At 36.8% G+C, this 42,883-nt stretch carries 34 protein-coding genes; 2 read left to right on the forward strand and 32 right to left on the reverse strand.

What is annotated here, in order from left to right; all coding sequences use genetic code 11:
• The 15 genes from BM305_RS10775 to argC form a co-directional block, all read right to left on the reverse strand.
• On the reverse strand, positions 1-240 hold a 240-nt coding region (locus BM305_RS10775; RefSeq protein WP_143099160.1), incomplete at its 3' end, for a transposase.
• 65 nt (positions 241-305) lie between these two features.
• Positions 306-482, reverse strand: a complete 177-nt coding sequence (locus tag BM305_RS19110) for a hypothetical protein (protein ID WP_207649481.1) — start codon at positions 480-482, stop codon at positions 306-308.
• Positions 483-693: 211 nt separating this feature from the next.
• Positions 694-1,242 (reverse strand): hypothetical protein, encoded by a 549-nt coding sequence (locus BM305_RS10780; RefSeq protein ID WP_143099161.1) that lies wholly within the window; start codon positions 1,240-1,242, stop codon positions 694-696.
• A 9-nt stretch (positions 1,243-1,251) separates the two neighbouring features.
• On the reverse strand, positions 1,252-2,235 hold the full coding sequence (locus BM305_RS10785; protein ID WP_092560704.1) for a phage tail tip lysozyme: 984 nt from the start codon (positions 2,233-2,235) through the stop codon (positions 1,252-1,254).
• A 146-nt stretch (positions 2,236-2,381) separates the two neighbouring features.
• Complete coding sequence (locus BM305_RS19340) at positions 2,382-2,549, reverse strand: hypothetical protein (RefSeq protein WP_207649482.1); 168 nt, start codon at positions 2,547-2,549, stop codon at positions 2,382-2,384.
• A gap of 376 nt (positions 2,550-2,925) precedes the next feature.
• Entirely contained in the window at positions 2,926-5,376 is a 2,451-nt protein-coding gene (locus BM305_RS10795) for a DNA internalization-related competence protein ComEC/Rec2 (protein WP_092560706.1), read from the reverse strand.
• 74 nt (positions 5,377-5,450) lie between these two features.
• Positions 5,451-6,398 carry a GerMN domain-containing protein gene (locus BM305_RS10800; RefSeq protein WP_177214687.1) on the reverse strand — a complete coding sequence of 316 codons (948 nt, stop codon included), beginning with the start codon at positions 6,396-6,398 and terminating at the stop codon, positions 5,451-5,453.
• Positions 6,399-6,414: 16 nt separating this feature from the next.
• Entirely contained in the window at positions 6,415-7,875 is a 1,461-nt protein-coding gene (locus tag BM305_RS10805; protein WP_092560708.1) for a sensor histidine kinase, read from the reverse strand.
• A 45-nt stretch (positions 7,876-7,920) separates the two neighbouring features.
• Complete coding sequence (locus BM305_RS10810; RefSeq protein ID WP_092560709.1) at positions 7,921-8,613, reverse strand: response regulator transcription factor; 693 nt, start codon at positions 8,611-8,613, stop codon at positions 7,921-7,923.
• Positions 8,614-8,629: 16 nt separating this feature from the next.
• Complete coding sequence (locus BM305_RS10815; RefSeq protein WP_092560710.1) at positions 8,630-9,295, reverse strand: helix-hairpin-helix domain-containing protein; 666 nt, start codon at positions 9,293-9,295, stop codon at positions 8,630-8,632.
• Between the two features lie 139 nt (positions 9,296-9,434).
• Positions 9,435-9,872: a DMT family transporter gene (locus tag BM305_RS10820; RefSeq protein WP_092560711.1), complete on the reverse strand. Its 438-nt coding sequence runs from the start codon at positions 9,870-9,872 to the stop codon at positions 9,435-9,437.
• Between the two features lie 75 nt (positions 9,873-9,947).
• Positions 9,948-11,126: an aspartate aminotransferase family protein gene (locus BM305_RS10825; RefSeq protein WP_177214704.1), complete on the reverse strand. Its 1,179-nt coding sequence runs from the start codon at positions 11,124-11,126 to the stop codon at positions 9,948-9,950.
• A gap of 23 nt (positions 11,127-11,149) precedes the next feature.
• A complete protein-coding gene (gene argB, locus BM305_RS10830; protein WP_092560713.1) occupies positions 11,150-12,052 on the reverse strand; it encodes an acetylglutamate kinase in 903 nt (300 codons plus the stop codon).
• A 44-nt stretch (positions 12,053-12,096) separates the two neighbouring features.
• Positions 12,097-13,320 (reverse strand): bifunctional glutamate N-acetyltransferase/amino-acid acetyltransferase ArgJ, encoded by a 1,224-nt coding sequence (argJ, locus tag BM305_RS10835; RefSeq protein WP_092560714.1) that lies wholly within the window; start codon positions 13,318-13,320, stop codon positions 12,097-12,099.
• Between the two features lie 57 nt (positions 13,321-13,377).
• The gene (argC, locus tag BM305_RS10840) at positions 13,378-14,418 is read right to left on the reverse strand and encodes an N-acetyl-gamma-glutamyl-phosphate reductase (protein ID WP_092560715.1); all 1,041 of its coding nucleotides are present in this window, start codon (positions 14,416-14,418) and stop codon (positions 13,378-13,380) included.
• 206 nt (positions 14,419-14,624) lie between these two features.
• Between argC and BM305_RS10845 the strand changes: the two genes are divergently transcribed.
• Together BM305_RS10845 and BM305_RS10850 are read left to right on the forward strand one after the other, a co-directional pair.
• Entirely contained in the window at positions 14,625-15,845 is a 1,221-nt protein-coding gene (locus tag BM305_RS10845; RefSeq protein ID WP_092560716.1) for an argininosuccinate synthase, read from the forward strand.
• Positions 15,846-16,029: 184 nt separating this feature from the next.
• On the forward strand, positions 16,030-17,370 hold the full coding sequence (locus BM305_RS10850; protein ID WP_092560717.1) for a cellulose binding domain-containing protein: 1,341 nt from the start codon (positions 16,030-16,032) through the stop codon (positions 17,368-17,370).
• 210 nt (positions 17,371-17,580) lie between these two features.
• On the opposite strand, the gene BM305_RS10855 is transcribed toward BM305_RS10850, so the two are convergent.
• From BM305_RS10855 to BM305_RS10930, 17 genes are all read right to left on the reverse strand, one after another.
• Positions 17,581-19,230: a type 2 periplasmic-binding domain-containing protein gene (locus BM305_RS10855; protein WP_092560718.1), complete on the reverse strand. Its 1,650-nt coding sequence runs from the start codon at positions 19,228-19,230 to the stop codon at positions 17,581-17,583.
• Positions 19,231-19,246: 16 nt separating this feature from the next.
• Complete coding sequence (locus BM305_RS10860; protein WP_092560719.1) at positions 19,247-20,464, reverse strand: response regulator transcription factor; 1,218 nt, start codon at positions 20,462-20,464, stop codon at positions 19,247-19,249.
• Positions 20,465-20,467: 3 nt separating this feature from the next.
• Complete coding sequence (locus BM305_RS10865; RefSeq protein WP_092560720.1) at positions 20,468-22,258, reverse strand: sensor histidine kinase; 1,791 nt, start codon at positions 22,256-22,258, stop codon at positions 20,468-20,470.
• A gap of 172 nt (positions 22,259-22,430) precedes the next feature.
• Positions 22,431-23,264 (reverse strand): MBL fold metallo-hydrolase, encoded by an 834-nt coding sequence (locus tag BM305_RS10870; RefSeq protein ID WP_177214688.1) that lies wholly within the window; start codon positions 23,262-23,264, stop codon positions 22,431-22,433.
• Positions 23,224-23,703, reverse strand: coding sequence for a DUF134 domain-containing protein (locus BM305_RS10875; RefSeq protein WP_092560722.1), 480 nt, complete (start codon positions 23,701-23,703; stop codon positions 23,224-23,226). The genes BM305_RS10870 and BM305_RS10875 overlap by 41 nt, the downstream gene beginning before the upstream one ends.
• Positions 23,704-23,746: 43 nt before the next feature.
• Complete coding sequence (locus BM305_RS10880; RefSeq protein ID WP_092560723.1) at positions 23,747-24,103, reverse strand: NifB/NifX family molybdenum-iron cluster-binding protein; 357 nt, start codon at positions 24,101-24,103, stop codon at positions 23,747-23,749.
• 31 nt (positions 24,104-24,134) lie between these two features.
• A complete protein-coding gene (locus tag BM305_RS10885) occupies positions 24,135-25,028 on the reverse strand; it encodes an ATP-binding protein (RefSeq protein WP_092560724.1) in 894 nt (297 codons plus the stop codon).
• Complete coding sequence (locus BM305_RS10890) at positions 25,019-25,849, reverse strand: P-loop NTPase (RefSeq protein WP_092560725.1); 831 nt, start codon at positions 25,847-25,849, stop codon at positions 25,019-25,021. Before BM305_RS10890 ends, BM305_RS10885 begins: the two co-directional genes overlap by 10 nt.
• 30 nt (positions 25,850-25,879) lie before the next feature.
• Complete coding sequence (locus tag BM305_RS10895) at positions 25,880-26,242, reverse strand: NifB/NifX family molybdenum-iron cluster-binding protein (protein WP_092560726.1); 363 nt, start codon at positions 26,240-26,242, stop codon at positions 25,880-25,882.
• A gap of 314 nt (positions 26,243-26,556) precedes the next feature.
• On the reverse strand, positions 26,557-26,886 hold the full coding sequence (locus tag BM305_RS10900; protein ID WP_177214689.1) for a hypothetical protein: 330 nt from the start codon (positions 26,884-26,886) through the stop codon (positions 26,557-26,559).
• A gap of 92 nt (positions 26,887-26,978) precedes the next feature.
• Positions 26,979-27,128, reverse strand: coding sequence for a hypothetical protein (locus BM305_RS19115; protein ID WP_177214690.1), 150 nt, complete (start codon positions 27,126-27,128; stop codon positions 26,979-26,981).
• 110 nt (positions 27,129-27,238) lie between these two features.
• On the reverse strand, positions 27,239-27,706 hold the full coding sequence (locus BM305_RS10905) for a C-GCAxxG-C-C family protein (RefSeq protein ID WP_242940514.1): 468 nt from the start codon (positions 27,704-27,706) through the stop codon (positions 27,239-27,241).
• A gap of 96 nt (positions 27,707-27,802) precedes the next feature.
• On the reverse strand, positions 27,803-33,982 hold the full coding sequence (locus tag BM305_RS10910) for a pectinesterase family protein (protein ID WP_092560729.1): 6,180 nt from the start codon (positions 33,980-33,982) through the stop codon (positions 27,803-27,805).
• Positions 33,983-34,271: 289 nt separating this feature from the next.
• Positions 34,272-38,606 carry a lipocalin-like domain-containing protein gene (locus tag BM305_RS10915; RefSeq protein WP_092560730.1) on the reverse strand — a complete coding sequence of 1,445 codons (4,335 nt, stop codon included), beginning with the start codon at positions 38,604-38,606 and terminating at the stop codon, positions 34,272-34,274.
• Positions 38,607-38,896: 290 nt separating this feature from the next.
• Positions 38,897-40,084 (reverse strand): hypothetical protein, encoded by a 1,188-nt coding sequence (locus BM305_RS10920; RefSeq protein ID WP_092560731.1) that lies wholly within the window; start codon positions 40,082-40,084, stop codon positions 38,897-38,899.
• Positions 40,085-40,101: 17 nt separating this feature from the next.
• Complete coding sequence (locus BM305_RS10925; protein ID WP_143099164.1) at positions 40,102-41,637, reverse strand: hypothetical protein; 1,536 nt, start codon at positions 41,635-41,637, stop codon at positions 40,102-40,104.
• A gap of 805 nt (positions 41,638-42,442) precedes the next feature.
• A partial coding sequence (locus tag BM305_RS10930) for a cellulose binding domain-containing protein (RefSeq protein WP_272481960.1) occupies positions 42,443-42,883 on the reverse strand: 441 nt, incomplete at its 5' end.

Consider the following 42,883-nt stretch of genomic DNA (forward strand, 5'->3'; position numbering starts at 1 on the left):
TCTAACGCGTTTTCTGAGCTCAATTAACTCTTCATTAAGAGATAATGCATTATTTGGCGTATGAACAGCCTCTTTTGCCTCTAAGCGTCCCTCCTTAAATGCTTTTATCCATGTATAAATAGTACCTGTTGGAAGCCCAAGTTCTGCAGCGGCTTTATGCCCGCCTATTTCCTGTGCAAGTTTTACTGCTTGTGCTTTAAATTCTTGATCATATGATTTTGTAATTCGTTTTTCTGCCATCTCAATTCTCCTCTTCTTGTATTTATTATATATCAAAATCCTTGAGAATAGGGTGGCAATTTTTATTATACAACATCACCCCAAAGCCTGTCAGTATTCCGTACAAATACACTAAAAGAATACACGCCCCGCTGGCATAAAAATGATGCAGCCCTGCTTTTTTCAGAAGCTGGAAGAAAAACAGACACAAAACAGAAATATGTAGACCCGTCTAAACATACTTTCTTATTACTAATTAGCAAAAACAATGGGGGTAAATTGAAATACCCCCTACGGCTATCCCCCTTTACCCCCTTTGAGTTAGGGGGGATACCAAATAACCCCCCCTGGTCTAAAAGATATTGCTTCTTCTCTTAAATCATTTTTATAAGAACCATCTTCATTTTTTTGCTCCATAGCTCATTCATTCATAACTTGCTCAGAGATATTAGCTAAGAAAAGTTGTCCTTATCATTATGAAATGTCGTAAGGTACATCAGATATCTTCTCAAATTTGATAACATTGTATCCTGCGAAATCTAGCCATTCATCACCAAAAAACACCACTTTTGCAATGTCTCCGTCTAATGTTATTTTACCTTTTAACTCATCATCAAATATTTCATTTGTACTAAATTCCAATTTATTGTCTTTCACGACTCCTTTGCATTGGTCCAATGTCGTTACTCTATGAAGACCAATTTTTATCAAATATACACCATCCTTATCCTTCTCTATTTTAAGGCAAGGCTCATCAATACTTGGATCGTTATATACTCCCACATAAGGATCAGCACTTTCTTTAACCTCCTCATCTGGTGCTGTGCTCACTTCTATATCATCTTTGTTGTTTGAATCATCCAACTCTTTTTCTGGCTCTACAGTAACTAAATTGTTATCTTCAGTTGGATATGGAGTGTTTAATATCTTTTCTTCGCTTGCAACATTTTCTTTGATTCCACATGATGACAGTAGTAATGCGACTACAATCAGGATCATGTAAATTAATTTCACTCTCTTCACTTGTTTCACCTACTTCTTCATTATATCATATATTTTTGTAGCATTATCTCCTCTTTCTTTTGATTGATTTTCCATATCTTCTGGTCTTTCATATTGCTTGCAAAATATTTCACCTGCACTGCTTGCAGTTTTACTTCCTTTTTTCCATGCTTGATAAACCACTTTGTTGTAACTTCCATCTATTTCTCCTATCATAAAGTCCACTTCAATTCTAATACAATCCTCCTTCGATGGATGATTGTTTTGCGTTTTTTTGTAGTAATCTGCATAACAGTCAAGTAATTGTGTAGTTCTTGAACCAGTAAATTGGCATGTACCTAATCCAAATTTTCCTTTGTATAAAAGTATTCCATCTTCATCATAGTATTGGGTTGCTTCTACCTTCTTCTGTAATTTAATTGTCTCTTTTATCCCGACTTCACTTATGTTTTGACCTGAAAAGTTCTCTCGATAATTAAAATGGTTATCCATGTATACTAAATAATCTGGTTTACTCTGTGGCTCGGACGAGTAATTTGAACTTTCAAATTTTCCCGCCTCTCCCTCATTCATGATATTTCCAAGTACACCTGCCACAAATTCAGGCTCATATCCCTTGTTTAAAAGTTTCTCGCCTGCAACTACCATTGATGCCTTTTTATCATCTGACAATTTCAAAGAGGTATCTTTATCTAGATTATCCAGCATCTTATTAATAGCAGGAGTCTTTCCATTGAACTTTGACTCTAAGGAATTCTTATATTTTTCATAATCACTAGACGGCATCCCTGGAATATAATCTTTCGTTGTATTCTTTGCTAATGCAGTTGCACTGCTGACGACCGTTGACTTTAATGCTTGTTTCGTATAGATTATGGGGGCATCCGTTATGTATTTGACTCCACTGATTACCCTATTTATATTACTATGTACAGTTGAATTCGTACTATTAGAATTACTGGCTATCTTACCTTCCATTTTGGATGCACTGCTCACAGCAGATAAGCCTAGCATTTTGTTGCTACTTGTTTTTGTTGCACTGATAGGCTTGCTACTGCTTTCTTTTATCGTGCTCTTTGATGAAGTTGTAGTATTGCTGTTGCTTTTAGTTGAAGTTGGACTTTTGCTACTACTTGTTTTACTGCTACTCTTAGTTGAAGTCAAACTTTTACTACTGCTCGTTTTACTACTGCTCTTAGTGGCAGTCGAACTTTTACTACTACTTGTTTTACTACTGCACTTACTTGAACTCGAACTTTTGCTACTGCTTGTTTTACTGCTGCTCTTATTTGAACTGCTTGAAGTACTATTGCTTGTCTTGCTTCCACTTTTTGCAGAAGAAGTTGTTGTACTAGATGTACGGGTTACTTTCATACTCATTACGTTTCCTATATGATATTACATTCCGATAGATACCATATTCCCTTTCATGTTTTCTTGAATTCTGTTTTCTTTCACACTGATATTGCTGGCTCTCAACGAACCCCCAATATACCATTTTGCATCTTCTGTTCCGACAGGCAATTTAATATCTGTTTTTATCTTATGTAGGTTAAAACTTTAAATGAGAAGAAAAAGTACAAAATTGCACACCCCTTCCCATTTTATTAACATTTACATCTTTGACATAGAATTATATCATAAGCGCAAAAAAATGACAATAAATAATTTTACTATAAAAATACAGAATAGTACAATTTATCCTTACTGGGTACTGATGTAAACCTTCTGTTTCTTTATCCCAATTGCTACTGCCCCTGACTGCATAGTAAGATATGTTTTTATCCTTTCCTGCTCCAAGCGGTTCAATAATTCCTTGTGGGGATGACCATAAGAGTTTTTCTCACCGCAGGAAATTACGGCGCAGGATGGATGAATCTGTTTCAAAAAAGCTTCCGACGTAGAAAATTTAGAACCATGATGTGCTATCTTCAGTACATCATAGGAAGAAAGAATTCCAGAATCCAGCAGCACCTGTTCCCCCTGCTCTTCCAAATCACCTGTCAGAAGCAGGGAAAAACCATTATATCGAAGACTAAGCACCATAGAATAGGCATTGCTGCTTTGCGCGGGAAAAGAAAAGTAAGGATGCAGACATTCCAGTTTCAAATTACCGATAGAAAGCGTACTTCCCCTTCCCATATAAATCACCTTTGTACCTGCTTGCTCCGCCAGGTTCACCAGTTCATAAAACACCTCATCCCGCAAATTCGTATCTGGCATAACTAAATTTTCAATGCGGACTGTCCCATTGGGATTTTCAATGGATTCTTCCAATATTTCACGTACACCGCCTATGTGATCCGTATCCATGTGACTCACCATACAATAAGCAATACGAGAAATTCCATTCCACTTTAGAAATGGCAGCATACGATATGCCCCAACCTTTTGCACACTGGTACTTCCTCCGTCTACCAAAATAGCCTCTCCCTCCCTGTTTTCAATACAAATACAATCCCCCTGCCCAACATCTAAGAAAGTTACTGACAGGTCTTCCTTTGGGATTTTTACAAAAATAATACCTAATAGCAGAAGAAAACAGATTCCGTACTGGCGCCTGTACCATTTTTCCAAAGCTGTGCTTTTCAAAAATTTCATAAGTTTTCTGCTGGTACCAAGCAGAAAAAGCAAAATTGTTCCATAGTATAGGACAATCAAAATGCCGTCTGGTCTTCCTATAATGATTGTGCTGTATGGTATTTTTCGGGACAGCTGGCATAGCAGTTCATAAAAAGAAAGGATAGCATGAATACTACCTGCAAAAAATGTTCCTGCTGGCAACCAGAACAGCCCCAAAATTCCTGCCAGAAAGGCTAACAGAATTAATACTGTTGTGAATGGAAGAACCAGTAAATTCAGAAAAGGACTAAAGGGTGGAAATTCATAAAAGAACCACAGAATCACTGGCAGAGTTGCCATTTGAATGGAGAACCCCATTAAAACTCCCAAAGCAATCCAATGGCAAAAGTTCCAAAGACATTTTTGCAGGCCTCCTCCTTCTGCAATCCCTGTTTCCTTCCTTTTCCGAAGCTGTTCCTTAACCAGTTCCTCAAACAGTTCCGATAAGACAGGATAAATATATAGAATACCCAGAAGTGCTGTATAAGATAACAAAAAACCACATTGAAAAAGCTGGAGTGGTTTATCCAGTAAGATAAGCAGTCCACTTAAAGCTGCTGCTGATTTGGAATCATAGGTCCTCCCTATTATGCCCCCTACCATCATCGCTATCATCATAATTACCGACCGAATTACAGACACCCCAAAGCCTGTCAGTATTCCGTACAAATACACTAAAAGAATACACGCCCCGCTGGCATAAAAATGATGCAGCCCTGCTTTTTTCAGAAGCTGGAAGAAAAACAGACACAAAACAGAAATATGTAGACCCGAGATTGCCAAAATATGTGCAATACCTGCCTTTTGATATAATTCCTTAATTTCAGCATTCATTTCCCCTTTTTCCCCCAGTACCATTGCTGTAATCATTGCAGCATCCCCTTCTGGCAAAACGTTATAGTAACTATTTTTCAGCTTAGTTTTCAATGGAAATAAAAATTTATTTTCTATTGTCTGACTGTTACTCGTAACCATTATTTTTTTTGCTGACAGCTGGTACAGAATATTTATACCCAAATAATACTCTTTCTCATTGAACTGACCGGCATTATTCGGGGGTTGAAAACACGATACCGTTCCCGAGACAACAATTTCATTTCCAGGTGCAATTTCACAAAAGGACTTGTCCCGCACAATCATATCACTAAAATAAATGCCGCTTCCACACACATCCTGTAGCAGTATTTCCTGATAGGCTGTTTTTGCAGTCACCTTGGCAGCAATACCTTTTACTGATACATACTTGGTTTCTCTGCCCTCCAGCTTTAAAATATTTCCTGGAAACCTTGCCTCTGTACGATACATACCGAAAAAATAAAAAGCTATAATTGAAAGTAATAGAACAAAAGAAAAATTGAAACATCTAGATTGATTATATTTGAATTTTTCAAGCACTAGAATACTAAATATAAATAGAAGAAAAAGAATGGTAACAATTAATTTTGAATAATCATTTTTGAAGTGATAGAACACAAAAATACCCAAGACATAGGTACCAAATATATAAATCAGAGGCCGTCTGACCAAAAGCATCCCTCTTTTCTGTAGTCCTGCCACTGGCAATATTTATGAATAAAAGCAATGCCAGTGACACTTTTACTAAATTATTATGATTTATTTTTCACAAGATCCAGATTACGCTCAAATGGCGCGTCGAACCCAATCCCCTTATAGCTTTTCACCGTTTCCCCACCAATGGTAAACTGTACCTTATCCACTGTTGACATTTCCACCAGTGAATTTACAATAGAATAAATGATTACTTCTGGATCAATATCTGGAAGCTCATTTAGAAAATTTTCATTTAAATCCACATAACAGATGCCATCTTTAATTACGGTTTTTAAATAGGATGTTCCACTTGGAATCGTAGGATAGATACTATCTTCCTCTACTCCACCGATTTCATCTGGTCCATCAATCAGATTTTGCAAAATCAGCTGCTCCAGTGTAATTGTTCCATCAAACTGAGCCTTCACATGAATTTCCTTTAGTGCATTTCCCTTCTGATTTGCAAAAAACAACGTCATTGTCACGGTCTGATAGAAATCTGTTTCTCCTCCCGTATTGTCTACAAAGTCATCTGCTTTTTGGAAACCCACTGGCTTCTCATGAGTTTCCATAAGTGGTTCGCCGCCTACATAAAATTCCACATATTCTACTTTTTCAATCTGACAAAGAGTTTTGATAATAGCAGCTCTGCATAGTATTTCCTTCACTCCAGTCAAACTGAAATAATTAGCATCAAAATAAAGTGTTAACTGCCCATTATCTTTTAATTCTATATCCAGAACCTTTATCGTTTCTGGTTTTGCCACTTTCAGCTTAATGGATTCTGGTTCACGTTCCATCGCCTCCAAGTATTCCCATATTTGTTCCTCAACTTCAACAGCTTTCACTTCATAACCTTCTCCTACCACCTTTGTATCATCACTATTTACATAAAACACCTGTGTAGCCAAACTGTTAGGAGTGGTCTGTTCTTTCTTTTGACAGGAAGTAAGGCACAGGATAAACAGGATGCTCCAGCACCCAAATAAAACTTTCTTTTTCATCTGCCAGCCAACCTCCTTAAGCAATATAAGTAAGTGGAATCCGCACTGTAAAGGTAGTGCCTTCTTGTTCCTTACTATATACCTTAATTGCTCCTCTATGCATAAGAACTGCATTTCGGGTAATAGACAATCCAAGACCTGTACCGCCGGTCTCTCTGGAACGGGCCTTGTCCACACGATAAAAACGTTCAAAAATACTGTCTTGTGCATCCTCTGGAATGCCAACTCCAGAATCTGCAACCTTTAAGTAAAAAAACTTATGATCTGCATTTAAAGTAACATGAACCCAGCCATCCTCATAATTATATTTGATTGCATTTTCAATTAAATTATTAATTGCCAGTGAAATTTTTACTTCATCCACCTCTGCAATTACAGGACGGAAAGTCTCAAATACCAGCTCAATATTTCTCTTATCAGCAATAGGCTGGAGTCTTTTCAAAATTTGTTCCACCAGGCCATTAATATTTACACTGGAAATGTTCATCTCACCAGACTTTTTATCCATTTTAACAAGTGACAGCAAATCATTAATAATTTTATTTTCCCGTTCAATTTCTTCTGTAATGTCCACAAGAAATTCTTTGTAAAGTTCACCAGGAACATCCTCCTGAGACAAAAGAGAATCTGCCAGAACCTTAATGGATGTAATCGGTGTCTTTAATTCATGGGATACATTCGAAACAAACTCCTGCCTGGAATCCTCCAGCTTCTGAAGGCGGTTCAGCATATGGTTAAAGGACGCCGAAATATTTTCCATTTCCAGAAAGCCTTTAATAGAAACCTTTTCCTCCATATATCCATTGGTCCACCTATCTATAGACGCTGTCACCTGTTTCAATGGTTTCACTAGAAAAGCCGAGTAAAACGCTGCAAACATAATCACTACAATTCCCAGTACCACTAAAAAGGTAGTTGCTTTTTGATTCATATTTACATAAATTTCATGAATGTTTTTAATTGAAAAGCTCATAATAATGGCACCAAGCTTCTCTTTTGTTGTAGAATTCATAACGGGAATGGTAAGCTCAATATAGTGATTTTTATTGTCGATGTACTGACTCTCCGTTCCCCTTAAACCTTTTATAGCTTCTTCTGAAATCAGCGTCTTTGTCTCTTCCACACCAAAAGTATCCTTCATTACATGTAGATTGCTGTCTACAATCAGAATCCTGCCGTTATAAATTTCCGCCACCTGCTCAATTTCACTAATAACACTTGTAAAATCCGACTGCTCTGCATTTATAATATAATTAGAAGAAACCAGTAAGTTAGCTATCATATTGCCATGCTGGGACAATTCGGTTACTCTCTGCTTCATTGCCTGGGTTTCATAAGATGAAATAATCAGTCTGGAGAAAACAAGCATTGGCAAAGTCCCTAAAAATATACAAACCACCAGTAATTGCAGGCGCATACTCTGTAAAATTACAAAACGCTGCTTAAGTTTCTTAAAAATTGTACTCACCGCCTTCATTTCCACTGGAAAAAAGAAGTTCCGGAGAACTTCTTCAATATAAAACTAATTCTGAAAAAAGTAGCCAACTCCCCACTTTGTATGTATATAAAGAGGATCACTTGGATTTTCTTCTATTTTCTCTCGCAGACGTCTTATATGAACATCAACTGTCCTTACATCACCAGGATAATCATATCCCCACACTGTATTTAACAGGCTTTCTCTGCTGTAAACCTTATTTGGATTGAAAATCAGCAATTCCAGTAAATCAAACTCTTTTGCTGTTAGGTTTACCTCTTTGCTGGAGATATAAACTCTGCGGCTTTCACAATCTACCTTCAACTCTTTAAAGCTGACTATTTTGGAAGAATCCTCTCTCTCTGTTTTCACAGTTCCGCTTCTTCTGATAATTGCCTTAATTCTTGCCTTTACCTCCAGAATATTAAAAGGCTTTGTAATATAATCATCTGCACCATATTCTAATCCTAATATTTTATCCATATCATCACCCTTTGCAGTCAGCATGATAATTGGAATATTAGAAAATTCACGGATTTGCTGGCAAACCTCAAATCCATTCATTTTAGGAAGCATGACATCCAGCAGAACCACGTCATATTCCTTCTTTTTTACTGCCTCCAGTGCTTCCTCTCCATCATAAGCACAATCAACCTCCATGTCATCTTGTTCTAAGCTAAAGCGGATTCCCTTTACTATAAGCTTCTCATCGTCAACTACCAGCACTTTCTTCTCCAAATCCTTCACCTCGTTACTAAATCGTAATCAAATCTTTTATCTTGTTAAACACGCCTTCCTTGATACCTTCAATTTCCATTAGTTCTTCTATTTTTTGAAATCCATTATGTTCTGCCCGGTAACTTAATATGCTTTCAGCTTTGGCTTCTCCAATTCCTGGTAAGGTCATAAGTAACTCCGCATCTGCCGTATTCAGATTCACTAAACCATCCTGTTCTACATCCAGTACAGTCCCTTGGGACAGATTACCTGCCTCCATCTGTTCCGTTTCTTGACGGGAAGGAACATAAATTTTCTCTCCATCCTTCACGACTTGAGCCAGATTTAAATAATCACATGCTGCATCCTTGGTAAAACCACCAGCATCTTCAATCACTTTCTCCAGCCTGGTTCCTTCTGCAAAAGAGTAAACCCCAGGCCGTAATACTTCACCACATATGTGACAATAATATGTGCTTAACTCGTTCAATGTACTGCTTTCTTTGGGTTGATTTGTTTCTACCGCCAGAACTGCATCAGAAGTATTCACATTCTCCGAATTTGATTCCTCAAGATCCAACGTCCACTGTTCTTCATTTTGGATTTTGTCTGCATTTTTTAGAAATTGATATCCGATATTTAATATGCATATGCACAATGCACCTACAATCAATAGTATTCCTTTGTTTCTGAATTTATCCAAGATATCTCCCTTCCAAACCCTCTATGTCAGGAAATAAATGAGATATATCTTTATTCTACATAAATAAATGTTGTAATACAATAGCAAAATAATTTTTTTGATAAATTTATAAGTATTTCACAAAAAATATTTTTTTCTTTTAAGTTTCCCACTTAAAAAGTATAATCCCAGCAATTGTAATGGCTAACCCTATTATTTTTTTCCATTCAAAATCTGCCTTTTCTGCTCCAAACCAGCCCAATAGCTCAATGATATATGCAATTGCCAGCTGTGCCGTTACAATTAACATAACAGCCCTTGCAGGTCCCAGGCTTTCCATACTCTGAATAACGGTGTACGTAATAAAGGCTCCAATCACACCTCCTAGCAGCATATATTTCCCGTCTATTTTGAAAAGATCTGTAAAATTACTCTCTCTGCCTGTAATAAACCATGCTGCTACACATACCATAAGCGCTGAAAGCTGTACAAATCCAGCTGCTATCCATACACTAGTCTGTTTCGTTACTCCTGTGTTAAATACGCCCTGAATACTCATCAAAGCTCCTGAAAGCAATGCAATAAAAATACCCCACATCTGAAATACCTCCTGTTTTTGATAGTATTTCGCAGATGTGGGGGAAATATGCAGATTATGAATACTTGTCTTTTCCTAAATGGATGCCTTCAGCTTATCAATCATTTCATCCACATGTTCCTTTGTAATTACCAGCGGTGGAACAAAACGGATAATGTTGGTACCTGCTGATACCAGAATCAGACCATTCTCTAACGCTTTCTTTACCACTTCACTGACCGGCTTATTAAATTCCAGCCCCTGCATTAGACCTTTTCCACGGCGTTCCACAATACAATCATATTGTTCTGTCAGTTCCTCTAATTTTTGTTCCAGATATGGAGCAATTTCCTTCACATGTTCCAAAACCTTTTCCTGCTCAAACAAATCAAAAACAATATTTACAGCACTGGCTGCCAACGGATTGCCTCCATAGGTAGTGCCATGATCTCCTGGCACCATGGCATCCCCAACCCTCTTGGATGCCACAACAGCGCCAACTGGTATTCCACAGCCTAATGCTTTTGCACAAGTCACCACATCTGGTTTGATTTCACACCCTTCATAAGCAAACATCGTTCCAGTTCTTCCCATTCCGCACTGAATTTCATCACATATCATAACCAAATCCTGCTCATCACATAATTGACGGATACCTTGTAAAAATTCCTTATCCGCTGGATAAATGCCACCTTCACCTTGTACTGTTTCCACAATAATGGCACAGGTATTGTCATTTACTTTTTCCTTCACACTATCCAGATTATTGAAATCAGCGTATACAACGCCGCCAATAAGCGGCTTAAATGGCTCCTGGTATTTCTGATTTCCCGTTACCGTCAAAGCCCCCAGACTCCTTCCATGAAAGGAATGATTCATTGAAATAATCTCTGTCTGCTTCTCTGGATTTTTAAGATAAGCATATTTACGTGCTATCTTAATTGCACCTTCGATAGCTTCCGTTCCACTGTTTGTAAAGAACACCTGATCAAGTCCTGTAGCTTCTGCAAGTTTCTTGGATGCCTCTGCCAATGGCACATGATAAAACAAATTTGAGGTATGAATCAATTTATCAATCTGTTCCTTAATTGCCTGGTTAAACTCTTGCTTTTGATACCCAAATGCAAAGACTGCAATTCCCGCCCCAAAATCCAGATATTTTTTACCGGAAACATCATATAGATAGACACCTTCTCCCTTATCCAATACAATTTGATGGCGGTTATAGGTATGCAGTAAATGGTCTTCTGCTGTCTGAATTAATTCCTTTTCCATATCTTCCATTGAAAATTTCCCTCCTACTCACTTTCGTGTGGGTACAATGTTTTCTTATCATCAATAATAGCTGTGCCAATACCTTTTTTTGTAAAAAACTCAAGCAATAAGCAATGATCCCGTCTTCCATCCAATATATGCACTCTGCTGACGCCATTTTCTACTGCATCTATACAATTTTTGATTTTAGGAAGCATACCGCCTCCAATATAGCCATCATCAATTAATGACCTTGCCTCATCTAATGTTAATACCGAAATTAATGTACTTTTATCAGCTGGATCCTTGCACACTCCCTCTATATCCGTCAAAAAAGCTAATTTTTCTGCGCCTATTGCTGTAGCAACTGCACATGCTGCATCATCTGCATTAATATTATAGGATTGATAATCATAGCCAAGTCCAATTGGTGCAATAACAGGAATGAAATCATTATCTAGAAGTGTATCGATTAAACTGGCATCTACCTCTTTAATATCACCTACAAAGCCGATATCCTCACCTGCTACAAGCTTTTTATTTACTTTAAGAGTTCCTCCGTCTTTACCACTAATTCCTACTGCCTTTACCCCAAGCTGCTCAATCATCTGAACTAAATTTTTGTTGACACGGTTTAATACCATTTCTGCAATTTCCATTGTTTCGTCATCCGTAACACGAAGTCCCTGCACAAACTTTGCTTCCTTACCAACTACATTCAGCCACTTGCTGATTTCTTTTCCGCCGCCATGAACAATAATTGGCTTCATACCAACTAATTTTAACAGAGCAACATCCTTAATAACGCTTTCTTCCAGTTTCTTATCTAACATGGCACTTCCGCCATATTTAACTACAACCTTTTTATTATTAAAATCACGAATATAAGGTAACGCTTCAATTAAAGTCTCTGCCTTTAGAAGAATTTCCTTCATATAATTTTCCATTCCTTTATCCTCCAGTTTCCTGTTACATTAACAATAATCTGCTCCTAAGAACGATAATCTCCATTTATTTTCACATAATCATAAGTCAAATCACAGCCCCATGCGGTAGCTTGGCAGGCTCCAGCTTTCATGTCAGCAATGGCAGTAACGGTCTTTCCTGATAAAATTTCTGTTGCCAAATCCTCACTATAGTCTGTTGCCATACCATTTTCCACAAGCTTCAGCTTACCTGCCTCACTCTCAATATATAAATCCACCAGATCAGGATTAAATTCAATTCCTGCATATCCCATGGCACAAAAAATTCTGCCCCAATTTGCATCATTTCCAAATACAGCTGATTTTACAAGATTAGAAGTAATCACTGATTTACTAAGTACCTTTGCCTGTTCCACAGATTCTGCATGAATCACCTGCATCTCCAAAAGCTTGGTACATCCTTCTCCATCTGCTGCCATCTGCTTTGCAAGCTCTCGGGAAACGAAGGTAAGCGCTTCTACAAACTTTTTATAATTTTCATCCTCCACCGTAATAAGATTATTTCCTGCTTTTTGATTCGCCAGTATTACATAGGTATCGTTAGTGGAAGTATCTCTATCTACTGAAATCATGTTAAATGTATCTTCCACTACCTCACTCATTGCTTTTTGCAGTAATTCCTTTGTAATGGCAATATCCGTTGCTGCTACACACAGCATAGTTGCCATATTAGGATGAATCATGCCTGAGCCTTTTGTCATGGCACCAATGGAAACTGTTTTTCCTTCTATTTCAAACTCTACTGCACATTCCTTCCGGTAAGTATCCGTCGTCATAATTGCTTCTGCCGCTAATGCACCTGCTTCTACTGTATCTGACAGTGCCTCTGCTAACATTTTCGCACCTTTTGTCACCTTTTCAACTGGTAACAGCTGACCGATTACTCCTGTTGAAGCGGTTAAAACTGCTTCTTTATCTATTTTCAAGCCTTCTGCTGCGGCAGCTGCCATTGCTTCATCTGCCTCTTTGCCAGGCTCTCCCGTACATGCATTAGCATTACCTGCATTCAAAATAACTGCCTGAACCGTTTCATTATTCTTTACAATTTTAATGTCTCTTTGCACAGGTGCTGCCTTTACCACATTTGTTGTAAACACTCCTGCAACTGTTGCTGGTACCTCACTAAAAATCAGTGCCATATCAGTTTTTCCATTCTTCTTCACCCCTGCTGCTACACCTGCTGCCTGAAAACCCTTTGGAATCGTAACGCCTCCATTTATCTGTTTCATAGGAAAACCTCCCTTTCTTTTCTCAAAATACTGTCTCGCTTTTCTGTCATTAAAATTTTATGGAAACATTGGAACTAACTGTAGTCCTGTATTTTCAGGCAATCCAAACAAAATGTTCATATTCTGCACTGCCTGGCCAGCTGCACCCTTTACTACATTATCCAGGGCACCCAGCATAACAATCCTGTTTGTTCTAGTATCAATTTTAAAATTAATATCCACAAAATTGCTTCCTTTTACCCATCTTGTTTCTGGCATAGCATCTTTATCCAGAACCCGCACAAAATACTCCTCTTTATAATATTTATCATAAATGCTTTTTACTTCTTCATAGGAAACTTTCTTTTGAAGTGTTGCATATGCGGTTGCCAGTATCCCTCTGTTCATAGGCACTAAATGAGGCGTAAAATTAATGATTACCTCTTTTCCACTGGCATATGAAAGCTGTTCTTCTATCTCTGGTGTATGCCTATGAGTGGATATTCCATAAGCCTTTATACTTTCATTTACTTCACAATATAAATTACCCACCTTTGTTCCACGCCCTGCACCAGATACTCCAGATTTAGCATCCACAATTAAGGACTCCATCTGAATCAGACCTTCTTTTGCCAACGGATATATGGTTAAAATAGAACAGGTCGTATAGCATCCTGGATTGGCAATCAACCTTGCTCCTTTAATGTCTTCCCTGTTAATTTCACACAATCCGTACACTGCTTCTTCTATATATTGAGGTGACTTGTGTTCAATCCCATACCACTCCTCATAGATTTTCACATCTTTAATGCGGAAGTCAGCACTTAAATCAATTATTTTTACTTTCGATAAAATCTTATCATTTACCAGTGAAGCACATAAGCCCTGAGGTGTTGCAGTAAAGATAACATCCACCTTTTCCGCTAGTTCCTCCATGTTATCATCCAGACAAGTTTGATCCACCAGCTGAAACATATTCCCGTACACCTCTGCATACTTTTTATCTATATAACTTCTGGAACCGTACCATTCAATAGAAACTTCTTTGTGCTGAAGTAATAAACGCACCAGCTCCTGTCCTGCATATCCTGTTGATCCGATAATACCCGCTTTAATCATATCAATTCCTCCTGACGTTCTGTAAATTGTTAATAATTATACATCAACAATGTATTTTATGCAACCTCTTTTTTAAATAGTTTTCCTATATACACGCTAAAAAATTCTTTGAAATAGGACTTGAATAATCATAAGGTTTGTTGTATATTTATAATCATAAATTAGGATAATAATTCTGATACTATTTGAATGGAGGTCTATTAATTATGAAGGAAAAAGTAATACTTGCTTATTCAGGCGGATTAGATACCACTGCTATTATACCTTGGTTAAAGGAAAATTTTGATTATGAAGTTATTTGTTGCTGTATAGACTGCGGACAAGGAGAAGAACTAGATGGTTTAGAGGAAAGGGCAATTTCCTGTGGCGCTGAAAAATTATACATTGAAGATGTTATTGATGAATTTTGTGATGAATATGTGGTACCATGTGTACAAGGAAATTCTGTTTATGAAAATAAATATTTATTAGGAACTTCTATGGCTCGTCCTGTTATTGCCAAACGACTTGTTGAAGTAGCAAGAAAAGAAGGAGCTACTGCAATCTGTCATGGTGCTACTGGAAAGGGTAATGACCAAATTCGTTTTGAATTAGGAATTAAAGCACTTGCTCCAGATTTAAAAATCATTGCCGCATGGAGAAATGATGCCTGGACAATGAATTCTCGTGAAGATGAAATTGAATATTGTAAGCAGCATGGCATTGATCTTCCTTTTTCAGCAGATACCAGTTACAGCCGTGACCGTAACCTTTGGCACATCAGTCATGAAGGTCTTGAACTAGAGGATCCAGCTTGTGAACCAAACTTTGAGCATCTTCTTGTATTAGGTACGACTCCTGAGAAGGCACCTGATGAAGGGGAATATGTTACCATGACTTTTGAAAAAGGAATTCCTGTCAGCGTAAATGGAACAAAAATGAAGGTTTCCGATATTATACGTACTTTAAATGAATTAGGTGGAAAGCATGGCATTGGTATCATTGATATTGTGGAAAACCGTGTAGTTGGCATGAAATCTCGTGGTGTATATGAAACTCCTGGGGGAACTATTTTGATGGAAGCACACCAGCAATTAGAAGAATTAATATTAGACCGTGACACTCTTACCATGAAAAAGAATATTGGCAACAAGCTTGCTGATATTGTATACGAAGGAAAATGGTTTACTCCACTTCGTGAAGCAGTGCAGGCTTTTATTGAAAGCACTCAAACATATGTAACAGGTGAAGTAAAATTCAAGCTTTATAAAGGAAATATCATAAAAGCTGGTACCACATCTCCATATTCTTTATATAACGAAAGCATTGCATCCTTTACAACAGGTGATTTATATGACCACCATGATGCAGAAGGATTTATCAACTTGTTTGGTCTTTCTTGTAAGGTACGTGCAATGAAGATGCAGGAAGTAGAAAAAAATCAATAATGATATCATTTTTTTGAAACAGGGCTGCCCTACTACATAATAAGTGGGCAGCCCTGTTTCTATCATACCACTTTTTCCGACATAATGCGCAAGCCAATTGATAAACTACATCATATATAGTAAAATGTAATTACAAACCTATATTTTACTGGTTTACCAAATTATATGAAAGCGAGGTCTTTGTATGAAAAAACGATTTATTACCATGTTACTATTCTCTTTCCTTTTCCTCTCCAGCTTCCTTATTAATTCACCTGCTAAATTATCTGCCCAAAGTACCAACGAAATTAATAATGTAGTCAAGCTTTCCTGGGACAGTGGTTTTGTAGGAGAACTACAAGTTACCAATACTGGAACGGAACCAATTGAAGAATGGAAACTTCAATTTGACTTTTCAGGAGAAATCACTGGTCTCTGGTGTGGATCTATTACTTCCCACGAAGATAACCATTATGTTGTCTCTTGTATGGACTGGAATAATGTTATTAATCCAGGGGAAACGGTTACTGTTGGTTTTGTTACTAGCACAACAGATAACTCTGACGGAATAACTAACATCTCTTTAACGGACATTATTGACGAACTGAATCAGCAAGATTTGGAATGGCAGAATTATTCAAATTATTTAGATTATCAGGCTTATCAAAAATCCTTTGCAGACTTTTTTATTACCTTTTACAGTAAATTTGAATCGGCTAACCCACACCGGATTGGGTATCAGTTAATTGAAAAAAATCCTGTTTCAAAATTTACAAGTTCAACCTATCAAAATGTTACGATTCCAACAAGTGACGGACTTTCCTTAAAAGGACTTTTCTTTCCAGTAGAAAATCCAAAGGGCACACTGGTTGTAGCTCATGGTCGTGCTACCAATATGCACTGGACAATTCAGAATGTACAGTTTTTAATTGATAACGGATATCAGGTATTACTTTATAACGCAAGGTTCTGGAATTATTATAACACTCCAGAAGCATATGCACCTGCAAGCTATGGCTGCGATATTAAAGATGTGAAAAGTGCCGCAGATTATTTAAAAACAAGAACAGATGTTGATGCATCTAAAATCGGAGTCTATGGCTTTTCAGCTGGGGCCAATAAGGCAATTGTTGCCGGAGGCCTGTATGATGAATTTAAAGTACTTGTGGTAGATGGTGCTTCTTGCTTCCCATTCTTTACTGAAAATGATGGTGTATACAGCAGTATGCTTCCACCAAACTGGTTTGATGTAAGAGATAGTATCATCGATCTTTTTACCCAGAAATATAACATAACGGAAGATGAAATGAAACAATACGATTATGACATCAGAATGGATAGTCTGACAAAGCCAGTTATTCTGCTTCAGGGTATGAATGATCCTTATGTTTCTTTAGCAGAAACACAAAAATTTTATAATATGGCTGATGGGCCAAAGGAAATGTATACTTTTGAAAATGCTGCTCACTGTGATGCCGTATTTACAGCTGACAAGGATGCATATGAAACCGCAGTAATCAGCTTCTTAGATAATTATTTACAGTAATTGGAATTTAAAAATAAACAGTAAAAAGCACCTACGGGACTTTAGGTGCTTTTATTGGGAGAGTTTATATATATCAATAAATTCTTGTAAACATATTAAGTTGTTTCTTGAAAACTTATGAACTTATTATATAAAAGTATGAAATAATTTTCAATAATTATCCAGTAAAAATGTAATTATATAGATTTTAACTATAATTTGTTGGATAACCTATTTTTGACAAATCCTCAGTACTTCGGATGTAAGATACTGTTCATACTTGATTACATCAATTTCTTTGTTAAAAATAGTCTCATATTTAAACCACATTTCCTCAAACCGATCTGGTTCTGTCATAATAAGTTTGGGCAGCCACGCTCTGTGCAGCTTCTCTATTTGATTTTCTGTCTGGCTGCCCCACGAGTTTGTGCTAAAAATTAAAATGTTTCGGGAGAGTGGAAACCATTTTGTATTCTCCTCTGCTGGCTTATTAAGAAAGGACAGCCAGGTTGTATAATCGTATTTGGATAAAAAGGACTTATCGTATTCTGAAAGGTCATGGTTAAATTCCCTAGTTTGTTCCTTGGGTTCTACGTAGTTAATTCCATCTGGCAGCTTACCATCATAGTGGGGAAAGTGTAGATAGGTACAATAATTTCCTGCCAGCCACTCCTCACTGCTCATATTTTCTCTTTGCCTGGAATCCCGGTAAAACCGACCATCCTTTTCAATGTGATAATCTACGTTTTCTTCCCCCCAGAATCGTAAAGTCATAATATCAGGCTCCAGCAAATCATTAATAAACTGCAAAGCCCCTCTAACATCCTGACAATTCACGGAAATCCCAATGGCATTTGACAAATTAATGTTCTCCTTACTGTAATAATGTGGTTCTTCTTCGGCATCAATAGTCAGTGCTAGTGGTACATACGTTCTTTCATCTTTCCAGTTTTTGTACAATTCGTCCTGCGCCTGTTTAAATTGAAAGGAATCTTCAAACATCCCCAGTACGCAGCCACTCTGGATATTATCTAAATACTCCTGCCTGGAAGATACAAATGTTTCAGCAAATATAAGACCTTTGTGATATGTCTCATTTAATTTTCTATAATAGTACTTAGCTTCTGAAATAAAATCGTATAGATGCGCCTGCTTTGTCAATGGATCAACGATAGCACATCCATCATTGGGGTATCCCGCCAGCAGCTGAGGTGGATTATCCAAATTAAAATCACTTTCTGAATCACATAAGATTTGAAATCCAATTGTTCTTTTTCCTTCTATCACAGGATTGGCTTTTTGATATTCTTCTATTATTTTAAAATATTGATCTAACGTCTTAATCCTCGGGTATCCTGCCCACTCTAATACAGCCTTTTGAATCCAAAATGCCTGCCCCCTGTATTCTCTCTCTGTAATTTCACTACAGTTAGACCTGAACTGGGGAATAAAATAGATGTGTCCATCTTCCATTCGCAGCTTGTCCCATTCTTCTTCTGTTAAAAACGACATTATATTAGGATAGTCCTCTAGATAGGTTTCTATTGGTACAAATGCTTCGGCGTCAAGAAATACCGACAGATAATCTCCTCCATCCAGAAAATCCGGGTAGTCTTTCTCAGCGATCATCCTGCGGATTCTGTCCTTTGCCTCATCACCAGATGCGAATTCCATCTCCACCTTGGCACCAGTGTACTCCGCAATTCTTTCCTGCACCCTGTTGGAATCAGATAGTTGTTCTTCATAAGCAGCAAAAAATGCGGTATATATCTTTTGATCTTCTGCCCCACGTTTTTTTAATTCTCGATGTCCCCAAAAAATAATAGCCAGAACGGAACACACAATCATTAATATACCAGCCCGTTTTGTGTATCTCTTCATAATGCACCTTCATAATTTAATTTTTTTCCCGATACATCATCCTATACTTATTTGGTGTCATCCCCATCTCTTGTGTAAATTTATTAATAAAATGATCTACATTGTTATATCCCACCATTTCAGCAATACGATACACTTTCTCGTTATTAGAAATTAACAGCTCTGTTGCTTTTTGAATTCGTATGGAATTTAGATAATCTTTGAAATAAACACCATACTTTTTCTTAAATACCTGGCCTAAATAAGCACTGTTCATAAAGTATTTTTCACTTAGCTCCTTTAAACTTAAGTTTCCTTGATAATTCTGATGGATTTCCTCTTCAATTCTAGTCAGAAGCTCACCATCCGTTTCCTTGCAGTCATTTGCCTTTTGCTCAAATGCCGACTCATAAGATAAATGCAATTCTTGAATCGTATTAACCTTCTGTCCAATATAATACATAACATGAAAACTAAATACGTCCTTTACCAGTTCCTTTACTTTTTCAATAAATTCCTTTTCGTCTTCGCATCCTTCTTTTTCCAGCAGTTTATTTGATACTAGAATCCCTAGTTCATATACATTATTCTGCTTAAAGTTACAAATAACATTACCACGGAATCTTCCCATATTTTTAACAAGAGTCTGATATAATTCCCACCATACCTTTGTCTTTTCTTCTTTTGATAAAGCTGAAAACTTTGCATCGCTGCTGTCAATTTCTAAATGAATATAAGAAAATTCCGATTGCCCGGTAAAAATTCGATTTAAAACGCTGTTAATTTTTTCATTATTTCTTCCTGATAGAGATGCCAATAAGTAATGCTCCACCACTATTTTATCTGTATAGTGTTTCACCTGCTCCGCTTTCTTCTGTTTCTCCAAATCCTCCTTTATTGACTTTAGAGTCTGTATCAGTTCATCTGGTTCAATCGGCTTTAATAAATAATGTTCTACCTGAAGTTTCATAGCTTCCTTTGCATACGTAAACTCACTGTATCCACTTACAATTACGAACTTACTTTTGCATTTGGTATTTTCCCGCATATAGGTGATAAACTCCAAACCATCCATTTTAGGCATTTTAATGTCAACCAATACTACGTCAAACTGCTTTTTCTTCATAACTTCAATTGCCTCAAGACCATTTTGTGCCTCTCCACCTATTTCATATCCATTTTCTTCCCAATCAATGAGTACCTTTAAACCTTGACGAACATATGGTTCATCATCCACAATTAGTACTTGCAGCATCTTTTAATCCTCCCCGTTTAAATTGAGTCCCCCGATTAGCTTCATAATAATTTTTGTTCCCACATCAACTTCACTCTCGATATCAAAGCTTAAATCATGACCAAAGTAATTTTTAAGGCGAATATATGCATTTAGAACTCCTGTACTCTTTGAATCATATAACATAGTAATATTCGCATTTTTCAGTCTTTGCTTCAAATCAATAATCTGCTGTTGATTCATTCCACATCCCGTATCTTCAATTTCAATTACAACATCCTTGTCGTGTGGATATATGTTAACAAATATTTTTCCATTTTCAGTGCTTCCTTCAATTCCGTGCACACACGCATTTTCAACGAACGAAACGATTGAAAGCTTTGGAATTCTTACTTGTTTGCATATCGGATTTAAAAAAATCAGGTAATTTATTTTTTCTGCAAAACGATATTTTTGAATTTTCAAATATTTTGTTACAAAATCGACTTCTTCTGAAAAGGTAATATTATCTTCATTCCATTTTGACATCTGCCTTAACAGACTGGATAAATTTCGGACAATCTCTGCCGTTTCACGTTCACCTTTAATCAGTGATCTCATACATATACACTGCAAGGTATTATACATGAAATGGGGATTAATCTGACTGTTCAGCGCATTCAGCTCTGCCTGCTTTTTAGATACTTCAAGAAGACGCTTTTCATTTGTCTGGGCAATGGTTGTCTCTATCAGATTTTTCACCTTTGTCACCATGGCATTATAATGCTCCATCAGATGACCAATTTCATCCTTCCCAATATTCCCAATAATAATATTAAATTCCTCATTTTCCAGCTGTGTAAAATGTTCCTCCAGTACGCTTACCCTTTTTAATAGGGAGCGTTCTACCGCAATCAACAAAAGAAACGGTAATAAAATATTTATAATAACAATGATAATAATAATATCTTTGGTACACATGATAGTATTCCATAAGGAAATTTTGGGCTGCCTAACACAAATGGTCCAAATTTTATCTAATACTTCAACATCTCTTTTCATTACTCTGTCATTTTTAGTAATAAACTTCACATTTGAAAAGGATTCTTCTGAAAAAAGCTTCTTATTTGTACTAAATAAAAGTTCTCCCTCACTGTACACAACTATCTCGCCATGCCTGCTCTGCTTATCAATTAAATTATAAAACTTTTCGAAATTAATATCAATGACAACATATATTTCATACTGGCATCCAAAGTTATCCATTTTCTGAATCATTCTTAATTTATCAATTGCAGTATAATCATGATTATTACTTTCGTTTGTATAATAAAGCAGAAGATTGCCTCCCTGGTTCCGTATAACTGGAAACCATTCTTCGTCCTTCGCATCTTCTAGTGGACGACAAAAATCTCCTCTTATAATAGATGGGTTTTCATCATATACTTGAATATCCTCTACTACTTGTATTGATTTTAGATAACCAATGCAGCTCTCTTTTTGAAAAGAAAAAAAGTTATCATAATATTCTGTTTCGTTTGTATATTCTCTTGTTAAGAAATCGTATATTCCCTGATCACTATACATATAATTAGATAAATCAACACAGTTCCTAAACATATTTACCAATTCTGATTTTAATGTCTCTACTGCATACTCAAGTTCTTTTGTCTGGCCTGCTTTTTCTCTATAATTAATATGTACCAAAAAACAGGTATCAATTAAAATCACTGGAATCAACATACAATAACAATAGAAACGAATAAACTTTTTACTAAGCTTGACATTGTTTGTTTTTCCTATTATTCTGTCTCTAAAAGAACTGATATTCCTCATGTCTGCCCCTCTTTATTCATTTGACAATATTAGATATGTTCACAATAAACTACACCAAATTATACATAATATAAATAATGGTGTCAAATATCATAGTTCTTTGTCTGTATTTTGTTATAAAACAGCCATGATTAATGGGATATAATTACTTTATTTGAATTTTAATAGTTTTCTAAAACTCAATCACTTTTCCCGTATTGTTTAATATAAATTTATCTTGAAATGCATTTTTCATCATTTCCGTACCTACTTCACCTGTACAATGAGAAACTGCAACTACTTGTATGTTCATGTCCTTAAAATCGTTAATTGTCTGATTGATTCTGGCTGCATCTGCATCGATCAGGTGAGTCCCACCAATTACGGCATATATAGGCATATTCGTCCTTTTTTCTATTGTCTTTAAAATATTAACAATTCCTACATGGGAACATCCCGCGATAACAACCAGACCTTTATCTGTTTTGATTCCCATTACCACTTCATCTAAAAATAAATCTGGAAAGAATACTTCCTCAGATTTAATATAAAATTTATCTTTTAAGGTTTCGTATTTGGTATGCTTTTCAAATTTATGAAAAAGCATGATATCCTCTGACAAACTAAAGATTTCTTCTTCAATTTTTAATCGGGATATATGCTGTTCCTCCAAATATTCTTCTCCAAATGAAGTCCCAACAAATTTATACTGATTTTCTCCTATTGTTTTGTATTTTAACTCAAAAAATTCAGCTCCAACTATTAAATTAGAAATGGAAGGAACTGTTTCTGCCAGTTTCCGAAAGCCTCCACTGTGATCATAATGTCCATGACTTATCATTACATAGTCCACAGCGGCCAAATCTTTATTTAATTTATCAGCATTCTGTATGAAAGCTCCTGTCTGGCCTGTATCAAATAAAATTTTCTTATCTCCAGCTTCGATATAAAGAGATAACCCATGTTCACAAACCATCTCGTTATTCTCATCTGGTCTGTCCTCTATTAGAGTCGTAATTTTTATCATTTCCATTCCCCCTGCACCAACTTTTACAAAATTCTGCTTTCCTGCCGCACATCACTTCCTGTGAACCACAGGATGGACAACTTTTTTTATCCTGTTCATATTGAATCGGATAAATAGTTCCACATTCAATACATTTAAATTTACACTTGCTTGTTATATAATTCCCACCATTTATGTTGATTGCTTTTCCTTCGCTTAATGCAACCGCAACTTTTCTCCGAGCTTCATCAATAATATTCTGAAAGGTCTGTCTGGATACCTGCATTCTTTCTGCACATTCTTCTTGATTCAATCCTTCAATGTCTTTCAGCCTCATAGCCTCTAACTCTTCCACTTTTAAAATAACTTCTTCTAGTTCACATTTTGCTTTTCCCAAAGGCACAAAATATGTGTCTTTGGGAAAAAACTCAACTCTTCTAAACTTAGTTGGTCTTGGCATTTCTTTCCTCCCTGCATAAATGCAAAGTTTCCAATGCGCTTATTTACTCATTGCAATGTCCTTCGTGAGCATGCTCTGTGCAAACACTTCCGCTGGATGTTAAAGTTCCCTTTGCATATTCTTTCATTACTTCATCGCATGGTCCCTGCACTCCAACAAATACTTCAATTCCGTTTTCTGTAAATAAATCCTGTGCTGTGGCTCCCATTCCTCCTGCGATAATCGCCTTCACTCCCAGCTCATGTAAAAATACCGGCAGATAGCCTGGTCTGTGTCCTGGATTAGGAACAAATTCTTTTCCCTCTACAATACCCTGATTCACTTCATAAACTGTAAATCCTTCACAATGTCCAAAATGTCCGCTTACTACTGTTCCTTCACTTGCTACTGCTATTTTCATAATTCAATCCTCCATTATTGTATGTTTCCTATTAATTTTGATTTCTTAATGTTGTATCTATACGATTCCACATTTCCTCCAGTGCCCTTTTTGCACTACTTTCAGAAAATTCTGTAACAGGCTTTAAAGAATTAATAGCCTCCATTACCGTTTTGTCAAATGGGATTCTTCCTGCCAGATAAATGTTTTTCTCTTTTGCATATGCCTCAATTTCATATGTCATGTCCAGATTGATATCATATTTATTAATACATACCATAACATACGTATCAAAATGCTCTGTCAGCTCATATACACGTTTTAAATCTTCCAGTCCAGATTTTGTCGGCTCTGTTACTATTAGAACGGCATCTGAACCTGTGATAGAAGCAATAACAGAACATCCGATACCTGGAGAACCATCAATAATGATAATACTTTTGTCTAATGATAACATATTTTCCTTTGATATCAAATCCTCTTTTAAAAAGTTTTTTACATTTTTTCTTAACTGTGTTACTAATTTCCCTGAACCATCACTACCCACTTCCATCGTAGCCCTAGATACAATTCCATTTTTAATTTCTGTTAGAAAGGTATCTGCTGTTTTTTCATCCCTCAAAGTAATTGCATCTGCCGGACATATCAGGGTACAAGCTCCACACCCCTCACAGACAAAGGAATCAATTATTCCTTCCTTGATTGCTCCAAATTTGCAGACCGTTTCACACTTTCCACATTTTATACATAACTCTTGTTTAATCTCTGTCGTCTTACCGCCAAAAAAATCATTTTGTTCTCTGTCCGTTCCAGGATAAAAGAGGTATAAATTTGGTGCATCTACATCGCAGTCAACTTTCACTCTATTTTCTGCCAGTTGGGATAGTGCGGCTACTACTGTTGTTTTACCCGTTCCGCCTTTTCCACTTATTACAACTAGTTCCAACGAAATACCTCCTTCATCTTTTCTGCAATTTCCTCAAAAATCTTTTTGTACGATGACTCCTGACAAAGCATACCACCTTTTGAATATATAATTGCGGCTTCCCTGCTATAAGGAACAGCCCCCAATAAAGGCGTCTGACTTTCTTTGCAATATTTTTTCACCATATTTTCTGTTTGATCATCTTTGTTAATAATAACACCGTAAGGAATGCTATATTTTTTAACTAATTCAATTGCCATTTTCATATCATGAAGTCCAAATTCAGAGGGTTCTGTCACTAATATTGCTGCATCGGCAAATCGTAAGGAATTCACCACATTGCAAGAGGTTCCTGGAGGACAGTCAATAAATTGTGTTTCCTCTGGCAGACTTGCCAGCAGCTTTTTGATAATAGGAACAGCCATTGGCTCTCCAATATTTAAAATCCCTCTTTCACATTGTATTTTCTCTGTCCTGCCTCGTTGAATTTTACCTATTGCTCGCTTGCGAAATGTGACAGCATCTGCTTCACAAACTAGTTTACAGGCACCGCAGTCATGACATAATTTTTCAAACAGCACAATTTCTTTTCCCGCTTTTGCCAGCGCATGAAATTGACAGGCTTTTACACAGGCACCACATAGTGTACATGTTTCCTTGTGTATTTCTGGAACCTGTAGAAACACTTCTTCCTCATTTTCTAAAACAGGATTTAGAAAAATAAAACCATTTGGCTCTTCCACATCACAATCTATATAGGGAATGTTTAGAGTAAGGGCAAGATTGGTAGATACTGTGGTTTTTCCAGTTCCACCCTTTCCACTAAGCACAGCTATTTTCATTGACCTTTACCTCCTGTTGCAGCATCATTTTTAATGATTACCATGATGAGCCATTCCTGGTAAATTGATTTCTGAAAGTTCTCCCTTTTGGAACAGTTCAATTGCACTGTCTACTGGCATTACACCACAGCTATATGCTTTCATTCCTGCTTTTTCCACTAGTTCAAATGCGTTAGGTCCCAGATTTCCAGTAATAATAACCTGCACACCCTCTTCTATCACCTGATTCGCTGCTGCAATCCCTGCACCACCACCAGCTTTGGCACCTTCATTTTCTAAAACGACTGCCTGCTCTGTTTCCGTATCATAAATATAAAAATATTCACTTCTTCCAAATCTTTTATCCAGCATGTCTTCTGAACTTTTTCCCGTTGTCGAAACAACAATTTTCATGTATTTTCCTCTCTTTCTTAATGTTTTGGTTATAACACAGTTTTTATTTTTGGCATATGCTATTTATTATACTAGCACTTTTTTGAGTTATTGTCAAATGCCAATAATGGGTTATAGTTTAAAGTGTGTGTTCCACACAATTGCCCATCGTCCTGCACCCTGTTTTTTAGGGTGCTAGGAAATGGGGAGCAATTTCCTAGCACATTAAAAAAGTATTACAAAAATCCTTATCAGATTCTTGTAATACTTCTTACTTAAATGAATTATTATAAAATAATCGGCTGACCTTCTGCTCTATTCACTAAGTTCCTGATTTACTCTTTATAGAAGCCATTTGCACATATATACCAATTCGCAATGCATTCCCCACCCCAATCCGTATACAAAAGAACATATGGATAGTTTCTTATTTTTTCTGTATATGGAATAGTACAGATGGTCCAACAAGTTGTATCTTCCGGTTTACGTTGTGATAACTTCCACAAATCGGTCATTCCTTTTTCAAAGAGTCCTATTTTATCATAGATATCCTCTGTCACAAATATGACACAGTAAGGAACATCTGACATTTTAACTGGTTTTCCTCCATTTACATAAAGTTCAATCACTAACTCATCCTTTTCTTTCAGATGTTCTATATTCAATGATCTGAGCGCAACATAATTGATAATTGCATAATAATGAGTCCTTTCAAATTCTGCTTCTTCTTTTATACTGTCATTTGCTAATGGATTGACTAAAACAACACTTTTACTGATTTATCCTTATCTGTTAAAGATACCGTAACTTCTTGATGCAGACTTAATGAACCAACGCCAGAAACCCATGAATTTGCTTCTCCTACAGCATACTCATAATTTCTTCCTACTCCAAATATACACTGCATATTTTCTAAATTCTGAGGATTATCTGGATCGTTATATACTACAAAGGGGGCGTCACAACGCCCCCTTTATTATTACAGTTCTTTATATTAACCTTAGTAGAATTGTAATTCTATCTTTTCTGATTTTCCAGGATATACTTTTCCATAATATCTGCTGCCATTCCAACCAACTCCACACAAGGTCTCTTCTTATAATACTCTGCGGTGCGCAGCTCTGGAACTGGACTGTCCTTACCCTGTCCAAGCCCCAGCAGTTCCCTGCAAATGATGGAGCGATTTGACTCCTCAAATTTCCTGGCAAGCAATTGAATCCTTTCATAATGCTTAGTCTTAGAAATCTGATCCTTTGGTTCTGTATATCCATAGACCATACCTGCCACCATAAACATGCCAGTTACAGCACCACAAACTTCTCGTAACCTACCCATTCCTCCTCCAAAGGATGAGCTGAGCTTTGCAGCAGTTTCCCTATCCATTTCGTACTCATCACAAAATGCTAAAAATACTGACTGAGAACAGTTATAACCTTGTTTAAATAAATCCATTGCAATTTCTGAATGTGTTTTTTGTGTATCCATACTGCTTACTTTCCTCATTTCCCAAAATAATTAATTTGTAGCATATGCTATTAATCATTTTATCATAAAAAGAAAATTAGTCAAAGGTTATACTTTTTATTTTATGATAATCTCAACCTTTTTCACACACTTTCTATTGTCTTTGGAGCGAACCGTTATGGTAACAGTCTTTCCTCTGCCAGCAGCCTTTGTTGTAATCACTCCATCCTCAGAAACTGTTGCGTACTTTGTATTGCTTGAAGTATATATTAGCTTCTTGTTAGTTGCTGTAGATGGATATACAGTTGCAGAAAGTGTTACGGTATCTTTTGCATTTACCAATACTGAACTTTCTTCCACTGCAATCTTCGTAACAGGTTTTACAATTGTTACCTTGACTTTTCTGGAATACACTGTCACCTTCTCAATATCCTTTGTAGTATCATTACTGCTAATCTTTACAAAATAATATCTGGTTCCTGTTGCAGTACCACTTGGTGTATAACTTGCTGCCGTTGCGCCCGTAATTGCCTTTGCTCCTTTATACTTGTTTGCAGTATTATAAAACCACTGATATGTTACATTTTCGCCTGTCGCACTAACCTTTAGAGTTTTTACTTTACTTCCTGGTTTATAAGTATAGGTTTTTATTGCATTTCCTTTTCCCTTTTGTAAATTTGCATCAATCACTGGTTTTTCAGGCCTTGTAGGGATTTTAGTTGGCTCTGGCGTTATACTTGGCGTTGGTGTTGTACTTGGTGTTGGCATCGTACTTGGCGTTGGTGTTGTACTTGTTGTTGGCGTTGTACTTGGTTTTGGCGTTTTAGTTGGTTTTGGTGTTGGCGTCTGAACCGGTTCCTCTTCTCCTGCAATCAACACTCCATCCACAATAAGCTTAATATTACTAAAGGTAACATCTGCATTTCGTGCAGCAAACATACCAACGTAAATATATTCTGAATCAATACTTGTCAATTGAAAATCAAATCCAGCTGTTATTGTCTGTTCCTTCCCAAATGTGCAGGCATAACCGTCGGAATTACTCTGAATTTTTAAGTCAATTGTATCTCCCGCACTAATGGTATTTGCACAAGTTCCTCCCTGTGTCAGTACTCCGCTTTTTCTAGCAAAGCAATTCCAAACGGAACCTGTCTTAGTTAATTTTAAAGGAGCGGCTGCAACATAGTCTCCTAAAAGCCCATTTAAATACGTATCAATATACATTTCATCACGAGCCATTAGCCCAAAGGAAACCTGATCATTTAATGCAAAACTATTAACCGTTGCTGTTGCTGATATCGTAAACTGGCTTCCTACTGGTACTTTATAATAGTACATTGCCAGACCATCTACACTGCTTGCAATCTTTCCTTTATTATTTTTCACTGCAATGTTTATATTTCCTTCTGGCATTTCTGTAAGTACAAAGTTATCTGTGCTTGGGGCAACACCTCCAATATCACCAAATACGGTTCCTTTCCATACTCCGCAGTCAGTCCATAGCTGACTGTCCGGCAGATTAGAATCATATCCCTTTTCCACATAGTCTGGATTGGATACCAAATATACCGCTTTGGTTGGAGCCGAGGCAATTTGAGAAGTAATTACATACTCTGATAAACCACTTATATTTAGCTCTTTTATGGTTTTTGCTATAAAGTAGGCATTATAAAATGCTCCCCAAATATTTGTATGTGTATTATCCACCGAATTCTGATTACTTGATGTCCATGCATGTAAATAAATAGTTTCACTTGCACCAAGGGAATCATATAGATTTTTTGTCAAGGTTGTCATATCCACAACTGGAATGTTGAGAGCAGTTCCCAAATTACGGATTGCCTGCGAATAGTCACCACCTTCATAATCGCCAGAAGCTGCTGTAACGTGAAGCTGGCTGTCTGACCAAACTCCTGTGGCAGTTCTTCTTACAATCGGTGTACATAGAATTGTGGTACAACCCTTATCCTTTGCTAGCTTCACATAATTTTCATATAGAGAATTAGCAAAAGTTCCTGCTTCCAAATACGTACCATTTGGGTTTGTAAATCTCTCTGCCTCTGTTTTTTCGTCGTTGTGACCAAATCCAATAAACAGATAATCTCCCTCTGCCATACCTGCCAGCAAGGTTTGATATTCTGTACTTGTCGTAAAGCTTTTTGAACTGGTTCCAGAAATAGCCAGGTTCTTTACTTCAAAAGCATTGCTGTCAAAATATTTATCCAGTTGAGTTCCCCATCCATAACGCGGATAATAATAGCTGTCTGAAAATGCACTGACCGTAGAATCTCCAATTACCCATATTGTATGCTTTACTGGAACTTCTGGCTCGTCTTCATAGCTGCCAATTGCCTGAATTAAATTCTGTCCCACATTAGTCCAATATTGAGATACAACGGATGTATAATTTCCATCAGCGTCCATTTCATAAGCAGTTAGCTGACCGCTTCCATTTACAGTAAATAATACACTGCCATCCGTATTTTCCCCCAGAACCTGTGCTGGAATTTTAATTGCGTGAGAGATGTTTAAGCTCATTGTCTGAATATTCTGTGCGATATAAGCTGCGCTGATAAATCCGCCAAGTTTACTACTATGAGTCTTTTCTCCTGCTGCCATAAGAAGCGTTCCATACCCAGAGACTCCATTTGCTGCTGAAGGATCTGCTTTGTAAGCCTCTTCATACATTTTCTTAGTCAATTCAAATCCATCAATTAATAATACATTTTCTTCTTCTGCCAGCTGCTTTACCGCAGTTACATATGCATTATCTGTTGTAACCTGAGTTGCAGTTGTGGCATCTGTAGAATCATGATGTGCTTTAATGGTTCCATTTTCGTCATAATACATTCTAGATACAGGAGTTACCAGAACAGGAATCGCTCCTTTATCCTTAGCCGCCTGAATATATTGAGATAAATACCATTTATAGGTTCCGCCGCAATCATAAGAATAGAAGGTGTCTCCATATTTTTCCAGCAAAGAAGAAGGTGTTGCAACTTCTGTTCCTGCTGTTACTGGATAAATTCCATTTGCATCTGGTGTCCCAAGCGGAACGTATCTATCCTCTAAATATCCAGAACTGTTCGAACAATCATTATGTCCAAACTGTATAAATAAATAATCACCCTCATCTAAATTCTCTTTGATTTTATCAAGAGAACCTTCATTGATAAAACTTCTTGAACTTCTTCCCCCATTTGCATAATTAATCACTTTTACACTGCTGCTGTCAAAAAAGCTTTGTAAATATTCGCCCCAAGAGCCCATACTCAATGCAGTTCCACCATTATACATGCCTTTTGCAGAATAATCCTTTACCGTAGAATCACCAGCAAGAAAAATGTTTACTCCATCTCCTAACTCAATATCTCCTGTTCCCTGTTCTGGATTTTCATATCCGTCCCTTACAAGAGCTTCTAGCTGAGATGATTTTTCAGTTGCCTTCTTTCCACTGATTGTTTCAGGTATTACAACAACTTTTATATAATTTCCTATATCATCTGCTGTAATCGTATATGTTTTGTCTACAAGTGCAGTAGAACTTTTTACTAAAGTTTCAACACCATTTTGATCTACACGATACCACCTGATTACGGAAGCGTCATTTTTATCATTATCACCAAGGGCGTAGCCTGCTGTTAATTTATGCCCTGGATATGGCGCATTCATGTCCCCGTTATCAATTAAATAAGGAACGGTAGAAAATGAAAGTTCTGCGTTATCCTCTAAATAATAAGACGGAACCCAACCATCAAAATAACCAGACAGACTAAATGCTGGTTCTTCACTTACAACACCTGCTGTTCTGCCTGAAATATTTACATCTGAACCATCCATTGAAGTGGTATTGTACTCTACGTAATTTGCATTTTCTGGTGCATTGCCACTCATTGATGTCCAGCCTGCATCCAGAATCAGACCCGAATAAGCCAACTTAGTATTTAAGAAAGCCACCCTTGCACTAGCTCCCCATGGTCTTCCAAAATAACTTGGGGAAACTGTAAACCCTTCCTCAGTGTTTGCCGTAATGGAACAATTTCGAAACATATAACCATTAGGAGCATTATCTGGTCTTGCAGCCGTTAAATAAGCACTGGTGCTTCCTTCTGTATAGCCATAGAAACTTAATTCACAGCCATCAAATAAAACATCTCCATCTCCAAAAATATAATCTGTATTTCCTTCAATAAAACAGTTTTTATAATATCCGTTTGTGTTTCCACTTCCTGTATACAGGGTATCCTGACTTCCTAAAAAGGAACAGTTATAAAACTCTGTATAATCTGCATCTACACATAATGCAGTAGCTCTTTCTGTGGCTTTCTTAGATGCCACGTCCACACCGTATTTTCTTTCAAAAGAAATTGCCTCTGAACCACTTATTTCTACCCCATCTGCTATTTCTTCATCTGTTATATAACGGTTAAAGGAGGCTTCAAACGTAATGTTTTCTGCACGGAATGCAGTTGCCGTACCCTTTACATAGGTTGCAACCCCCCACTTTGCCGCGATTGCCTTTTTATATTGGTCAAACGCATTTTCCTCGTTATAATATCCAGTTGAATCTGCACTATAGTATTGATAACCAATTCCGTAATACCAAGTCAGCTTTACTTCTTTCTCTGGCTCGTCATTTACAAAGGAAAGATATGGTGTTTCAATAATAATTTGTTCTCTATAGACACCTGGTGCAATATGAACTGTAATTCTTTCTGCCTCGCTGGAAGGATTCATTGCCTTACAAGCAGCGACTGCCTCTTTTACTGTATCGTAGTTATGTGCCTTCTCACTATATCCCACATAAACATCACTCACTCTTTCTATTGGAGTAATAGTCGTATCTGTTGAAACGAAAAATAAATTTTTAGTGACAGCACTGCTGTTTACTACAACATGAGTATGTGTCACGTAGCCATCTACTGTTGCTTCCACAGAATATGCACCATTTCTTAACTGTACCACATAGCCGTCTGCCGAAGCAGTTCCACTATAACGATATCCATCCTCTTCATTAATGAATTCTATGTTAGAAACCGTTTTTTCATCAGGAAGATTTACAAAAGACCCTGTCACCTGATAATTCTGTTTTTTTACCACCTCTATATCTTGAACCACATCAGTAGAAGAATTCACCATTCCACCTGATGTAATCTGATAATCATTTACCCCTGTCATAACCGCCTGGTATTCCACATCTGGCTCTAAAATCCCATTAAAAGTTAAGTCTTGGCCAATTGTCAATATAACTGGATCTACAGCAGCTCCTTCTTCTGGTTTCATTTCAATTGCCAGATTTGTTTTGTCATATTCAGAATCAAATCCAACAATACTTCCTGTATAGGAATACGTTGTCTTTTCTTCAACCTCCAGTATAACACCTGTTTTTCCTGACAACACTTCCTCTACAACAGGTGAAATCAATTTGCTTTCTGCTGTAAATCCAAAACCAACAGCTCCTGACAAAACAGCTGTATACGTATATCCTGGCGCCAGTATTACCTGAAAATCCATTCCATTTAAAACTGCTTCTGTTTTCTTTCCTGTCGTATTATTGGTAAAACTCACCGTATACCCTGACGGATTTGTATCACCTAATTCAATTGTTCCACTTACTAATATACCTGGTGTTCTGACAGCCCTATAGTAAATCGGTTTACCTGCTGCTGCACCTGCATATATTTTATAGCTTCCATCAAAGTCAGCTACAAAGTCGTACCTGCCTGGTGTATTACTAAATTCCTCTTCCACCAGCTGTTCCCCATCACTTCCTAGATATTTGAAAAATAACTGGCCTGTTACCGCATTGGATGAACCCATATAAACTGTAATTCTATCGCCTGCATTCACATTGCTTATCGTAAGACACCTTCTGGACTCTCCACCTGTACCGTTACAATAGTATATTCCGTTAGATGTATAACCATCTGAAAAAGAATATGTACTCAGCCCGTAAGAACCATAACTTTTTGTACAGGCAGGATCGTTAATATACAACCTGTCGTTTGCGGTGTATGTAATAGATAAATCTCCGAACCCCATTTCCGTCGTTCCATCTACTGCAACAAATTTTCCGCTTACAACACAAGCTGCATCATTCCAGTCTGCTGCTTGTATATTGTTTGTATAAATCTCCTCATTGGTTTCTTGCACTCCACCAAAATCCCATACATCTACTTTTCTGCCATTGGCAGCCAAAATTTTTGTTTCCCCCCACATAAAGTCTCCGAGACAAACAGTCAATAGCATTAGTATTGCCATTACTGCACTTATGCCTCTTTTTAACTTTTTTTTCATTCCTTCCAATACCTCCTGTTTTTGCTTTGTTTAAGTTTACTATAATAGTTTAGTTTTATATTAAATATTTGTCAATATCTCTACTACTTTTTTTATTATTTGTATTTACAGCTTATTACTTTTTTCTAATTTTACTCTAATTAATGTTGAAAAATTGTCATTTTGCACATTTATTTTTACAAATACAACAAAAACTCACTCTTGCTAATTTTGTATAAATCGCAGATGTGAGTTTTTATTTTTAAATAGTAAATACTTTTTTAAATTACTTTACTTGTATTTTATTGTTTTATCCTATTTGTACACCATTGTAAAATACTTTACAACCGTAATCAACAAATTCTTGATACGACGACCAGTCAGATTGTGCAAAACGAACCCCCATATTGAGGTTTCCCCCATTTGGCTCCAAAATATAACTTTCTGTAAATGAAATTTCAACATATCCATTATGGAATGCTGCTTTTACATTTGGAGTATAGTTTATATACCATGGCGAAGCGTTTAAAAGTAATCCTGCAAAATCACACCAGAAGTTTTGGCCTATAGTACTTGTTCTGGAATAGTAGTAGAAAATTGTTAATTTAGACAAATCAATACTCTGTGTTCCTGTTGCAGAAATAACATACTGCTGATTGATAGAAACGTTGTTTTCTGAAGTAACCTGAATTTTCACCTGAGCTTCTGGTGTACTAGTTGGCGTTGGCGTTACTGCTGGCGTTGGCGTTTCACTTACTTGGGGAATTGTTGATAATACAAACACAGGTGACACTGATACATTTTTACAGATTTCAAAACTATATACTGAGCTGCTGCTTCTCTTAACCCCATTCACATACCAACCCTCCAACTCATAGCCTGGAAATGCTATAGCAGACACTGTTACCTGATTTCCTGCTTTCGACTCATTCACTGTTCCATTTTCATCTGCTGTCACAGTTACCTGTACTGGTGATATACTTAACTTATTTAACGTACAATTTTCTGTCCACCAGTAGGCTGTTTTTCCTTCACCCACTCCTAATGTAAGCTTATCACACTTTGTAATATAATTAAGAATATCCGCATATGTGGCATTTCCACCATTCTCTGCTGTTGTTATTTTCACACCATCCACATACATATTCACTTCATTTTTAGTTATTTCAAATGAAAACCTATAATCTTTTCCCGTTTCCAGCGAAGCTGCTACATTCGTCCCGCCTGCTGCACCTGGTTGATTCAAATCCATCCAGCTTCCAGAGCCATCGTTGTAGCAGATATAAGGTGCACTTTGAAAAGATACTCTACCTTCCGTCTCTGTATTATAAAAACTAAACAGTCCATCCCATCCATTTTTTGCAGCCTGAGGATTCCAATTAATTGTATATTCCAGATACAGCTGTTCCAAACTCGATCCATAGAACGGATTATCCATATAAGAAATAGCAGAAGTAGTTAATTCCACAGATTCAGTTATTGAAGCCCCGCTTGCAGAAGGAATTTTTGAACCAATGGTGATATCTTTTAATGTACAAAGTTCTGTCCACCAGTAGGCTGTCACTGCTTCACCAACACCCCAGGTAAACTGGTCACATTCCGTAATAAAATCAATTAGTTCTTCATAGGTTGCACCTGAACTATTTTCTCCAGTTTCTAACTTTACTCCATCCAAATATATTTCCAACGTATTATTTGTAACAAGAAGTGAAAATTTATAATCCTTACCTGCAACAAGTCCATACTCAGATATTGCATTTGTTCCTCCAGTGACACCTGGCTGATTTACATCGATCCATTTACCAGAACCATCATTGTAACAAATATACGGCGCACTTTGAACCGATACCCTGCCCCCAGTTTTAGAATTGTAAAAACTGAACAAACCATCCCATCCATTTTTCACTGCGGAATCACTAAAGTTAATTGTATATTCAATAAAAACTGAATCTATATTTTTATTGTAAAATGGATTTGCTTCATATGATATAGTTTTACTTGTTTCCAATACCACTTCATCCGTAAAATCATATACCGTATCTAGTTCTTTTGCAACAGTACCTGTAGATGGGCCTGCATAGCAATACACATTGCTAATCGTTGCATTTGCTTCATCATATCCTGCTGACGACCACCAGGAGCCATACCCAAAATATAGTTCATTTGCAGAATTCTGAAGCCATTTCAGTACATTTTCATATTTTGTAACACTTCCTGCTCCGTTTGTTGTTGTCAAAATTTCTTCCGTATAAACAGTTTCTCCATTGATTGAAACAGTAAATCCTTTTGAAGAAAACGCGAGTGAAACAGCAGCCACCTCTCCAATATAATCCTTTACCAACCCAAAATTATAAATATTTGCGTCGAAGTATCCACCCGTTCCATTATAGCCCAAGTAAGATCCCGGTGTGAAATACAAACGTCCACCGTCCCCTTTATTTGCCATAAAAGCTAGTATAGTTCCTAACGTATGTACTTCTCCTGTACAATCAACGTCAAATGTTATTTTTGCGCCATTTGTCAAATCCAGTCCATAATTGGTGTACTTATAAAATGGATTATCCACAGCTAAGCTTCCATCTAGGCGTGAAGATAAATCTTGTGGATCATTTACAAAATAAGAACCAATTAAAGTGGACTCTGTTGTGCTTTGAGGTGTTGCTTTTACCGTAACCTGATATGTCTTTTCATAATAATAGTTTCCTTTTGAAACAGTTTCTGTCAAAGTAACTACCGTATCTACCTCTGGTCTCGTAATTGTTCCGTCATTGGAAAGTACAGACGGATTGCTGGAAGTCCAGGAGATATCTGCACCGTTCAAGCCTTCCGAAATCAATTCAATATCTGCATACGTGTTTTTTGGCACAGAAACTAAATCTGATTTGACTGTTTGTGCTACCACTACGGCATCTGATGGTGCTTTGGAACCCCATACACATACCCCATCTTCATTTACAACAGTAAAACACATGGTTTCAATATTGCTTCCATCAATGAATTGTTTTGTGTAGACTCCCTTATATTCATCCCCGTCAATTACTATGGTTGCGTAAGGAGTTCCATCATTCACGTTCCAGCTTCCTGTATAAGTACCCGTAATCGTACCATCCGCATTAAGTGTTATAGCTACTGGTTCAACATACTCCAAATTTGCATAGTCTACCTGAAACTTATGCAAAATCATTTCGTAATTTCCAGTTATGTCTTCCTTCGAATAACCTGTCTTGGAAATTGTTTCACCCGAATATTCATATGGTGCTGCAACAATCCAGCCGTCTTCATTTGAGAAAAGCTGATGAACACGTACTTCATGTCCTGCACTGCCATCATTAAACTTTGTATGATATACAACATAGGCCTTTCCATCTTTATCTACAAAAGCAGAATTATGACCTTGTGCGATTTCTGCCTTTCCCATAGTATTCCATTTATAATTTCCCATAAGCTTCAGTCCACGATTATCATCTGCATTTGTACTGCTGTAATTCATAATATATTTATTAAAAATTGCACTGGTTCCATTTACGTCCACATAACTTCCATCTGGCGTACTAGAACGAAATACTCTCATATTATAACCACCCTCTGGTGAATAAAATCCATATGACATAAATAAGAAATAATACTCCCCTATTTTTTCAATATAAGATCCTTCTCCAGATACATAGTATCCACCAGCAATTTTTTTTCCGAAATAGGAATCTTTTGTTACCCCTGCCCCCTTCTGTTCAAAATCATCACCATATGATATGGTATAATCTCTGAAACCAGTTGCTTCGTCTAACTCAAGCACATAAATTCCACCTGACCACGAACCATAACTCATCCATAACTTTCCATTGTCATCATAAAAAACACAAGGATCAATTGCATGAGGCCAATATGTTCCCCATGAGCTGTTACTAATTTTTTGATACTTCTCAGGCAGCTGATCTACTTCTCCAATCACTAATTCCAAATCAGTATTTTTATAAGATTTTGTTGAAGCTTGTGTGCTAAATCCTGAAAAAAGCACTGGTCCTTGGTAAATGTAAGGTCCTTCTACACGATCTGCGGTTAATAGAATAATTGCGGAGTTCCACTTAGCACCATTTAAACTTAGATACATGCACCATTTTCCCATCGTTTCATTATAAATCACATCTGGTGCCCACATATTTCCTGCTACTGTATTATCGGAAATCCATGCTGCTGCATCATAATCTCCAAAATCAACTTGATATGTATTTCCTTCTCTACTCTTAATCACTACCTGACCTTTATATGCATTATCTTTAAATGCATCTGCATAAGAAACACTTTTTCCATTTGCATCTGCAAAAAGTGTGCTTGTAGTTGACTCACTTGTTACATTTGACCAATTCATTAAATCTTTTGAACTGGAAACTCCCATATGTGAACCAAAGACATAATAGTTACCATCTTGATCAACTGTTATAGATGGATCATGTACTGAAGTTCTGACTTGTAACGATTCCGAAGTCAGCGTATTCACTTCTTCCTCCGTCAGTTTAATTCCATTTTTCACCGCAGCTTTTTCGTTATCTGCCAAAATAGTCTTTGAACTTCCCCACCCCTGGAAAGGCCCCATTACCAAGACTATACTAAGTATTACAGAAATGACTTTGTAATATTTTGGTTTCATAAAATACCTCCTTCATAATTTACAATTAGTTTGTTTTTGATAAAACTAAATTATTTTAGTATAGTATATACTTTACCATAAAATATTACTTTTGTCATATTTTTATACTTGTTAGCATACAAGCGATTTACTGATATACCTACTCATTCTTAGCTAAACTCCTTACCCTCTCTGCAAACTTGAATGAAGTAGGGTTCCTTTCCTAAGCAACGCATAATAGAAAATGAAATATATAAAATTGCATTTTCCTTATTAAAACGTGCACAAGTCGTTCCTACTCGAACATTTTATTAGTAATTAATAGTAGGTACATACAGATTATTGATACCCGAAACATCTGGTTGATCAACATTTTCCGAAACTTCACCCGCAATTACCAATGTACCATCTGATTTTAAACCAATGGAAATCCAATCTCCTGCAGCAATTGCTACAATATCCTGCCAATCCGAAACCTCTAACTGCTTGTGTTCATTATTGCCAGTAGCAACAACAGTTCCATCACGCTTTAAGCCCAACAGATTAGAATTACCATTTGAAATGGCAATAATATTATTCCACCCAGATACATCATAAGGATAACGACTTTTGATAATCTCACCGTTGAGTCCTTTTAAATCCGTTTTGCTACAGACTACGGTACCATCGGATTTAAGTCCAGCTATTGGTCCTATAGTATCAGCCGAGATATCAACGATGTCCGTCCATTCTGCAATTTCATCATACATATCAGCATCTGGAATATTACAATATTTATCATAATCAGCAACATATACAGTGCCATCTCGTTTCAATGCAGCAATACGTGACTGTCCCGTTACCACATCCACAACATCCCTTAATGAGGAAACTTCATTTTTATAATAGTCTAGTGCATCACCATCTTTTTTGGAATAGGCATCAATCTGCCCTGTGCTAGAAAGCAAAACATAATTGTCAAAGTCTGTTGATAGCATTGAGATATCCGAATAGGACTTTAATTTTTCTGCAGTAGGGATAGAATCAACATCTTCATCACTCGTTGAATGAATAATACCATCCTTATCTAATGCATCCAGTCGTTCTCCGCCATCAGAAAGACTTATGATATTCTCCCAGTCAGAACTCACCCCCAATCCAATCTCCTTATAAACGGTATCATCAATTTCTATTTTTACTTTTCCTGTGTTATCAATAGCTGCAACCCCAGTATTTAAATTAGCAATGTAGCTTCCAGAAATAAGATAGCGTAACTGTCTTAACAGATCTTCTGCTTGTTCATTGCCCTCTATTCCAGATAGTAATCCTATCGCTTGCGGATATTTTTTATCCTGAATACAGGATATTGCCTCTGTTAGTATTGTTTCATCACGCTCTGTATTGTCTTCCAAAAGTTCTGTTTCAGTCACTTCTGGTTGTTCTGTAGCTGTTCCGCAACCACTAAGCAGGCAAACGGCACTAATCAAAAAAATATATTTCATTTTCTTCAAAATAGACATTCGTGTAAACTCCTTCCTTAATAATAAGCTGATTGGATCTTTAAGCTTTCTGAACTGTAGGAATGAAGCACATTAAACTTTCCGATGGCTGAGTAAAATGGGAATGCTGTATAATTACTTTTACCAGTATAATTTGTTGAATCTCCTGGGAATCTTACATTACTCCAAGTAGAAACTGGACTTGAACTACTCGTTAGGGCACCTTTATTATAGCATTGATAGGTTACGCCAGTAGGTCTAGGAACAACAGCATCATATTCATCGAAATTCGAGCAAACACTGATATAGCAGGCAAGCAGCAAAGCTTGCTGGTATGCTATACTGTTAGAATCCATTGCACCTTTTGCATTACGACTACCTAACGAAGCAAATGCACCACTATAGGTGAGAACCGAATATAAGCTAGGTGTACTTGAACTGGAAAAACATGTAGCTTGGCTGTGACTTTTCCTATATTTATCCTCGAGCAGTCGGTTCGTTATTACCCAAGCAATACCTTGCCTATTATATTTTAGATATTGTATCTCAGAAGAGCCGCTACCCTTATTCGTATTTTCTCCATAAATAATTCGAGCGGCCAATTTAAAATGCATATCTGAACTACTGTATTTTGTGTACCATGTGCTACCTTCACTTAATAAAGAATCCCCATCTGTACCTAATGCATCCTCATACCTTTTCGTAGCGGCATAGATAAGCTCGGATTGTAATGGTGATGGTATACTAAAGAGCGAAGCTTTATTCATTTCATCGTCTGTACTTGATTGACTTTCCTGATTACTTAAGGTTTCATATTGGTCACCAAAAAGTCCTTCCATATCAACATAACACTTATCACCTACTAATTCGTCTGCCTTGGTATCATAGTAGCTTCCTGTATTCAAATAAAACATGTCCGTTTCAGAATCATAACATTTACCATCGTATCTGATAGAATTTACACAGCCAACAAAATCATCTGAAGAATTATCCCAATGCTCTATTTTCTTTTTTCCTCTAATCTCATAGATATGTTTTGTTGCCCCATTTTCATCGTAAGTATATGTACATATCGTCTGATTATTGCTATCAAGTAAACCTGTAATGATACCATCCTCAATCATATAATGATAGGTGTTATTACAATAGGATATGCTGTCCGCATTATTCGCATTATCTGTATACTCATAGGAATAAGTAATCTGCTTTTTATCTGGTAATACTTCTGATTTCAGGTTAGAAAATTCATCGTAATCATAGGTAATTCTTTCCTCGCCTATGATTTTCTCCGTTCTCTGTCTGGAATCATTATATTCAAATTCAATTTCTGAGCCATCATCTGTTTCCATTGCATCAATGGGATTGGATGCAATCGTATAATCAAGAACACGATCCATATATTCTTGGGCATTATATCCCTTACCATTAATTGTGATAATCGTTTCGTTTTGTTCAAGATATGTTGGTTCTTCTGGTAGAAAGTTATCAACTTTCATTGTCATTGCAGATGCGGAAGTACTAAATAGAATCGTTGACAAAGTCATAACTCCCGCTAAAGTCTTTTTTAGTTTCATAATATTTTCCTTTCCGTTGCCAATCAGCAACATGAATCGTATTGAAAGTTTTATATCAGACCTACTGTGGTATTCATGTTCACAAGATTTTTCTTGCTAACGTAATCAAAAAAACTTCTGAAGTTGAATCTTCCTATCCAAAAAGCTTGTTTCCACCATTAACACTTCTACTGAACTCTTTTACTTTCGATTTGCAGAAATAATGTTTTAAAGAAAGATTTTATGTATAGTTTAATTACGTGCGACATTTTAGATCTGATATTTTCATTCTTGTATACTATTCAAACTTAATTAAAACATATCAATCATATCCCTTTTTTCATATTTTGTCAATATTCTTTTTTATTCCCCATTATCAAGGAATATTTTTAAAGAATAGTGAATTCCTTATATCTTTTTCTTCATACAGTTTTTCCTATGGTTCTTACTATTTGGCCAAACGTTTTAAGTTCAATTAGACCTGATTCTATTCCAAGGTGTTCTTCACCCAATAGAACGAGGCTCGACTTCCTCAATTCTCCTCTTTTCAGGGCAGTTTTGTTTACGATACGGCAGAATTCACTTTATGTTACGGTCTGCATGATTGTTAGCACTTCTTTTGAAGTTACAATACCCACTCGCTTAGCACCCTGCACTACTGCAACGCACCGAGTTTGACTATACGGCTCACTGGCGATTACCTCAGTCGGACTTGCACCGACTGGTGTGGTCCAGCTTCGCTGGACACGCTTCTATCACATAAAAACAGCCTTCTTCTGACTGTTTCACTTTGTCAAAAGAAGGCTGATATTATTTCTTTATTCTATTATCCAATTTGTACTCCATTGTAGAATGCTTTACAGCCATTATCTACAAATCCCTGATAGGATGACCAGTCAGATTGTGCAAAACGAACGCCCATATTCAAGCTTCCTGCACCTGGTGCCAGACTATAACTTCCTGTAAATGAAATTTCAACATATCCATTATAGAATGTAGCTTTTACATTTGGAGTATAGTTTACATACCATGGAGAAACATTCAATTGTAATCCTGCATTATCACACCAAAAACTTTGAGCTGTTGTACTTGTTCTTGAATAGTAATAACGTATTGTTAATTTAGACAAATCAATGCTCTGTGTTCCTGTTGCTGAAATTGTATATTGCTGATTAATGGAACTGCTGATTTGTGAAGTAACCTGAACCTTAGCCTGAACCCCTGTTGCACTAGTTGGTGTTGGTGTTACCACTGGTGTTGGTGTTAC

The sequence above is a fragment of the Anaeromicropila populeti genome (genome assembly GCF_900112775.1).
GTDB lineage: Bacteria > Bacillota > Clostridia > Lachnospirales > Lachnospiraceae > Anaeromicropila_A > Anaeromicropila_A populeti.

Coding starts and splice junctions, on each gene's coding strand:
- BM305_RS10880 (WP_092560723.1), bottom strand. CDS start 24,103: ATGAAAATAGCAGTAGCAAGTGAAGGAACAGTAGTAAGCGGACATTTT.
- argB (WP_092560713.1), bottom strand. CDS start 12,052: ATGGAAAATTATATGAAGGAAATTCTTCTAAAGGCAGAGACTTTAATT.
- BM305_RS10915 (WP_092560730.1), bottom strand. CDS start 38,606: ATGAAACCAAAATATTACAAAGTCATTTCTGTAATACTTAGTATAGTC.
- BM305_RS10805 (WP_092560708.1), bottom strand. CDS start 7,875: ATGAAGGCGGTGAGTACAATTTTTAAGAAACTTAAGCAGCGTTTTGTA.
- BM305_RS10850 (WP_092560717.1), top strand. CDS start 16,030: ATGAAAAAACGATTTATTACCATGTTACTATTCTCTTTCCTTTTCCTC.
- BM305_RS10865 (WP_092560720.1), bottom strand. CDS start 22,258: ATGAGGAATATCAGTTCTTTTAGAGACAGAATAATAGGAAAAACAAAC.
- BM305_RS10855 (WP_092560718.1), bottom strand. CDS start 19,230: ATGAAGAGATACACAAAACGGGCTGGTATATTAATGATTGTGTGTTCC.
- BM305_RS10845 (WP_092560716.1), top strand. CDS start 14,625: ATGAAGGAAAAAGTAATACTTGCTTATTCAGGCGGATTAGATACCACT.
- BM305_RS10870 (WP_177214688.1), bottom strand. CDS start 23,264: ATGATAAAAATTACGACTCTAATAGAGGACAGACCAGATGAGAATAAC.
- BM305_RS10910 (WP_092560729.1), bottom strand. CDS start 33,982: ATGAAAAAAAAGTTAAAAAGAGGCATAAGTGCAGTAATGGCAATACTA.
- BM305_RS10920 (WP_092560731.1), bottom strand. CDS start 40,084: ATGTCTATTTTGAAGAAAATGAAATATATTTTTTTGATTAGTGCCGTT.
- BM305_RS10860 (WP_092560719.1), bottom strand. CDS start 20,464: ATGCTGCAAGTACTAATTGTGGATGATGAACCATATGTTCGTCAAGGT.
- BM305_RS10785 (WP_092560704.1), bottom strand. CDS start 2,235: ATGCTAGGCTTATCTGCTGTGAGCAGTGCATCCAAAATGGAAGGTAAG.
- BM305_RS10795 (WP_092560706.1), bottom strand. CDS start 5,376: ATGCTTTTGGTCAGACGGCCTCTGATTTATATATTTGGTACCTATGTC.
- BM305_RS10875 (WP_092560722.1), bottom strand. CDS start 23,703: ATGCCAAGACCAACTAAGTTTAGAAGAGTTGAGTTTTTTCCCAAAGAC.
- BM305_RS10925 (WP_143099164.1), bottom strand. CDS start 41,637: ATGAAACTAAAAAAGACTTTAGCGGGAGTTATGACTTTGTCAACGATT.
- BM305_RS10905 (WP_242940514.1), bottom strand. CDS start 27,706: ATGGATACACAAAAAACACATTCAGAAATTGCAATGGATTTATTTAAA.
- argJ (WP_092560714.1), bottom strand. CDS start 13,320: ATGAAACAGATAAATGGAGGCGTTACGATTCCAAAGGGTTTTCAGGCA.
- BM305_RS10800 (WP_177214687.1), bottom strand. CDS start 6,398: ATGAAAAAGAAAGTTTTATTTGGGTGCTGGAGCATCCTGTTTATCCTG.
- argC (WP_092560715.1), bottom strand. CDS start 14,418: ATGATTAAAGCGGGTATTATCGGATCAACAGGATATGCAGGACAGGAG.
- BM305_RS10895 (WP_092560726.1), bottom strand. CDS start 26,242: ATGAAAATTGTTGTTTCGACAACGGGAAAAAGTTCAGAAGACATGCTG.
- BM305_RS10890 (WP_092560725.1), bottom strand. CDS start 25,849: ATGAAAATAGCTGTGCTTAGTGGAAAGGGTGGAACTGGAAAAACCACA.
- BM305_RS10825 (WP_177214704.1), bottom strand. CDS start 11,126: ATGGAAAAGGAATTAATTCAGACAGCAGAAGACCATTTACTGCATACC.
- BM305_RS19115 (WP_177214690.1), bottom strand. CDS start 27,128: ATGCAGTGTATATTTGGAGTAGGAAGAAATTATGAGTATGCTGTAGGA.
- BM305_RS10820 (WP_092560711.1), bottom strand. CDS start 9,872: ATGTGGGGTATTTTTATTGCATTGCTTTCAGGAGCTTTGATGAGTATT.